Below are 56,746 nucleotides of genomic sequence, written 5' to 3'. Positions count from 1 at the left end.
GCGGTCGAGGATCAGCAGGTCGGCGTATTTGCCCGGCTCAAGGCTGCCGATCGCCTGCAGCCGGCCAATGGTCTCGGCCGAGCCGATGGTGGCCGCGGTAAGCGCCTCGCGGGGCGTCATGCCGCCCATGACATAGGCCTGGATTTCCCATTGGACGCCCAGTCCCTCGGTCTCGCTGTGGCTGCCGACGCCGACCAGGCCGCCGGCCCGCTGGATCTTGGCCACGCCCTCGGCGACCTCGGGGAATGCGTATTCCTCGGGCGCGTACCAGGGACGGCGGGCGAACCGCATCGCGCGGTAGTTGGGCGGGAAGAAGCGCCGGACCTTGGCGTCCGCGTTCGGGTTGGTGCTGGTGATGAACCAGCTCTGACCCGGCGGGCCGGAGGTGTTGAGCTGCAGCGTCGGGGTATAGCTGGCGCGCGTGCGGGCGAAGAGTTGGACCACGTCGTCGTGGATCGGCGGCGGACCGGCGGTGTGCTCGCTGCCGGCGAAACCGTCCAGGACGTTCGTCAGCACCAGCTTGGCGTCGAGCGCGCCCTCCGTGGTCGGCATCAGCCCCACCTCGAGCGCGGCCTGGGCCACCCACTGGCGCACGCGCCGGTTGCCGGTGCGGTACTGCTTGAGGTTCCGGGTGCGGTAGTGGTCGCGGTAGCGGGTCAGGACCTGCACGGCGTCGTCCTTCGAGGCGAACTCGTTGAACGAGAAGATCGCCGTTCCGGTGGAATAGGTCCGAAGGCCGGTCGTCAGCCCCGCCTCGATCAGGTCCGTATAGGGGAAGACGTCGATGCTCAGCGACGAGACGTCCAGCCCAGCCGTGACGCCATAGGCGAGGTTGGTCGCGAAACCCCAGTTGGCGACGTCCAGCACGCCGCGCCGCTGCTGCGCCCAGTGGGCGTGGGTGTCGATCAGGCCCGGGGTGATGAACTTGCCGGAGACGTCATGGACCACTGCGCCGGAGGGGATGGTCACCTTGCCGCGCGGCCCGATGGCCGCGATGCGGTCGTTGACGATCACGATGTCGGCGTCGGGAACGACCTCGTCTCCCCGCATGGTGATCGCGGCGCCTCCACGCAGCACCAGCGTCCCCGCCGGGGTGTCCCGCGGCGCCTCGACGACAACCTCGAAGCGCTCGACGCCGGCTGGGCTGTCCGGGTCGACGGAGGCCAGGGGCCGTCGATAGAAGGTCGAACCGACCGCCCAGGTGATCGACCGTCCGCCGTCCGCCCAGGCGAAGAAGTCGGCCCCGACGCTGGTCAGCTTCCGATGCGCCGCGCCCGGCGAGCCAAGTTCGATCGTCGGCGCGTCCTGGCCCGCCGGCATGGCGAGCAGATGCAATTGCTGGGCGATCTGGGCCAGCGCCCATTTGCCGTCGGGACTGAGCTTCAAGTCGTCGACCGGGACAGACCCCTCGACGAAGTACCAACCCGGTCCCTTCACGGTGAGGACCCGCTTTCGGCCCGACCCGTCCAGCGCGACGGCGTTGAGCCCATCGTCGAACATCACATGGACCCGGGCCGTGTCGGCTGTGAACTGAGGATCTCCCCCCATTGTCCCGGAGGCGATCACCCGTTGAGGCCCGCCCAAGGCGGCGACTTGCACAAGGTCGGCCCGTCTCAGGAGGCCGTACTCCATATAGGCCTGCATGCGCTCGTAGTTGGAGGAGCGCAGGGCGATGATGCTCCTGCCATCGGGCGCATAGGCCGGATTGCTGTAGTAGGCGCCCGGCGCGGTCGTGAGCGCGCGCGCCTCACCCTTGCCGTCGGCTGGAGCGGCCCAGACCTGGCCTCCTGACCGCGGCTCCCAGGTGACATAGGCGATGGTCCGACCGTCCGGGGACCAGGTCGGCTGGAACTCCGCATCCTTGCTCGCCGTCAGCCGGCGCGGCGCCCCGCCGGTGAGGTCCATCACGTGGATCTTCGCGAAGGCCGAGAAGGCTATGGCCTTGCCATCGGGCGACTGGACGGGCGCCTGGATGACCCTGGCCCGCACTGGGCCGGTTTCCTCGGCGATCGAGCGACGCAGGCTCGGACCGATGTCGAGGGCGACATAGGCCTTGAACGGGATGACCTGGGACGCCCCGGTGGCGATCTCCACCCGACGGATCTTGCCGCCATGGCTGAGGATCAGCGCCTTTCCATCGGCGGTGAAATCGTGCCGCGGCATCAGATCGCGGCTGACCGAACCCTCTTGGTCGTCGCGCTGAACCGCGTGCGCCAGCCAGCGGTCCTCGCCAGTCTCCAGGTTGCGCAACCGCAGGCCGGTCTTGCCCTCGAGGCGAGAGCCGTAGACCAGGAGACGTCCGTCCGGGGACACCGCCGGGCGCATGGCGCTGCCCTGGTTGGTCGCCACCAGATCGTCCGTCCCGGTCTTAAGATCGCGCCGCCGCACGCTCCACAGGGGAAAGGTGACGTCCTCGTCGAACACCGAGCCCTTGCGCGCCGCATAATACAGATAGCGGCCGTCCTTCGACGGCGCCGCGCCGATCGCGCTATTGCGGGCGTCCATCGGCGTGCTCGGGGTGGCCTTGGCGGGAATCAGCTCCTCGGGGCTGCCGTCCTCAGCCGAAGGATACGCCCAGAGGCTGAAGGCCTGGACGTCCGGGCGTATGCGCGAGACGAAGACCTGCCGGCCGTCCGCCGACCAGGCCGGCGAGGCGAAGGTCGTATTGTCGTCGAGGAACGAGATCTGCCGGGCCTCCGAGCCGTCAGGCCTGGCGATCCACAGATTCTCGTTGCCGGAACGGTCGCTGAGGAAGGCGATCCACCGACCGTCCGGCGACAGGGTCGGCTGGGAGTCGAAAGCCAACCCCTGCGTGATCGCCCGCGCCGTCCCGCCCTTGGCGTCCAGGGCATAGATGTCGCCCAGCATGTCGAAGAAGACGGTCCGGCCGTCCGGCGACAGGTCGACCGACAGCCAGGTGCCCTCCTGGGTGTCGAACTCGATCCTGCGCGCCGGCGCCATCGGCAGGGTCCGCCCGGGCGGCTGCAGGGTTTCGCTCGGTCGTGGGCCGACGGAAGCTGGCTTCGGCTCGGGGAGGGGCGGCGGATGGGCGGCGTCGGGATGGGCTTGCGCAGCTCCGGCCAGCGCCCAGGCGAGGGCCATGGCTGCGCAGGACGCTCTCATCGGCGACCGGCTCATCGGTAACCGGGCGGCCATGGCTGGGTCCCGTTGAGTGGCGAATAGCGGTCGCGCAGCGCCTTCTGGCGGGTGGCCAGCGAGGCCGCCTTGCCCGCCACGAACACCTGGTGGGGCGCGCTGATCGGCTCCAGCGGATCGCCGTCCCAGATGACCAGATCGGCCTCGCGGCCGGGCTCGAGGGTCCCGTAGCGGTGGGAAATCCCCCACATGCGGGCCGGGGCGATGGTGAGCGCCTTCAGGGCCTCGGCGTAGGGCAGGCCGTTGGCGACGGCCAGGCCTGCGGCCTCGCGCAGGGCCGAGCCTGCATTGTAGCTGAGGTGGATCGTCCAGCCGGGCACCGACAGGGCGATGGGCACGCCGGCCTTGTTCAGCATGGCGGCGTTGTCGAGCCGTGAGCCGATCTCGTCGAAGCTCATCGGCAGGTTGGCCATGGGATCGATGATCACCGGGATCTTGGCCGCCGCCAGGGCGTCGGCCGCGCGCCAGGCCTCGCTGCCGCCGATGATCATCACGCGCAGCTGGTAGTCGCGCGCCAGATTGATCGCCTGCCGGATGTCGGACTCGCGGTGCGCCGCGATGGCGAGCGGCGTCCGCCCCTCGACCACGGGAATGAGCGCCTCGACATCCAGCCGGTTGAGCAACTGGTCGCGCGGTTCGCCGGTGCGCGGCGCGGCCTTGTAGACCTTGGCCTCGTCCAAGGCGTTGCGGATCAGCAGCCACTGGGCGCTGCGCGAACCGCCCGCCTTTTCCGCGGAACTGCCGCCGACGGTGGCGAACAGGGCGGCCTTGGGCTTATCGACAAGGTCTGGGCCATCGGCCAGGCGCAGCAGGACGCCCTGGCCCGCGAACGGGGACCCGGCCGCGGCGTCGGGGAAGGACATGGCTCGGGTCAGGCCGTCGGCCCGGGCGACGGCGATCAGGCTGGAATTGGGGTTGATCGCATACTGCACGTCGAACGCCGCGCCGAGCGGTCCGGTGGCGACCGACTGGTCGGCGGTGTCCGGCGAGGACGCCACCTCCGTGAGCCCGAGTTGCGTGCCGGCGTTCATCAGTCCGGGGGTCACGATCCGCCCCTCGGCGAGGACGATCCTGGCGCCTGCCGGGGCCGGAGCACCCGCGCCGACGGAGACGATCTTGCCGTCCGTGACCACGATGGTTGCGTTCTTCACGGGCTGGTCCGAGGTCATGGTCCAGGCCGTCGCGCCGGTGATGGCGAAGGTCTCGGCGGCCGCCTCCGAGGCCAGGCCCAAGGTGGCGACCAGGGCCGCAAGCAGAGCTCTCATGGCCGGGGGCTCGCATTGGGTCGCCCGACCTCGAAGTCGGAGCGGGGGCGGCGGCCGGGATCGGCGCGGTCGTAGACGAGGGCGCCGTCGATGAACACCTGGTCGGCCTTGGTGTAGATGCTGAAGGGGTCGCCCGACCAGACCACCACGTCGGCGTTGCGGCCCGGCGCGAGGGAGCCGATCCGGTCCTCCATCCCCAACGCCTTGGCGGGATTGGACGTGAACCAGCGAACCGCCTGCTCGGGTCGGATGTCGAGGCCGGCGCGGCGGCCGGCGCCCATCGCCTTGGCGGCCTCGATGTTGAGCCGCTGGCCGACCTGGGGGGAGTCGGAGTGCATCATCACGCAGGCCCCGGCTGCGTCGAGGAAGGCCGCGTTCTCGCGGATCGCGTCCCCGACCTCCATCTTGAAGCCCCACCAGTCTGGCCACACCGCCGCGCAGACACCCTCGTCGCGCAGCAGGCCGGCGATCTTGTAAGCCTCCGAGGCATGGTGGACCGCGGCGATACGGTAACCGAACTCGCGCGCCAGACTCAGCATGGTGGCGATGTCGTCGGAGCGATAGCAGTGCAGGTGCACGCGCACCTCGCCACGCAGGGCGGCCGACAAGGTTTCCAGCTTCAAGTCGCGGTCCGGCGGGTCCTTCTTGTCGCCCCGTTCGTAGGCCTCCCACTCGTTCCTATGCTTGCGGGCTTTCAGCCACTGTTCCCGCATGCCGGCGACCTCACCCATGCGGCTCGCGGGGAAACGGCCAGACTCGGCGAAATGGCCTTTTGGATTTTCGCCGCAGGCCATCTTCATCGCGGCGGGGGCGCCGGGGAAGCGCATCGCCTGGGCGGTGACCGCGGGAATGGGCTTGAGCACGGCGGCGCGGCCGCTGAACAAGACCGTCGATCCCGGCAGCACCTGCAGGGTGGTCACGCCACCCGCCAGGGCGCGTGAAAAGGCCGGATCCTGGACATTGACCGCGTGCAGGACGGAGGTGTGGGAGGTGTTAGGGTCGGTCGACTCCGTGACGTCCGACGCCTCCCAGTCCTGCGAGGTCAGGGGGGCGACGAATGTGCCGTTATGGCTATGGACATCGATCACACCCGGCGTCAGCCAGTGGCCTGAAGCGTCGATCACCGTCGCGCCGTCCGGCGGCGCCAGGTCCCGGCCGACGCTGACGATCTTGCCGCCCGCCATGAGGACGTCGGTGTCGTCCAGCCGCGCGCCCAGGCCGTCCAGCACGGTCGCGTTGCGGATCAGGGTGTCGACCCGAGGCAGCGGGCTGTAGGTGCTGGGATAGGCGTCGAGCGCGAAGGGAAGGGGCTCGCGCGGCTTCGCCTCCTTATGTCGCTTTTCGGCCTGGGCGGCGCCGGTCAGGCTCGACGCCGCGAAGAGGGCGACAAGGCCCGAGAGCCAGGGTCGGTAACTCAAGGTGAAACGCCCCCTTCAGAGGATGTGGCCCGCAATCCGAACTGGATCGCGGGCCCGCCCATTCAGAACTTCCGCGTCAGACTCACCGAAACCAAGCGCCGAGTCCCGTAGAAGCAGTCCACCGCGCTGCTGCAGCGGGCGACATACTTCTCGTCGAACAGGTTGCTGGCGTTGATCGCCGCGCGCCAATCCTCAGTGTCGTAGTGGATCATGGCGTCCCATAGCGTCACGTCCTCGTTCTTCCAGAGATTGGCCGCGTCGCCGAAGGTCGAGCTGAGATAGCGAACGCCCACCCCGCCGCCGAGCCCGGCCAATGAACCGGTCTGGGCGGTGTAGTCGACCAGCAGCGAAACCTTGTGCTCGGGCACCATGGTCAGGCGCTTGCCCAGATCGGGGCCGTTGCTCTTGGTCACTTCGGAGTCGGTGTAGCTGTAGGAGGCGTTGATGCTGACCCGCTCGCGGATCCGCGCCACAGCTTCCAGCTCGATCCCCTGTACCTCGACCTCGCCCGCCTGGACGTTGAAGAAGGGGTGGGTCGGGTCCGGGTCCTGGGTCAGCACGTTCTGCTGGGTGAGCTTGTAGGCGGCCGCCGTGGCGAAGACCTTCACATCGTCGGGCAGTCCGCGCCCGTCGTACTTCACACCCGCCTCGACCTGCTCGCCGGTGGCTGGCTCGAAGGCTACGCCGAAGAAGTCCGCGCCGGCGGTCGGCATGAACGAACGGGCGAAGCTGACATAGGGGGCGATGCCGCTCTCGAACACGTAGTTGGCGCCGAGGCGGTACGAGAACTCATCGGCCTCCTTCTTTGAGCCGAAGTTCTCGGTCTTCACCCAATCCTGGCGGCCGCTGGCCGTGAAGGTCCAGGCGCCGGTGCGGATCTGGTCCTGGATATAGACGCCGGTTTGCTTCTCGACCTGGTTCACGTAGGGGAAGAAGGTCGGTGTGGTGATCGGCGCGCCATAGACCGGGTTGAACAGGTCGATCTGGGGTCCGAAGGCGAAGCCGAACTCCGAAGCCAGGTCATAGCGACGATAGTCGACGCCCGCGAGGATCGCGTGCTCCAGCCCGCCTGTCTTCAGCGACACCGAGATGCGGTTGTCGACGTTGAAGGAGTTCACATCCTCCTCGAACGGGAAGTTGTAGCGGTTGACCGTCCGGAAGTCGTCCGGGACGCCGTTGAAGTCGGCGTCCACGAGACCGGCCCCGTAGACTGAGCGCATCGAGCTGACCGCGGAGAAGTATTTCAGGTTCTGCTGGAAGGTGACGTCTTCGTTGAAGTCGTGCGCCAGGTCCCAGCCCACGCCGTACTGCTCGCGGCGATAATAGTTGTAGTCCGGTTCGCCGAGGTTGCGCCCGACCGGAATCTTGCCGAACGGGTTGGGCAGGGAGGTTCCGTAGGCTGGCAGGAAGCCGCCGCCGTCGCCCTCGATATCGTCCTTCTGGAAGTAACCGAGGAAGGTGATGCGGGTGGACGGCGCGATGTCCCAGGTGAGGGCCGGCGCGACATAGGTCCGCTTAGACTCGACGAAGTCCATCTGGGTGCCTCGGTCGCGGTGGAGCACCGTGAAGCGGCCGCTGAAATTCTCGCCGAGCGGGCCGGTGACGTCGGCCGCGATCTGCTTGTGCTCATAATTGCCGAGTTGGCCTTCGATCTCGCCGCCGAAGCTGCGCTGCGGCCGGCGGCTGGTCATGTTGACCAGGCCTCCGGGCGGCGTCTGCCCGTAGAGGACCGAGGAGGGGCCCTTGAGGATGTCGACCGACTCGAAGCCGTAGAGATCGGTTCCCACATTGGCCACCGAGCCGATCGGCGCCTGCAGGCCGTCGATGTACTGGATCGGGTTGAAGCCGCGCAGGGTCAGCCAGTCGTACCGCTCGTCGGGACCGAAGTTCTCGCCGACGACACCGGCCGTGTAGCGAACGGACTGCTGCAGGCTGGTGACGTTGAGCAGGTCGATCTGATCGCGGGAGATCACGGTGACCGACTGGGGCGTCTCGATGAGGGGCGCGGCGGTCTTAGTGGCCGAGACGCTCCCGGAGGAGACGTAGTTCGGCGCGGTGACGACGAGTTCCTCGATGACGTCCTGCGCCAGGGCGCCGGACGGCAGGGCGATGGCGACGAAAACGGCGCCGCCCAGGAGCCGGCCCCTCAGGCCGGGCGCCGCTTGCCGGCTGCGGGCGTGGGAACGCGTGAACATGCTAGACCCCCTCTAGTACTTCTTTAGCCCCGCCTATGCGGAGGTTGATGCTCGAAGCTTGTTCCCGCCCGATCCATCCCGCTCGCGCAGCAGGGTCGCACTCCATCGCGTTCAGGCCAACGCGCCGGCGCCGCTGAGGTCTCGCGAGCGGACGGCGCCCGCGGCGGCGGCGGCGAAGGCAAGCTCGGCGAGGGCCTGGCTGTCATCGAACACGGCCAAGGCCGCGGCCGTGGTTCCGCCGGGACTGGTGACCCCAGCGCGCAGGACGGCGAGATCTTCCGCCGATTCGCCGGCCAGGGCCCCGGCCCCGACCAGGGTCATATACGCCAGGCGCGCGGCCGTCTCGGGCTCCAGGCCGAGCCTGATCCCGGCTTCGGCGAGAACCTCCCCAAGGTGGAAGAAATAGGCCGGGCCACTGCCTGAAAGGGCGGTCGCCGCGTCGATCTGGTGCTCTCCGGACAACCAGACCAGCTCGCCCACCATGCCGAACAGCACTTCGCAGAGGTCGCGCTGGATCTCGGTCAGCCTCGGGCCAGCGACCGCCGCGGTAATGCCCCGCCGGACCGCGGCCGGAGTGTTGGGCATGGCGCGGACCAGGCTCGCGCCGCCGCAGCGGCCGTCGAGAGCCTCCAGGGTCACCCCGGCGGCGATCGATATGACCAAGTCGCCGGGTCCCAGATAGTCGCAAACCCCGTCCAGCGCCTGCAGGACGAGGTCCGGCTTGACCGCGAGCACGATGGTAAGCGGCCCGGGGAACGCCGCCAGGTCCGCAGCGCCCGTCAGCTTGCGAACGCCGCTCGGATTGGCGGCCGGGTCGAGCACGGAAATCCGCTCGCGCCAAGCCGGGTGGGCCATCCACCCCCCGAGCAGCGCCCCGCCCATGCGGCCGCAGCCCACCAGGACGAGTTCGCCGCCGGCCGCCACGGCCTAGTTCCCGCTCGCCAGCACGCGGCGCAGCCAGTCTGCCCCGTCCTGCAGCGCCCTGGCCGCGAGCGGAGAGATGGACACCGCCTCGAGGAAGCTGTGCGTCGCGCCCGGATAGATCACGTCTTCGACCGGCACGGCCGCCTCGCGCAGGCGCCGCGCCATCGCGTGGCTCTGCTCCGTGAGGATGTCGCACTCGGGAATGGCCAGGAACGCGGGCGGCAGTCCTCGGAGGTCCGCCAGGAGTGGAATCGCCAGGGGGTTCTGCCGATCGGCCGGTCCCGACAGGTAGTTGTCCCAGAAGAAGACCATCTCATCGGTGTTGAGCATGAAGCCGGGGCCGCCATAGCGGCGCTCAGACTCGACTGAGGTTACGGTGGCGAAGCCGCCGTAGTTCAGGAGCATGCCCCTCAACTGCGGCGCAGCGCTGTCGCGCAGGGTCAGGCAGGTCGCGAGCGAGATGTTGCCGCCCGCCGAGTCGCCGCCGATGGCTAGGCGCGAGGCGTCGACACCGGCCTCGGCTGCGTGCTCGCCGAGCCAGCGCACCACGTCGACGACCGACTCCAGCGCCGCCGGGAACTTGGCCTCGGGGGAGAGCGGGTAGTCGACGCCGATGACCACCATGCCGGAGCGGCCGGCATATTCGCGCATGACCCGGTCATGGGTGTCGATGCTGAAGAGGGTGAAGCCGCCGCCGTGCAGGTAGATAAGGGCGGGGCTGGAGGTCGCGCCGTCGGGGTGATGGAAACGAAGCCGCACCCCGCCGTGGCGGGTCGGGATCGTCCGCTCAGTGGTCCTGGCCATGACCGGACCGCCTTGACGCCAGGGCGCGCGCACCTCTTCGGCGATCCGGCGCGCCTCAGAGAGCGGCTGGCCTTCCAGGTTGGGATAGCTGGCATAGCTCGCCGCCACCTCGTTCACGAACCGGCGGATATCGGGGTCAAGAACCGCCTGCGGCGACTGCAGGTCGACGACAACATCATTCTTGTCTGTCAAGAAAACTCCGATAGCCGATAGGCAGAATTGCCCAACAGATCGCTCTCCGCGCACCAATTGCACAGACTGCGAATGGATAGCTGCACGATCTATGCTTGTCGCAGCCTACACGTACGAGTAAGTGGAATCCGCTAGACACAGCTTGTATTATCTGCACTGAAGCTAGCGGGCGGCGGCGTGAGCCGCAGTCGCTGTACGACCAAAGATCGTCTAGTCTGGGCCACATGGATCGCAGCACGCGCGGGATCGACTATCAGAACGTTCCGCGTCCCATCGCGGCGCTCGCGGACGAGTATCCGAACGGCTATCACGACCCGCGCCACACCCATCGGCGCGCCCAGCTGATCTACGCCTCGGCGGGCATCTTGCTGGTGATCACCGAGGAGGCCAGTTTCGTGGTCCCTCCGCAGCGGGCCGTCTGGGTTCCCGCGGGCATGGAGCACGAGGCCTACGCGCGTGGAAACGTGTCGATCCGTACGCTCTATGTGGAGCAAGGCGCCAGCAACCACCTGCCGACCGCGTCCCGCGCCATCGAGGTGTCCAGCCTGTTGCGCGAACTGATCCTCGCCGCCACCCAGATGCCGCTCGAATACGACCTCGACGGCCGCGATGGACGGGTCATGACGCTGATTCTGGACGAGCTCACCGCGACCCGGGCCGCGCCATCCAATGTGCCGATGCCGCACAACGAACGGTTGGCGAAGGTCTGCGCCTCGATCCTGCGCGAGCCGGCGCAATGCGACGCCCTCGACGACTGGGCTGCCGCCGCGGGAATGGGCCGGCGGACCTTCACCCGGACCTTCCGCCGCGAGACCGGGATCAGCTTCGCCACCTGGCGCCAGAACGTGCGGCTGATGGAAGCAGTTTCGAGGTTGTCGATGGGAGAGCCGGTGACCACCGTGGCCTTCGACGTCGGCTACAACAGCTCGAGCGCCTTCACCGCCATGTTCCGCCGCACCTTCGGGGTGGCGCCGACCCGCTATATCGCCAGCCAGTTCGAGTCGGCGGCGAGCGAACCTTAGCGGGTGGGATTGGAGCGCCGCATCCAGGCGATTAGGTCGTCGCGGCCTTCGTGCGCCAGGCCTTCCAGGATGTCGGGATAGACGTCGTCCCGCTCGTCCTGCCCCAACTTGAACCGGGCTTGCATGGCCAGGACCGCGGCCTCGAAACCTACCACGCCCCGAGACAGGGAACGGTAGCGCGGCCCCATCTCCTCGGGCGTCCAAGCGGCCGGCCGTCCCTGCTCCTGAGCCAGGACCAGCTCGCCGATGAGGCCGTCGATCTCCGCTGGCTCCTCGGTGAACGTCACCTCGGCCAGGAACTGCACCGAAGCATAGTTCCAGGTCGGCGCCTGGGTGCGGTCGGCCATCCAGGACGGCGAAACATAGCCCTGCGGCCCCATGAACAGGATCAGGACGCGGGGGTCGCGGCGCAGGACCTCGACTTGGGAATTGGCCCGGGAATAGTGACCGCCGAGTCCGACGACCCGGCCCTCGCCATCGAGCCTGGCTAGGAGGGGCAGGGGCGTTCCTGCCGGCGTGTCCGATCCCAGGGCGACGACCCAGGCCAGGGGATGCTCGGCGACGAGCCGGGCCAGGTCGGCGTTGGAGGCCGGTGGATATCGGTCTTCGAATGCGGTCATGGTTCGATCATTCACCGGCCGGAACTTCGCTCGCGAGGATCGGCTCGCCATGCCCTGCCCGAGAACGGCGAAGGCCGTAGAGCGCATAGACCATGACGCCCAGCATGGCATAGGCGCCCAGGATTACCGCCGGCAGCAGCTCGCCCCTGGCGGCCTTCGCGCCGATGTCGATCGCCACGGGCAGGATCATGGCCCAGCAGAAAACGATCGCAGCCAGGGGGACGATCCCGATCCAGACGCCGCCGATCCGCCGGCCGCCGAACGGCACCGTGAACGGACGCGGCAGGTCGGGCCGGGTGGTGCGCAGCCACATGACGCTGATCGCCACAATGGAGAAGGCCGAGGCGACACCGATGCTGATCAAATCGCCTAGAAGCGAAAGCGGGAGGAAGGCCGCGCCGAGCGCCGCGATGGTCCCCAGCGCGACGATGCCGCCCGAGGGGGTGAGCCAGCGCGCATGCAGCCTCGAGAACAGTGGCGGCAACAGTCCGTCGCGCGACATGGCGAAGGCGATCCGCGATTGGCCGAACGCATTGACCAGCAGCACCGAGGCCAGGCCGGTAAGGGCGCCGATCTTCACCAGGGTGGCGAACTGCGGGTGGCCCATGCGGTCGACCGCGATGGCGATGGGATCGGGGACGCCCAGCTCCTTGTAAGGCACGACGCCGGTCAGCACCGCGGCCACGGCGATATAGACGACCGTACAGACAGCGAGCGAGCCGAGTATCCCGAAGGGCAGGTCCCGCTTGGGCTCGCGCGTCTCCGAGGCGGCGGTGGAGACCGTTTCGAAGCCGATATAGGCGAAGAACAGCATGGACGCGCCGCGGACTACGCCCTGCCAGCCATAGGTGAAGCCGCCCTCGTTCGGGGGAATGAAGGGGGTCCAGTTCTCGGGCTGGATGGCCCCGATCCCGACAATGATGAAGGCCGCCAGGACCGCAGTCTTGATGATCACCAGCAGGGCGTTGATCCGCGCCGACTCGTTCACGCCCACAACCAGGACGGTGGTCACCACGAAGATCGCCGCCGCGGCCACCAGGTTCACGCTTCCGGTCATTTGGAACACGCCGTCGGCGGTGCCCTGGATGGTCGGGGACGAGAGAGCGGCGGGGATGATGATCCCGAAGTCGGCGAACAGGCTGGCGAGGTAGCCTGAGAACCCCACGGCCAGCAGCGACGCCGCGAGATTGTATTCAAGCAGCAGCAGCCAACCGAGACCCCAGGCGAACACCTCGCCCATGGAAGCGTAGCAATAGGTGTAGGCCGAACCCGAGACCGGCATGGCCGAGGCGAGCTCGGCGTAGCAGAGGGCGGTCAGCGCGCAGGCGACGCCGGCCAATACGAAGGACAGCATCACGCCCGGCCCGGCGAAGCTCGCCGCCGTCGTCCCCGGCATGACGTAGATTCCCGCGCCCAGGATGCATCCTACGCCGAGGAACAGCAGACTCCAGCGGCCGAGCGTGCGTTTCAGTCCATGGCTCTCGGCGTCCTTCTGCAGCGCGGCGATCGACTTGCGCGCGAAGAGGCGGCTGTAGCAACGAGGTGTTCCAGTCACGGCCCAGACTCCCAATTTTCGGAGCGAGGCTACCGGGCGCCGGTCGGGCGCGGCTCTCCAGCGCGGGCCGACAATCCGCGCGACCGGGCCGCTTGGATGAGCAATGGCCCGCCCGCAACGCAGATTGACCCGTCAGGACCGGCGCCGCGCACCGCGAATGAGAACCTGTCGAGGCTCGCCCCCTCGATGGGCGCGCGGATCGGAAACTGGAGAGTTCTTGAGGTGAAGGCTGCGATCCGAGGCGCGCACAGATGGGTCGGGCTGGCGCTCGCCCTGCTCTGGATGACCCAGGCCCTGTCGGGGGTGCTGCTGGTCTTCGGCCGGGAGATGGAGGAGTGGACCGTGCCCGGGCCCGTGCGGCCCCTGCAGCCGCAGGCGTTCGGCGAGGGCCTGGCGGCCATCGAGGCGGCGCGGCCAGGCCAAGAGGTCCGCTACGTGATGGCCCAGGGCGGCGCGCGGGACCGGTTCGACGTGCTGCTCTCGGCCGGCGACGGCCTGGACTATGTCCGCGCCGACGGGGAGGGCAGGACGCTCCAGAGCCGCCCCTATGACTACGGCTTTCCGGGTCCTGGCCTTTTCCTGACCATGCTAGCTCTGCATCAGACCCTATTCTCGGGTTCGACGGGCCTGTTCCTCGTGGGCCTGAGCGGCGTGCTGCTGCTTGTCAGCATCGGTCTCGGGCTGAATCTCGCCTGGCCAGCCCGCGGTCGCTGGCGCCGGACCATGAGCTTCCCGCCGGGCAAGACCCGCCTGAGCGGCCTGCACGGCTTCCACCGCGCGCTTGGCCTCTGGTTCGCCGCGCCGGCCCTGATCGTCGCCTTCGCCGGAACCCTCATCGCGCTCGGCGACCCGCTCAAGGAAGCGACGAAGAGCTATGTCGCCGCGCCGGCGCCGCGCGAGCTGTCAGGCCTGCCGTCGACCGTCGGACCGGGCCAGGCCATCGCGACCGCGCTCAGGCGGTTTCCGGACGCGGCGCTCTCGATCGTCGAGATGCCGGACGCGGAGGATCGCTTTTACAAGATCCGCCTGCTGCAGCCCGGCGAGCCCCGCCGGATCTTCGGGACCACGGTCGTCTTCGTCGACGCAGGCGACGGCCGGGTCCTGAAAGTGCACGACGCGCTGAAGTCGCCCGTGGGGATCACGTTCTTCGACGCCCTCTATCCGGTCCACACCGGAGAGTTCATCGGCCTGGCGGGCCGGGTGATCAGCCTGCTGACGGGATTGTGGCTCGCGACGATGATCGGCTTCGGCGTGGCCCTCTGGCTGACCCGGCGCGCGATGAGCCGCCGCGCCGCCGTTCAGAAGGCGGCCTGAAGCACCAGCCGCACCAAGGTGCTTTCCTCGCTGGCGGAGGTCGCCAGGCTACGGCCGGCCAGGCCATGGACTTCGATGCGATCGGTCGGGGCCCAGATGAAGCCCACATTGCCTCGGACCTGCGGGTCCGACAGTTCGCCGACGGGTGCGTCCGCCGCCAACTCGACGCCAAGCGTGAAATGGTCGGCGAGCGCATAGGTCGCGAGGACGCCCGTGAACATCGCGCCGTGCGCGTCGGCGAAGACGTGATCGTAGCCCAGGGCGCCGCGCAGGCCGAGGCGACCGGACCGCCACGCAATCCCCACAGGCAGGCTGAGGCGCAGGCCGTCGTGGCCGGAGGGACTGGATAGGGCCGGCTCGATCGCCGCGGTGGACCGGCTCCCCTCGTGGAAACGCCATTTCACGGCCACGGCCGGTTCGCCCGCGATCCGGCGGCGGCTGCCGTCGCCGTCCGTCCAGCCATGCGAGAAGGTGATCGACGCTTCCAGGTTCTCGCCGAGCCCGGTCGCCGCGCCGTGGCGGAGGATAACCTCGCCGACGCCCGCGCCGCCGCGGGCGTAGTCGACGGCGCTGGAGACCTCCAGCGAGGCGGCGGGGTATGGATCGAGGGTCTCGAATGGCGACGCCGCCGCCACGGCCGGCTGCAGAGCGGCCGCGACAACGCTGCCTAGCCAAACCGATCCGCGCATGCCCACCGCCCGCTCTCCGTCTTCGTCTGCGGCGGGAGTCTAGGCAGGTCGGACCGGCGCGCCTCGGCGCGAGGGTCAGAAACAGGCGCGGTCGGGCCAAGCGCCTGCGGGCGGCTGCGCCCGTCCGCCGATGGCCCGGTCACGCTGTTATTTGACCCTGGGTCCAAGGCCTGGGCGCGCGGGAGTGGCCTAGCCTCGATCCTGTCTGCGGCCTCAGAGCCTCGACGCAACCCAGGGGGATTCATGCAGGCTCTCAACTCGTTCCGCGCCATGCTTCTGGCGGGCGCCGCCGGTCTCGCCGCGGTGACCCCGGCCACGGGCCAGGAGTATTCCGGAAGCCTGGTGGAAGAGGTCATCGTCACCGCCACCAAGCGCGAGGAGAGCGTGCGCGACGTTTCCGGTGGCGTGAGCGCGGTAAGCGGGGCCCAGCTCGAGGCGATCGGCGCCCAGGGTTTCGCCGACTACATCACCAGGACGCCGGGCGTGGTGTTCAACGAGTTCCAGCCCGGCACCTCGCACGTGGTCATCCGCGGCGTGGCCACCAGCGCGGGCAACGTCCAGGGCCAGGGCACGACCGGCTACTACATCAACGAAATCCCGCTGACCGAGCCCGGCTGGACCATCGTCATCCCCGATATCGACGCCTTCGACGTGGACCGGGTGGAGATCCTGCGCGGCCCGCAGGGGTCATTGTTCGGGTCGGCCTCCATGGGCGGAGCGGTCAACTATGTGGCCCGCAAGGCCGACGCCGGCGCCTTCGACGCGGCGCTGGAAGCCACCCTGGCCAAGACCCGCAACGCCGACTTCAGCCATGCCGCCAAGGCCATGGTCAATGTCCCGCTGATCGACGGCAAGCTGGCCGTGCGCGGGGTGGTCGCGTTCCGCCAGGACCAGGGCTATCTGGACAATGTCGGAATCGGCAAGGACGGGTCCAGCGACGTGGCGGTCTCGGGCGGGCGGCTCTCGGTGGTCTGGACGCCCAGCGACGCCACCGAGCTCTCCTGGCTCAGCCTCTATCAAAAGACCGAGGCCGATGACGCGCCCTATCGCAACCCGGCGATCGGCGACCTCAAGCGCAGCACCGCCTTCGCCGAGATCAATGTCACCGACGTGGAGATCCACAGTCTGCGGCTGGACCATGACTTCGGGTTCGCGACCTTCACGGCGCTGGGCGCCTACCAGAAGAAGGCCCAGGACTTCGCGTTCGACTTCACCCCTTACCGCGGCTTCTACAACGCCGATCTCGGCCTCAACCTGACCTCGCCGCTCTACATCGAAAGCGGCGGCGAGAGCACCGGCAAGAGCCTCGAGGTCCGACTCGCCTCGAAGGACGCCGAACGGTTCGAGTGGCTGGTCGGGGCCATGTACTTCGAGAGCGACAAGTTCCTCTACGAGCAGATCGGGGCGGCCGGGGCGGCGGCCGCGTTCAACGCCTCCCCCGTGTTCGGGGCCGGGTCCGGCGCGGTGATCGCGCCCGGCGGGGAGGTGTTCAACACCTTCCAGACCGATCTGAAGGCCAAGGAGTCGGCGCTGTTCGGCGAGGCGACCTTCCATTTCACCCCGACCCTGAAGCTCACCGCCGGCGGCCGCCTCTTCAAGACCGAGATCGACAGCGTCTCGACCCAGTTCGGCTTCTCGACCTTTCCCGGTCCGCCCGGCCTCACCCCGACCAAGGACAAGCAGGACGGCTTCTCGCCCAAGGTGTCGCTCACCTACACCCCGAATGACGACCTGATGATCTACGGGCTCTATTCGGAGGGCTTCCGGTTCGGCACGCCCAATATCCAGGGGCTGAGCGCTTTCCCGGTGCCGGCCGGCTCGAAGAGCGACGCGCTCACCAATTACGAGCTCGGCGTCCGCGCCAACCTGCTGGACGACAGCCTGCTGCTGGACGTGACCGCCTTCTATATCGACTGGCAGGACATCCAGCTTCGCCTGCTGACCCCCGACAACTTCAACTATGCGGCCAATGGCGGCTCGGCCGTGATCAAGGGCCTGGAGGTCTCGGCGACCTATCGGCCGGTCCGTCAGCTCGAGCTGCAGTCGACGGTCACCTATATGGAGGCCCGGCTGGACGAGCCCCTGTTCATCCTTTTCTACGGCACGGCGCCGAAGGGCGCGCATCTGCCCGGCTCGGCGGACTGGTCGGTCTCGAATACGGCGGTCTACCATTTCGAAGGCGCCTACAGCCCGACCCTCACCCTGGCCCACCGTTACCTGTCTTCGGGCATCAGCGACCTGAACTCGGCGGTCCCCGGAATCGCGCCGAATATCCAGGGCGACTACAACCTGATCGACCTGCGGCTGCGGGGCCAGTTCGGCCCGACCGCGATCACCCTGTTCGGGTCCAACCTGGGCGACGAGCGCGGGGTGACACGGACCCTGCCGGAAGCCAACGGCCTGAGCCAGGGCCTGGTGCGGCCCCGCACCTTCGGCGTGACCTTCAATTGGTCGCTATAAGCTCGAACCGGGAGTTGGGCGTATGGATCGGCGGCGACTCCTGGCGACCGCGGCGGCGGCCTTTCTTCCACTCTACGCATGGAGCGCCGAAAGGCTTCCGCCGCCGCCGGTGACGCCTCGGCGGCCCAGGCGGATCGAGCAGTTGGGGCGGGTCCGCGTCGACGACTACGCCTGGCTGCGCGATCCGGACTGGAAGCGGGTCTCCCGCGATCCCGGCCTGATGCAGCCGGAGATCCGCGCCCATCTGGAGGCCGAGAACCGCTACGCCGAAGCCGTGCTCGCCCGCACGAAGGCACGCCAGGACGCCTATCTCGCCCGCATGATGGCCATGACGGGCGCCGAGGAGGCCGAGCCGGCCGCCTCGGACGGGCCTTGGGACTATTACCGCTACGTCCGCGCGGGCGAGGACCATCCGGTCCATGCCCGCCGGCCGCGCGGCGGCGGGCCCGAGGAGGTCCTGCTGGACGAGCAGGCCCGGGCGAGGGGCCATGCCTACTACCGGATCGTCGAGGCCGCCCACAGCCCGGACCATTCCCTGTTCGTCTGGGCAGAGGACCTGGAGGGCGGCGACCGCCACCAGATCTGCATCAGGGATCTCTACACCGGCGAGGTGCGCGTCTCCGGCCAAGCCGACGCCTATGGCTGGCGCGGCCTGGTGGTGTCGCCCTGCTCGCAATGGGTGTTCTGGATCTGGCGCGATCCGCTCAGCCGCCCCGCCAAGGTGTTCCGCCGCCCCGCGCGCGGTGGGCCGGACGTGCTGGTCTACGAGGAACAGGACCCGGCGCTGTTCATGTCGCTGTCGCGGACAGGCTCGAACGGTCATGTGACCATACGCATCTTCGGACCCGATCTGGACGAGGCGCGCCTCATCCCCGCCGCCGACCCGACCGCCGTCCCACGCGTGGTCGAGCCGAGAACCGCTGGACTGCACTACCAGGTCGAGGACTGGGACGGACGCCTGGCGATCCTTACCGACGCCGACGGCGCCTTGGACGGCAAGATCGTGACGGCGCCCGCCGATGCGCCCGGCCGCGCCAACTGGCGCGACTGGGTCGCCCACGTTCCCGGCCGCCACCTGCTGGAGATGCGCGCCTTCCAGGGCCATTTCGTCCGGCTGCAAAGGACCGAAGGGCGGCTCGAAGTCGTCGTCACTGCGGGGCGTGTGGCGACGGAGTCCAAGGTCGCCTTCGAGGAGGCCGCCTATTCCGTCGGCCTGGCGCATGAGCAGGAATTCGCCGCAGCGCGGCTGCGCCTGCTCTACCAGTCGCCGCGGACGCCGCCTCAGTGGCTTGACTACGACCTCTCTACCGGGGCGCGGACGCTCCTGAAGTCCAAGACCGTGGCCGGCGGCTTTTCACCCGACCGCTACGAGGTCCGGCGGCTCTCGGCGCCGGCGAGCGACGGCCAGGCCGTGCCGGTCACGGTGCTGATGCGCAAGGGGACAAGGCTCGACGGGCGCTCGCCGCTGCTGCTCTACGCCTATGGCTCGTACGGCGTCTCCACCGAAGCGGAGTTCTCGATCCCGGCCCTGGCCCTCGTCGACCAGGGCTTCGTCTACGCCATCGCCCACGTCCGTGGCGGGTCGGAGAAGGGGCGCGGTTGGTTCCTGGACGGCCGCCTGCTCAACAAGGCCAACACCTTCACCGACTTCATCGCCAGCGCCGAGCACCTGATCGCCCAGGGCTATACGAGCAGGCGCCGCATCGTCGCCCACGGCCTGTCCGCGGGCGGCCTGCTGATGGGCGCGGTCGCCAACCTGCGTCCTGACCTGTGGGGCGGGATCATCGCCCAGGTGCCGTTCGTCGATATGCTGAACACCATGAGCGACGCCGACCATCCGCTGGTGCCGGCCTTCCGGCCCGACTGGGGCGATCCCCTGGCCGATCCCAAAGCCTATGACTACATCGCCTCGATCTCGCCCTATGAGAACGTGCGGGCCCAGGCCTATCCGCCGATCCTCGCCACCGCCGGGGTGCGCGACGACCGGGTGAGCTATTGGGAGCCGGCCAAGTGGGTGGCCAATATCCGCGCCCGCACCATGGGCAAGGCTCCGGTCCTGTTCCTGGCCAATATGTCGGCCGGCCACCAGGCGGCCTCTGGCCTCTCGGACCAGTACAGCCAGATGGCGCTGCTGTGGGCCTTCGCCGAACAGAGCCTCGTGTGGCGGGCATGACCCGGGACGAGGCCTTCGCCATCGGCCGGCTCGACGCCCACGATCAGGCCGCCCTGGTCCGGCGCGGAGATGTCCCCGCGTCGGCCCTGGTCGAGGCCGCCATCCTGCGTATCGAGGCGCTGGATGGCGATCTCGCCGCAGTGAGCTGGCGGGCCTTCGATCTGGCGCGCGCCATGGCCGCGGGACCGGCGCCGGACACCCCCTTGGCCGGCGTTCCCTACCTGCTGAAGGACTCGCTGGACTATCCCGGCCTGCCCAGCCGGGCGGGCTCGGCCAGCCGCACGGTGGAACCGGTCGCGGATGGCCGCGCCTATGTGGGCCGGCTGGACGCCGCGGGCCTGGTCCCGGTCGGCAAGTCGGCCATGCCGGAGTTCGGCCTGCTGCCCTCCACCGAACCGGCGATCGCGCCGCCGACCCGCAATCCCTGGGCGCCCGAACGCTCCCCCGGCGGTTCCAGCGGCGGGGCAGGGTCCGCCGTCGCCGCAGGCCTGGTCCCCCTGGCCCACGGCAGCGACGGGGCGGGCTCGATCCGCATCCCGGCCTCGGCCTGCGGGGTGGTCGGGCTGAAGCCCGGTCGCGGCGCGACGGTGCGCGTGCGCGGGCGTCACGTGCTGGAAGACCTGATGGTCGGCGACAGCCTGATGTCACGCACGGTCCGCGACACCGCCGCCGGCTTCGCCCTGGCGCGACCAGACCCTGGGCCGCCGGTCGTTGGACCGTCTATGCGCCGGCTTCGCATCGGCTTCGACGGCGCGACCCTGGCCGGCGCGCAACCCGATCCCCGCGTGCGGGCGGCCCTGCAATCGGCCGCCGATCTCTGCGCGCGCCTGGGCCACGAGGTGAGGCCGACCGCGCTTCCCATCGACGGGCGGGCCGCCGAACAGGCCGAACGCACCCTGTGGAGCCACATCGGCGCCGATTGCGTCGACGCCGTTCGCGCCTCGGGCCAGGATCCGCAGGCGGTGCTGGAGCCCTGGACCCTCGGCCTCGGGCGGCTGACCGAGCGCCTGACCCAGGACGACCTCGAAGCGGCCATGGGCCAACTGGCCCTGCTGCCGCGCCAGCTCGCCGGGTTCTTCCAGGACTACGACGTCTTCCTGACACCGACGCTGTCGGCGCCGCCGCCGCCGCTGGGCCACCTGGCGCCCGATGTTCCCGTGGGTCTGCTGATGGACCGGATGTTCGGCTGGTGCGGCTACACGCCCTTGCAGAACCTGGCGGGAACGCCCGCCATTTCCCTGCCGCTCGCCTGGGCCGATGACGGGCTTCCGGTCGGGCTCATGTTCGCGGCGGGCCGGGGCCAGGAGGATCTGCTGCTGGGCCTGGCCTGCGAGCTCGAATCCGCGGCGCCATGGCGCGACCGCTGGCCGCCGCTCTCCGTGCAAAGGGGCCAAGATGGATCAACCGTTGGCTAAGCTGATCTATGGCCATCCGCGGGGGCTGGCGGTCCTCGCCGGAACCGAGCTGTGGGACCGCATCTCGTTCCACGGCATGCAGGCCCTGCTCGTCCTCTACATGGTCGAACAGCTTCTGCTGCCCGGACACATCGAGCAGATCGCCGGCTTCGGCGCGTTCAGCACGGGGATCGAGCAGCTGACGGGGCCGCTCTCGGCCCAGGCGCTCGCCTCCCAGATCTTCGGGCTGTATGTCGGCCTGGTCTATCTGACCCCCGTGCTCGGAGGCTGGATCGGCGACCGGTTCCTGGGGCGCACCCGCTCGGTGACCCTAGGCGCGTTGCTGATGACCGCCGGTCACTTCTGCATGGCCTTCGACCGATCGTTCCTGCTCGCCCTGCTGCTGCTGATCCTGGGAGCCGGATGCCTGCGCGGCAACCTGACCCCGCAGGTCGGCGAGCTCTACGGCAAGCAGGACCGCCGCCGGGTCGTGGCCTTCCAGATCTACGGAGCGACGATCAATCTCGGCGCCTTCATCGCCCCGATCGCCACGGGCGCGCTCGGCCAGGCCTACGGCTGGCACGTGGGCTTCGCCTTCGCCGGGTTCGGCATGCTGCTGGGCCTGGTCATCTATCTCTTCGGAAGGCGCCACCTGCCGCCCGAAGCTCCTCGCGGACCCCGCGCGGCGCGGGCGCCCCTTGAACCCCATGAGCGCCGGGCGATCCTGTTCCTGCTGGCGCTCGTGCCTATCGCGGCCCTCTTCTGGGTCGCCCAGTCCCAGGTCTGGAACACCTACAACCTCTGGGTCCGCGACCATGTCGACCTGCAGATCGGCGGCTGGACAATGCCCGTGCCGTGGCTGCAGGCCCTTGACGGCCTGGCGCCCTTCGTCTGCCTGCCGCCGGTGATCGCCTTCTGGGCCTGGCAGGCCAGGCGCGGCGCCGAGCCCGACGAGTTCACCAAGATCGCGATCGGTTGTTTCCTGTTCGCCGGATCGACCCTGTGGTTGGCGGCGGCGCATCTGGTGACCGACAGCGCCGGGCGGACGCCGCTTTTCTGGCCGGTGATCTTCCACTTCGCATCCAATCTGGGCTGGCTCTATTTCGCGCCCACGATCATCGCGCTGTTCTCGCGCGCCGCCCCCACCGGCGTGAATGCGACGATGATCGGGGTCTACTACCTTTCAATTTTCCTCGGAAGTGTCGTCAGCGGAAGGCTGGGCGGCCTCTATGAACGGCTGTCGGCGAGCCTGTTCTGGGGGCTCCACGCTGCGCTCGTCGCAGGGGGAGGGATACTGATGCTGGTCGTCGGCTCTCGGTTCCGCCGCGAGCTGGGGATCACGGGTCAAACCAGGCCAAGCCTGGTCTAACAGGTGGCGATTGGCGGTTAGGGGCTCACATCTCAGTTTCCCGCCAGCCGCGCTTAGATCAGCTGCAAGAGGTGGGCGGCCGCGAGGGCGTCGCCAAATTGTTGCAGATGACCGGCCTGGCGGACCTTCCACGGCGAGCCTCGACCCAGCGAAGGTTCGGCGCGAAGGGGTTTGAACCTGCCGTAGACCCACGTGCGCAGGGCGCACCGTTGGTCGAAACGCGCAAGGCGCCGCCAGAGAGCGACGTGCATGTCTCGCCATAGGTCGCGACGCAGATCGCTGTCGGGCTTCGCCAGGCCGGGATTGTCACGCGGCCCCATGACGACCTGATCGCCGCGTTTGGGCGCCCGCCTGTGACACGTATGGTCAGTGCTTGCCGCGCCGGCGCGCCGCAGTAGCATCGGCAGATGTCCCGGCTCCTGTTGCTATCTCTGTTCGCGGCGCTCATCTGGTCGGCGCCGGCCTCGGCCGATCCTTGTGAAGCCATTCCTGAGCACGGCCCGCTGCCGAGATATCTGGCCTTCGGCGCAGGCTTTTCCGGGTCGGTTTCTCATGTGATCGACGGCGATTCCCTATGTGTCGCCGTGGGGCCTGGCCCGCCGGACTGGGTCGAGGTCCGTCTCGCGGACTTCTACGCGCCGGAGCTGAGACGGCTGGGCGGCGCTGCGGCGAAGTCGGCCCTGGCGCGGTTGGCCTTGGGCCAGCACGCCGAGTGCGTCGCCAACCTTCGAACCTATGATCGGATCGCCGCGCGGTGTCGGATCCATGCCGCCCGGTCGGCGACCTGATGCGGAGCGCTGGGGTCATGGAGGGGGGGGCCGCGACGGCCCGCGATCCGAGGGGGCCTCGTGGGTCGGTCGCGTCGCCGGTCCGCGCCGCGCCCGGTCCAAAGGCCTTCCAGTCGTGCGCCGCGGCGCGCGCCGCGGGCGCCGCGCCCATGTCGCGAGGCGATCCGGGATACAATCCCAACCTCGATGGCGACGGGGATGGGCTGGCCTGCGAACCCTACCGGGGGCGCTGAGACCAGATCGCCCGCCGGTGGGCGTTCCCGGCGATGGGCCGGGCCGTCGCCGAACTATGGAATAGGCCTGTCAGGGCCTAATGGCGGTGTTTCCCATTTGGTCGCTCGGGGCGAGCGGCGGCCGGTGCAGGGCGACGATATCGGCGTGCTCCAAACGGCGGGTGGCGCTGGTTACATTGAGCCGGAGGAAGACGTGCGTGGTCTGGTGGTCCTCTCGGGCCTGATCCCAAAGCCCGTAGGCGCGGTTGAGCGTGCTAGTCTCGCCGCAGCAGATGAGATCGAAGCCTTGGCGCGTCTGGCGCACATAGAGGAAATTGCCGGCGGTCGCCGGCAATTCGCGGCCCTTGGCGTGGCGCCGAAAGCGGTACAGGGCTCCGCTCGCCCCTGCGATGTCGATGATGTCCTTCAAGCCGTGCTCCAAGCCGCGCGGGTTCTGGCCCAGACATCAGGCGAGATCGTGGCGAAGGGGATCGTGGCAGGCGCTTCGACGTGTCGGCGACCTTGCAATTCGCCCTCACGTCAGCTCGATCCAGGTTTCCGTGCTGCAATCGAAGTAGCGATCCATGCGCGCGCCGTCCCAGCGGTATTTCAGGTGCGCGCCGACAGCACGACCGCCAGCCGAGCCCATGGTTTTGGGCGCCGCCACGCGGTCAAGGTCGCGTCAGGTTGATTGGCGGCCGAGCAAATTTCGTTGTAACCGGTGTTCTGAGACTATGACCGTTTCCGGCGGCGACCAGCCCGGCAACGGACATAGTGAATTCCTGCTGGGGGCTCTTCAGCGACGTTCAGAAGGTCTGCTGTGCGGCAGAGCGCCTAGCGCGGTCCTCAACGTGAAGTACTGACTCGAAGGCGGAGCTCAGAAGGTCCGCTCCTCGCACAACGTCATCGGGAATTGTCGGCCATGGCCCCATGCCGCGAGTGTGGATGGACCTCCCCGCTACGGCAACGCTCGGTCGGCCGCGCCAAAGGCGCAATCGACAGCATAATCGTGTGGGAATATGGCGGACGCCACGTCATCTTTGATTACTGCGCTCTCCGGCATTTCGCGGTACTATCAAAAATGATGTCGTAGGGCCTTGAGTCTCAGCTCGGTGGCCATTACCCATTAGGTGCTTGGACGAGACGTTTGCAGGTCGAGCCTCAACGACGTCTCACGGATTTATGATCGAGCTCCGCAAGCGGGCATTTCTCTAAAACCCCAATGAAAACAGAAGCGTAGCGATCTGACGGTCGAGCTGACGGTCAGTCCCGTTTCTCGCCGCAGAAACGTACGTATTTTCAATCGCTTACAGGTCTTGTTGATCATCGAGTGGGAGTAGAGAGGTCGCCGCGTCATCTTTGATTACTGCGCTCTGCTTAAGAGTTGATCCGCGGCGGTTTCTAGTGTCTGCTCGAGAACATTCGCGTCAGAGCATCGATAAGGCGAAGAGATCGGCGTGACCCAGTTCGAGTTCGCCTCGGTCTTCGCGTCGATCCTATACGGTCTGGGCATCGCCCATCTGTTCACGAACGCGATTCAGCAACTCTATCGAAAGCGCCTCGAATTTCTGCAGATCGCGTATGCCGCGCTGACGTTCCAGGTCATGCTGGTGTCGTGGTGGGGCTTATTCATCTTCAGCGACGTCGAGACGTGGACGTTCGAACAGTTCTTCGTTCTGGTGGCGCAGAGCGTGGCCTTCTTCGGCATGTGCGTAGCGTTGTTTCCGCCGGTCGACGACGCCGTGAACACGTTCGAGTCGCACCGGCGCCCGTTTTTGCTGCTCCTGAGCTTGTCGGCCGTGTTGGACGCGGTTCAAGCCGCTCAGTTTGGTAAGCTGTTCTCGCCCTTCCTTTACCCGCTCTTCATCGTGCAACTGCCCGCGTTGGCGCTGCTCGCCATGTGGATTAGGAGCCACAGGTTTCAGATCGTCGTCGCGGTGTACCTGTCGCTCGCAGTGGCCTTCTGGGCGTTCCTCGGACGGCACGTTGTCGGCTGATTTTGATCGAGGCGACACCGGCTGTCGAACCGCCCGGAAACAGCGCCTCGGGCAGCAGGGGCCGCCGCCGCGCCTTGACCTCCGCCACCGTCAGACCGGGAGCCGCCGCAGGCAGCACCGCTAGGATCGCCTCGCGCATGGCGTTGTACTTGTCGGCGTCGACCCGCACCGGACGATCCGGACTGTTGGGGGTTCTCCATCAAGACCTTGTCGGGCTACGCGGTCCGGCGTCCCTGGCGCACTGTGTTCATCGAAGATCTCCGTCGCTGGTCGCGTCTTCCTGGCCGCCTGCGGACGCCCGGAATGAGCGTTGAAACGCATTAGCATTGACTCATGAATTAGCGTTTGCTAATCGATGGTCATGCCCGAAGCCACCGCCATAACCACCGTCATGCGCGCCCTCGCCGATCCGACCCGGCGCGCCGTGTTCGAGCGCGTCGCCGGCTCCGACGAGATCACTGTGGCCGAACTGACCCGGGGGAGCGGGGTGACGCAGGGCGCCATCTCCCAACATCTGAAGTCCTTGAGGCAGGCTGGCCTGGTCGCCGAGCGCCCCGAGGGGCGCAACGTCTTCTATCGAGCTCAGCCCGAGGGGCTCGAGCCGCTATCCGATTGGATGAACCACTACAGCGTCTTCTGGCGCGACGGGTTCGACAAGCTCCGCACGCTTTTGAAGGAGATAGACCCATGAGCGACGCCGCGATCATGGCCGGCAGCCAGCAGATTGTCGTCGACGAGGTGTTTCCCCACACCCTGGACGTGGTGTGGAAGACGCTCACCATGCCGGGAATGATGGGCCGGTGGTTGAGGATGGAGCCTATCGGCTTCAAGCCCACGGTGGGGACGCGCTTCACCTACCAAACCACGCCGGCCGGCGAATGGGATGGCGTCATCCACTGCGAGGTGTTGGAGGCGACGCCCTACGAACGTCTCTCCTATTCCTGGAAAGGCGGCCACGAGGGAAACGTCGGATACGGCTCGCGGCTGGACACCGTCGTGACCTTCGTCCTTTCCGCCGTCGAGAACGGCGCCCGCCTTCGCCTTGTCCATTCCGGTTTCGTGCTGCCCAAGAACGAGTCGGCGTTCAAGAGCATGAGCGAGGGCTGGAAGAAGGTCGTCCTGACGATCGACGCCATCGCCGCGGATCAGGGCTGACCGAAGCCGTCCGGACGCCGGAAGCGATCACCTAGCGAGCGCCCGGCGGAATTTTCCCCGTCCATGTCGTTTTGGCCATGAGCGGCCGCACCTAAAGCAATCCCTCCAGCTTGCTGGGGGAACCCTGTCGGCCTGCGCCAGGCCGCGCTCAAAGGAGGTTTCGATGAACCAACCGATAGGCGGGCAATCCGCCATGAAGACGCCGCCGATCGTCTCCCAGCAGGCCTGGGAGGCCGCCCGCCAGCAGCTGCTCGTGAAGGAGAAGGCGCAGACCCGCGCCCGTGACGCCCTGGCCGCCGAGCGTCGGCGGATGCCGTGGATGGCCGCGGACAAGGCGTACGAGTTCGAGGGGCCTGAGGGCAGGGTGAGCCTGCTGGATCTGTTCGGCGGTCGCCGCCAGCTGATCGTCTACCGGGCCTTCTTCGAGCCCGGGGTGTTCGGGTGGCCGGACCACGCCTGCCGCGGTTGCTCCATGGTGGCCGACCAGGTCGCCCACCTGGCCCATCTGAACGCCCGCGACACCACGCTCGTCTTCGTTTCGCGGGCCCCGCAGGCCGACATCGCGCGACTGAAGGCGCGGATGGGCTGGCAGATGCCCTGGTACACCGTGACGGACGCCTTCGACGCCGACTTCGGCGTGGATGAGTGGCACGGCACCAACGTATTCATCCGGAACGGCGACAGGATCTTCCGCACCTACTTCATCAACTCCCGTGGCGACGAAGCCATGGGGAGCACCTGGAGCTATCTCGACATCACGCCGCTCGGCCGGCAGGAGGTCTGGGAGGACTCGCCCGAAGGATACCCCCAGACGCCGCCGTACAAGTGGTGGAACTGGCACGACAACTACGCGGCCGAGACCGCGCCCGATCCGAAGTGGGTCGAGGTGTCGGATGCCGGCGAGGCGACGTTGAAGACCTAGGAAAACTAACGCGCCGACGCCGTTAGGCCAGTCGCCCCTACCGCAGGAGAAAAGCATGAGTGAGGGCTCCCCCGCACTCGGCGCAGCCGGCTGGCTGGGCCTCGCCGCCGCGCCGACCTTCGCCGCCATGGCCCTGTTAACCGGCGCGGGCGGCGGCCAGCCGCAGATCCTGTGCTCGGCCGCCCAGCACCCGTCGCCGCTCGGCGGCATGGCCCTGATGTACTTGCTGATGAGCGCTTTTCATTCCGCGCCTTGGCTCAAGCTGATCTCAAATCGATGAAAAGGACCCAGGACATGGACGAGCCCTATTCCGGCGGCTGCGCCTGCGGCGCGATCCGTTATGAAACCACCGACAAGCCGCTCGTGGAAGGCGACTGCCAGTGCCGTGACTGTCAGCGGAAGAGCGGAACCGGCCACGGATCCTACCTGACCTTCCCGAGCCGCCAGCGCGTGACCCTTGCAGGTCAGGCGGCGCATTGGGACATTGCCGCAGACAGCGGCGCCGTGAAAACCCGCGCCTTCTGCCCTACGTGCGGATCTCCGGTCTACCTGACCTTCGCGGCCATGCCAGATCTCTTCACCGTGCACGCCGCGAGCCTCGACGACCCCAGCCGATACAGGCCCCAGGTCGTGACCTACGCCGAGCGCGGCTATGCCTGGGATCATCTCGATCCGGCCCTGCTGAAGTTCAACAAGATGCCGCCGGCGCCAGGCTGACCTGGCGGCCGGGCGCGCAGCCTCGCCCGGCTTGCGGCTCCCGCAATTAATGTTCTATGTTTGTTCTCACGCCACGCGCGAGGAGGGCGTCGAGATGGGACGAAGCCAGGCTAGGCGCGAGGCGCTTTATTTCGCGGTCCTGCCGGACGCTGAGGCCGCCGTCCGGATCGCCGAGTTGGAGACCGGACTGCGACGGCGTCTTGGCCGGACCTGGCGGCCGTGCGCGCGCGCCAGGCTCCATCTCTCTCTGCTGGGCGTGGCGGCCGGATCCCTCGCCCGTGACACGGTGCTGGCCGCCGCCACGCGGATCGGCGCGGCGGTCGCCTTCCCGTCATTCGAGGTCGTGTTCACCGGAGCCGCCAGTTTCGGCGGCGCCTCGGTGGTCCTCGCCTGCAGCGAGGGCTCGGCCGCCGCTCTCACCGGACTGCGTGATCGCCTGAAGGACGCCGGCGACGACATCGGGTTGAGGCTCGGCGCGCGCGCCTTCACGCCCCATCTGACCGTCGCCTATGACGAGACTCCGATCCCGGAGACCATGCTCGACCCCCCGATCCGCTGGCCGGCGCGGGAGATCGTGCTGGTGTCCAGCGAGCAGGGTAGGGGGCGTCACACCCATCTGGGTCGCTGGCCTCTGGCCGGTTGACTTCGACGGGACGTCGTCCGATCCGACGGCGCGTGTCGTCGCCCATGCCTGGAGCCTTGAATGCCGGACCTTTCCGCCTTTCCCATCACCAAGCTTTGGCCGGCGGAGCATCCCGACCGTCTGCAGCTCTATTCGCTGCCGACCCCGAATGGCGTGAAGGTCTCCATCATGCTGGAGGAGATCGGGCTTCCCTACGAGCCGCACCTGATCGACATCGGCAAGAACGAGAGCTGGAAGCCCGAATACCTGGCGCTGAATCCAAACGGAAAGATCCCGGCGATCATCGATCCGGACGGGCCGGGCGGCGCGCCCTTGGCCCTGTTTGAGTCGGGCGCCATCCTGCTCTATCTCGCCGAGAAGACCGGCAAGTTGCTGCCAGGCCCGGCCGCGCGGCGCTACGAGACCATCCAGTGGGTGTTCTTCCAGATGGCGGCGGTGGGGCCGATGTTCGGCCAGGTCGGCTATTTCAACAAGTTCGCCGGCAAGGAGATCGCCGACAAGCGACCGCTGCAGCGCTATGTCGATGAGTCCAAGCGCCTGCTGGGCGTGCTGCAGACCCGCCTGGCCGGCCGCCGTTGGATCATGGACGATGACTATTCGATCGCCGATATCTCCCTGATCGGCTGGGTGCGCAACTTGATCGGCTTCTACGAGGCCGGCGACCTCGTCGGCTACGACGCCTTGGAGCACGTCCCCGTCTGGCTGGAGCGCGCGCTCGCGCGGCCGGCCGTCCAGCGCGGCCTGCAGATCCCCAGCCGGTCCTAGAGGAGGGGCGCGATGACCATCACAATCTACGGTATCAAGGCCTGCGACACGATGAAGAAGGCCCGGGCCTGGCTGGACGGGCGAAGCGTCGCCTACGCCTTCCACGACTACAAGGCGCTGGGGATCGACCGTCCGCGTCTGGAACAGTGGATCGGCCAGGTCGGCTGGGAGGTCCTGCTCAACCGCGCGGGGACCACCTTCCGCGCCCTGCCGGACGCCGCCAAGCTCGGGCTCGACGCGGAGAAGGCCATCGGCCTGATGCTGGCCCAGCCCTCGATGATCAAGCGTCCGGTGCTGGACCTGGGTGAGCGCTTGCTGGTCGGCTTCAAGCCGGAGATCTACGAAGGGGCGTTGGGCTAGGGCGGAGATATTTCGCGGCTCCGCATCCAAACCCGGCCGCGGCGGCGACTAGGGGCTGAAGGAACGGAGGGATGGCTCTCCGCTCCAACGGAGGGGCTAGCGCTCATGGAAGACCTGTTCCGCAGTTTCTGGTGGCTGTTGTTCCCGCTGGCCGCCTTCGCGTTCGGCGCCTGGGATCGCTGGCTGGCCTATCGCCGCTCGCGCGAGCAGCTGGAGCTGATCAAGACCTACGCCACCCAGGGCAAGGAAGTACCGGCCGAACTCCTAAAGCGCATCCAGGAGCAGGAGGATGACGACGAGGAGAGTGACTGGAGCGGCCTGGGCCGGCGTCGCCGCCGCAACAGCTACCGCCGCTATCGCCATTCGCAGCGCGACGACATCCGCACGGTCATCTTCACAGGCGCGCTGTCCGGCGCGTTCTTCATCGCCTCGGAGACCTCGCTGATCAACGGGACCGAAGGGCCGTTCCGGCTGGTGGCGCTGATCCTGGTCTGCATCTCCGGCGCGACCCTGCTTTCAGTCCTGGTGTCGTCGCGTTTCCGTGACAAATGAACCCTGCCGCCTTGGACGCGACCCTGATCCGCGCCGCCCAGGGTGGCTCGGAGGAAGCCTTCGCGCGGCTGGTGGACCGTCACCAGCAGGCCCTGCGCGGCTTCCTGCGACGGGCCTGCGGGAATTGGGCCCTGGCCGACGACCTGGCCCAGGAGGCCCTGCTGACCGCCTGGTCGCGGATCGACCGGCTGGACGAGGATGCCAATGTTCGCGCGTGGTTCTGTGGGATCGGGTACAACAAGTGCCTGACCGAACTGCGGTCCGGGCGCAGGGCCCGACGACGGGAGGCCGACTACCAGTCGTCGGACCAGCGATCGCCAGGGGTCGCGCCGGAGGACCGGCTGGCCCTGGAGCAGGCGATGGCCGCCCTGCCGCTGGAGCAGCGGGCCGTGGTGGCCCTCTGCCTGGCCGCGGAGTTCAGTCACGCCGATGCGGCCGATGCGCTCGGCCTGCCGCTCGGCACGGTGAAGTCGCATGTGACGCGCGGCCGCGCGCGGCTCATGGAAGCCTTGGGAGCGCGTGATGACGGACGATGACGCCAGGCTGGCCGCCTTCTTCGCGGCCTCGGAGCCACCGGCCCGGGACCTGGCCTTCTCGGCCGAGGTGATGGAAGCGATCGCCCGGGCGCGGTTTCAATGGGAGACGGCGCGTCTGGGCCTGTTCAGCCTTGTGGGTGGCTTGGTCCTCTGGGCGGTGTGGCCCAGCCTCGCGCCGGCGTTGGCGCAGATCGGCGGGGGGTTGGCCCCGGCCGGGGCGGCCCTGGTGGCGACCGCCGCGGTGCTGCTGCTGGCCGACGGCCGGGCCATGCCGATCCTGGGCTTGCGATCATGACGAACATTTCATGCCAAGCTTTGCATCTGTACGCAGGGACCGGCGCCTCTTTCCTTTCAGAACGGGGCTGTTACGCCCGGCAATCCTGAAGAGGGGAAGACGAGATGGAAATTCTGATCCCAATCACGATGTTCGCCATGATCGCGGCGATCGTCATCGCGCCACGCTGGTTCAAGAGCCAGGAACGCCAGAAGCTGCAGGAGACCCTGCGTGCCTCCATCGAGAAGGGCGCCACTCTTCCGCCGGAAGTCATCGAAGCCCTGACCAGCGACGTGAAGGCTCCGCCGTCGCCGTACAAGGACCTCCGCTCCGGCATCGTCTGGCTGGGCGTGGCCGTCGGCTTCGCGGCCCTGGGCTTCGCGGTCAGCTTCGAAGAACCCGACGCCTTTTACCCGCTGATCGGCATCGCCGCCTTCCCGGGCTTCATCGGCCTGGCTCTGATCGCGCTATCCTTCGTCACCCGCGGCAAGAACTGAAACGCCCTCTAGAGGGGATGGGGAAAAGCCCAAATGTCGGGCGCTAACACTACAAGGCTGGCCAATCTCCACGACGTGGAGCTGGCCGCCCTGGCGGCGGCGGGAGACCGCGCGGCCTTCGGGGAGCTGGTCCGCAGGCATGGCTCGGCCGTGCGCGGCCTGCTGCGGCGGATGGGCTCCGCGCCGGCCGAGGCCGACGACGTCGCCCAGGACGCGTTCCTGATGGCCTTCGAACGGATCCGCGAGTTCCGCGGGGAAGGGGCCTTCGCCGCCTGGGTCAAGAAGATCGCGGCCCGGCTCTATCTTCGCCGGCTGCAACGCGAGCGGCGGCTGGCGGGTCTGGCGCAGGAAGCCGAGGATGGTTCCGTCGACGCCCATCAGCCGGACGCGGCCGGGCGGATCGACCTGGATGAGGGATTGAAGTCGCTGGGAGCGGCCGAAAGGCTGTGCGTGTCCATGTGCTACGGCGCGGGTCTCTCCCACGCCGAGACGGCGGAGGCCTTGAACCTGCCGCTTGGAACGGTCAAATCGCATGTCAAACGTGGTCTGGAGAAGCTCAGAACGCGACTGGCGCCTGCCGGCGCTGCACTTGAAGGGAGGCAGGGCAATGGCTGAGCTTGAATTCGAGCGGCGTCTGGAACGCCTCTTCGGTGACGCCCCGGCCTTCTCCGACGAGAAGGCTTTCGCCATGGCGGTGGAACGCAAGCTGGCGCGGGGCTGGACCCTGCGCCGGATGCTGATCGGCGCGGCCGGCCTGGTCGGCGGCGTGGTCGGCGCCAGCCAGCTCATCCTGTCCAATTTCATGGGGCAGGTTGAGGCCGCCTCGGAGGGGTCGAGCCGCATCCTGCGCGCCGGCGTCGCCGAATGGGCGCCGCGGGTGGAGCTGCTTTCGGCGCTGCCTGCCGGCACTTCGGTGGTATGGATCGCCAGCGGCCTGGCGGTCCTGGCCATGGGGTTCGTGCTGACCCGCGTCATCGAGGAGTTCTAGTCCATGTCGGCCCAGCGTCAGGAAACGGTCAAACGGCTCGCCGCCCCGGACATCGCCGCGCGCAAGGGCGGCGTCCCGGTGGTCTGTCTGACCGCCTACACCGCGCCGATGGCCGAACTGCTGGACGAGCACTGCGACCTGATGCTGGTGGGCGACTCCGTCGGCATGGTGGTGCACGGCCTGCCCAATACGGTGGGCGTGACCCTTGAGATGATGATCCTGCACGGCCAGGCGGTGATGCGCACGGCCCGCCGCGCCATGGTCGTGGTCGACATGCCGTTCGGCTCGTACGAAGGCGCGCAGGAGATCGCCTACGCCAACGCCGCGCGGATCATGAAGGAGACGGGCTGCCAGGCCGTGAAGGTCGAGAGCGGCCCCACCGTGGTCGACACCATCGACTACCTGGTCAAGCGCGGCATCCCGGTCATGGGCCATGTGGGCCTGAGGCCCCAGGCGGTGCACGTCGACGGCGGCTTCAAGGCCAAGGGCAAGGGCGCCGACGAACGCGCCCGCATCCTGGCCGAAGCCAAGGCCACGGCCGACGCCGGCGCCTTCGCCGTGGTCGTCGAGGGGGTGGCTGAGGGCCTGGCCCGTGAGATCACCGAGGCGATCAGTGTTCCCACCATCGGCATCGGCGCCTCGTCCGGCTGCGACGGCCAGATCCTGGTGACCGACGACATGCTGGGCCTGTTCGATTGGACGCCCAAGTTCGTCCGCCGCTACGCCGATCTGCGCGGCGAGATCAGCAAGGCCGTCGCCGGTTACGCCGAGGACGTGCGCCAGCGCCGTTTCCCGGGCCCGGCCGAGATCTACTTCGCCAAGGCGGGGTAGGGGCACGTCGCCTACAAATAGACTGGCTCAATCCTGGCGATAAATTAAATCGATTAGGTCTATCGCGTAGTCGGTCCATACTCCCGCCGACGACGAATTCGCGCACCGGCCTTCAAGGTGCGCCGCGCTTCAAGGGAGACGATCATGAGCCTCGCGACCAGCAAGACCCTGCAGAACCTGAAAGACGCCTTCGCCGGCGAAAGCCAGGCGAACCGGCGCTACCTCTACTTCGCCCAGAAGGCCGACGTGGAAGGCTACAACGACGTGGCCGCGGTGTTCCGCTCCACGGCCGAAGGCGAGACCGGCCACGCCCACGGGCATCTGGAATTCATGGAAGCGGTCGGCGATCCCGCCACCGGCCTGCCGATCGGGGCCACCGGCAACAACCTGAAGGCCGCCATCGCCGGCGAGACCCACGAATACACCGACATGTATCCGGGCATGGCGCGCACCGCCCGCGACGAGGGCTTCGAGGAAATCGCCGACTGGTTCGAGACCCTGGCCAAGGCCGAGAAGTCCCACGCCGGCCGCTTCCAGCGCGCCCTGGACACCCTGGACGCCTAAGGTCCTGTCGGGCGGCGCGTCGTCGTCGCCCGTTCCTCCTGATCGCGAGGTCTCCGTGGCCGACAGTCCCGCCCGCGAGGGCAGCCTCGACGCGCCTTTCCGCCATCCCATCGCCTGGCAGGACGAGGCCTATTATGACCTGGCCGCTGTCGAGAAGGAGATGGAGCGGCAGTTCGACGTCTGTCACACCTGCCGGCGCTGCTTCAATCTCTGCGACAGCTTCCCGCGGCTGTTCGACCTGATCGACGAGTCCAAGACCGGCGAACTCGATAGCGTGGCCAAGAGCGACTACGCCAAGGTCGATGAGGCCTGCACGCTCTGCGACATGTGCTTCCTCACCAAGTGTCCCTATGTCCCGCCGCACCCCTTCGACATCGACATCCCGCACCTGATCCTGCGCTATCGCGCCGCCAAGCGCCGGGCCGGCGAGGTCCAATTCATTCGCGAGCAGCTGGGCGAGACCGACCGCAACGGCAAGCTCGCCAAGCCGGTGGCCCGCCTGGCCAACTGGGCCACGGCGCGCAAGAACACGCCGTTGCGCAAGCTGCTGGAGGCGATCGCCCAGATCGACGCCGAGGCCGAGCTGCCGAAGTACCATGGCAAGACCGCCACCGATCGGCTGAAGGTCCCCGTGCCGCCGAACCCAGCTGGGCCGGCTGTCGGCCAGCGCAAGGCGGTGCTCTACGCGACCTGCTTCGTCGACTACAACCAGCCCGACACGGCCGTGGCCGCGGCCCGGGTCCTGGCCCTGCAAGGGGTCCAGGCCGAGCTGCTCTATCCGGAATGCTGCGGCATGCCCCAGCTCGAGGCCGGCGATCTGGCCGACGTGGCGGGCAAGGCCGAGCGGATCGCAAAGGCCTTCGCCCCCTATATCGACCAGGGCTACGAGGTGATCGCGCTGACCGCCAGCTGCGGCCTGATGATGAAGTTCGAGTGGCCGCTCATGCTGCCGGACAACCACGCGGTCCTGCGTCTGGCCGCCGCCACCCGTGACATCAGCGAGTATGTGGTCGACATCGCCAAGGTCCACGGCCTGGCGCCCGGCCTGTCGCCGGTCGCAGGCGGGGTGACGGTGCACCACGCATGCCACGCACGGGCGCAGAACATGGGCCAGAAGTCGGCCGAGATGCTGCGCCTGATCCCCGACACCGCTGTTGAGGTGGTCGAGCGCTGCTCGGGCCACGGCGGCACCTTCGGGGTGATGAAGGCCACCCATTCGGTCGCCCGCAAGGTCGGTCGCCCCGCCGCCCGCGCGGTGGCCCAGAAGGCGAGCGCCGAGCTCTGTTCCGATTGTCCGCTCGCTTGCAAACACCTGGGCCAGCTGCTGATCGTCGAGACCGGAACCGACCAGGCCCAGCCCCGCCAGTCCCATCCCATCGAGATATTCGCCCGCGCCTATGGCGCGCTCTGAAGGAGGTCCCATGCCGCTCGCCCTTCGCCAGGTGACCCCCGACGACCTGATCCCGGACGCCGAGTTCGCCAAGGTTCGCGCCGAGCGCCGCGCGGCCCTGCTGCCGGCCAAGCGCCTGCGCCGCGTCGCGCTGGGCCCCAGCTGCACGGTCTATTTCGAGTCCTTCGAGACCATGCTGTTCCAGATCCAGGAGATGCTGCTCACCGAGAAGGGCGGCGCGGCTCAGGTGCCAGATGAGCTCGCGGCCTATAACCCCTTGATCCCGCAAGGTTCGGAGCTGGTGGCGACCATCATGTTCGAGGTCGATGACCCCGTGCGCCGCGCCGCCCTGCTGGCCCGGCTGGGCGGGGTGGAGGACCTGTTCTTCCTGCAGATCGGCGCCGACAAGGTCATGAGCGTCCCCGAGGGGGACGTGGAGCGCACCCGCGAGGACGGCAAGGCCTCCTCGGTCCATTTCGTCCGCTTCCCCCTGAAGCGCGAGCAGATCGCGGTCTTCCGTGATCCCGCAGTGGCGATCCTGGTGGGCTGCGACCACGAGGCCTATGCGCACCTGGCGGTGCTCAGCCCCGCCACCCGGGCCGAACTGGACAAGGATTTCGCCTAGGGTTTCGCGCGAAACCGGTTTCCAAGCCCCGCGAACGCTCTAGGTTCGGGCGATGGCCTCGTTCGTTTCCTCGCTCCGCGCCGCCGCCGGCCAATCGACCCTGCGCATCCTGGCCAGCCTGGTGGTCGGCCTGATCCTGGGGGCCGCGCTCGCCGACGCCTGGTTCCTCGACAACATCCTGGCCGTGGCGGAGCCGGTGGGCGGGCTGTGGCTGGACGCCCTGCGCATGACCATCGTGCCGCTGGTCTTCTCGCTGCTGGTGGTGGGGATCGCTTCGGCGGCCGGCACGGCGGCGGCGGGCGGGACGGCGGCCAAGTCGCTGGCCTTCTTCGCGCTCTTCCTGGTGCTGTCAGCCAGCTTCTGCGCCGTGGCCTTGAGCGCGGTCCTGGCGGCCTGGCCCGCGCCGGTCGAGGCCGTGGCCGGTCTGCGTGAGGCGGCGGGTTCCTCCACGGACAAGGTGCCGGACTTCCCGACCATGGGCGCCTGGCTGCGCGCCTTCATCCCGACCAATCCCGTCGAGGCGGCGGCCACCGCCCAGATGGCGCCGCTGGTCGTGTTCGCCCTGCTGTTCGGCCTGGCCGCCACGCGCATCCGCGCTGACCTGCAGACCGGCCTGATCGCGATCTTCCAGGCGGTGATGGACACCATGCTGGTGCTGGTCCAGTGGGTGCTGTGGGTCGCGCCCGTGGGCGTCCTGGCCCTGGCCTTCATCGTCGGGGCCAAGGCGGGCTTCGGGGCGGCCGGCGCGCTCGGCCACTACATCCTGCTGCTCTCGGGCGTCTGCATCTCGGTCACCCTGCTGGCCTATCTGATCGCGCTGGCCGCCCGGGTCCCGCTGTTGGCCTTCGCCCGCGCCGTGGCGCCGGCCCAGGTGGTGGCCTTCTCCACCCAGTCCTCGATCGCCTCCCTGCCGGCCATGATCGCCGGCGCCGCGCAGCTCGGCGCGCCCGAGCGGGTCAGCGGGGTGGTCCTGCCGCTGGCGGTCTCGCTGTTCCGCATCACCAGCCCGGCGGCCAATCTGGGCGTGGCGATCTATTGCGCCCACGTCTATGGGGTCGACCTCACCGTCGCCCTGATGATCGCCGGGGTCGGCGTGGCCGCAGTGATCAGCCTGGCCTCGGTGGGCCTGCCCGGCCAGATCACCTTCTTCACCACTACCGGCCCCATCTGCCTGATCATGGGCGTGCCGCTGGAACTGCTGCCGATCCTGCTGGCGGTGGAGACCATCCCGGATATCTTCCGGACAGTGGGCAATGTGACCGCCGACGTGGCGGTCACCTGTCTCGTCGACAAGCGGGCGGCGCCATGACCACCCCGGTTTCGCGTCCCATCGCCGCCTCACGCGGCCGCCGGCGGAAAGGGGAGGGCCCCGATCTGCGCGGCGCCATCCTCGACGCCGCCGAGCTGCTGTTCGCCGGCCACGGCTTCTACGGGGTCACGACTCGCCAGGTGGCGGCGGAGGCCGGCGTCGACACCGCCCTGATCCACTACTATTTCGGCTCCAAGCGCGACCTGTTCGACGCGGTCTTCGCCCGCCGCGCCGAGATTCTGAACGCCGAGCGCCTGCAGGCCATGGCCGCCTACGAGGCCGCCCATCCGGGGACCATGACAGCCAGCGGCGTGATCGAGGCCTTCATCGGCCCGCTGATCGAGCGCTCCCTGACCGCCGAGGCGGGCTGGAAGAACTATTTCCGGCTGGTGGCCCTGGTGAACAACACCCCGGCCTGGGGAGGCGAGACCATGCACAGGTTTTTCGATCCCGTGGTCCACCGGTTCATCGACACCTTGAAGAAAGCGATGCCGGGGGCCGAACTCGCCGACCTCTACTGGGGCTACCAGTTCCTCACCGGCTCCATGATGCTGGCCCTGTCGGAGACCGGCCGCATCGACCAGCTTTCCGAGGGGCTCTGCCGCTCGACCGACCTGGCCGCGGTGCGGGCCCGGCTGTTCGACTACTGCGCCGCCGGCTTCGAGGCGATTGTCGGAACGTCAGCGCCCCGCTAGCGGGGCTGTGGCGCCAATTCATCACATGATTAAAAAACGTGCGAAAGCGGCGTCGCAACCCTGGCGGCGCGCGTCCGAATAGTCGCAATGTCCGCGAAATTCGTCCGACGATGAATTTCAACGACGCCCGCCGTCCGAACGGCCGGGCCTGGGAGAGAGACACGATGCACAACATGTTGAAGGCGGCGCTCCTGGCGGGCGCGGCGTGGTCGGCCATGACGACGATGGCCGTGGCCCAGACTCCGGATAGCGAAGTGGCGACCGTCGAGGAGATGGTGGTCACCGCGCGGCGTCGCGAGGAGAGCCTGAAGGACGTGCCGGTCGCCGTGACCGCCGTGACCGCCGAGCGCCTGGAGCGTACGGGCGCCGTCGATCTGACCGTCATGCAGCAGACCACGCCCAACCTGACTGTCCAGGTGGCGCGGGGCTCCAACTCGACCCTGATCTCCTTCATCCGCGGCGTCGGCCAGCAGGACCCGCTGTGGGGCTTCGAGCCTGGCGTCGGCCTCTATATCGACGACGTCTATGTCGCCCGTCCGCAGGCCGCGGTGCTGGACGTGTTCGACATCGAACGGATCGAAGTGCTGCGCGGGCCCCAGGGCACGCTCTACGGCCGCAACACCATCGGCGGGGCGATCAAGTACGTCACCGCCAAGATCCAGGGCGAGCCTGAGATGAAGTTCAAGGGAGCCTTCGGCTCCTACGGCCAGCGCGACTTCGTGGCCTCGGCCAAGGGCAAGGTCTCCGACACCGTGGGCCTCGGCCTCACCTGGGCCAAGTTCGACCGCGACGGCTACGGCGACAACCTCAACACCGGCGCCGAGCACTACAACAAGGACGTCGGCGCCGCGCGGGCGACCCTCGAGTGGGAACCCTCCGAGCAGCTGTTCTTCCGCCTGTCGGGCGACCTAGTGCAGGACAAGTCCAATCCGCGCCACGGCCACCGCGAGACCCCGGCGTTGAACTTCCTGGGTCAACCCATTGCCGGCGGCGCTCCGCCGTCCGACGTCTACGACACCTATGCCGGATCCGGCGACGTCAACCGGGTCGAGACCCGCGGCGTCTCGCTGCTGGGCCAGTGGAACGCCAGCGACGTGCTGACCTTCAAGTCGATCACGGCCTACCGCGCCGGCGAGACCGAGGGCACGATCGACTTCGACGAACTGCCGGCCAAGATCCTCGACATCCCGGCCCGCTACAACGACCACCAGTTCAGCCAGGAACTGCAGCTGCTCTACACGGGCGATCGGCTGCAGGCGGTGGCCGGGGTCTTCTACCTGAACGCCACGGCGGCCGGCGCCTTCGACACCGTGCTGAGCCAGGCCAACCTGACCATCGCCACGGCCGGCGCGGTCGACACCAAGAGCTGGTCGGCCTTCGCCGATGTCAGCTACGACCTGACCGACGCCCTGACCCTGTCGGTCGGCGGCCGCTGGACCAGGGACGAAAAGACCGGCCAGGTCTATCGCCAGAACTTCAGCGGCATCGTCAGTCCGCTGTTCGGCAACCCGACGGCGATCCCGGGCCTGGTGCGGTCGAACTTCACCAACGAGAAGTCGTTCGAGAAGTTCACCCCGCGGGTCTCCCTGCGCTACGATATCAATCCGGACCTGACCGGCTACGTCTCCTACAGCCAGGGTTTCAAGTCGGGCGGCTTCGACATGCGCGCCGACGCCATCCTGACCCCGACCTCGGTCAACGGCTATGAGCCGGAAACCGTCGATTCCTACGAGGCGGGCCTGAAGGGCTACTTCTTCGACCGCCGCCTGTCGCTGAACTCGGCGGTGTTCTACGGCAAGTACGAGGATCAGCAGATCACCCAGCAGACCCCGGTCGGCGCCTCCATCGCCAGCCAGGTTCTGAATGTGGGCAAGAGCCACATGTCGGGCTTCGAACTGGAAGGCGTCGCCTTCTTCACCTCGAACCTCAGCGCAAATTTCTCGCTGGGCTACATCAAGGCCGAGTTCGACGAGTATCGCGCCCTCGACCTGACGGTCGCGCCTCCGGTGGTGCGCGACTTCGCCGCCAGCCGCGTGTTCCAGAACACCCCGGAATGGAACGGCAGCTTCGGCCTGACCTACATCCACGACATGGGTGACCATGGGAAGGTCAGCTTCTCGCCGAGCGCCGCCTATCGCAGCGACTTCAACATGTTCGAGATCCCCTCGAGGCTGGATCAAGAGGCCTACTGGCTGATGGACGCCAGTCTGGTCTGGTCGTCGGCCGACGACCACTTCCGCGTGGGCCTGCACGGCAAGAACCTCGGTGACGAGACCTATCGGGTCGGCGGCTACAACTTCCCGCAGACGGCCGGCGTCCTGTTCGGCAACTCGGTGACCGCCTTCTATGGCCCGCCGCGCACGGTGACCTTGTCGCTCGAAGCCAAGTTCTAGGCTTCTTCCCAAGGGGCGCGGGGCTTTCGGCTCCGCGCCCTTTCGATTCCTGATAGGGCTCGACCATGGCCACGGCGGACGCGCGAGCGGCGGTGCGGGGCGGCGGCTACCGCTATGCGGTGCTGGCGCTGCTGATCATCGCCTACACCTTCAACTTCCTGGATCGCCAGATCCTTGGGATCCTGGCCGGCTCCATCAAGAAGGACCTCAATCTTACCGACAGCCAGCTCGGCCTGATGGGCGGGCTGGCCTTCGCGCTGTTCTATACCGGGCTCGGCATCCCCATCGCCTGGCTGGCCGACCGCTGGAGCCGCACCTGGATCATGACCGGTGCGCTGACCATCTGGAGCGGCTTCACCGCGCTCTGCGGTTTCGCCACCGGCTTCTGGCCCCTGTTCCTGTGCCGCATGGGCGTGGGCGTGGGGGAGGCGGGCGGCGTGGCCCCGGCCTATTCGCTGATCTCCGACTACTTCCCCAAGGAACAGCGGGCGCGCGCCTTGGCGGCCTATTCCTTCGGCATCCCGGTGGGCAGTGCGCTGGGCATCCTGTTCGGCGGCCTGATCGCCGCCAGCATCGACTGGCGCGCGGCCTTCATCATCGTGGGCCTGATGGGCGTGGCGCTGGCGCCGGTGTTCCGTCTTGTGGTGCGTGAGCCCCGCCGGGGTTTGACCGACCTGGAGGCCGGCGCGCCGATTCCCGAGGCCGAGCCCGTCGTCCCGCCGAGGGGCGCGCTCGGCCTGCTTCTGAGGAAGCCCAGTTTCTGGCTGATCTCGCTCGCAGCGGCGGCCTCGTCGGTCTGCGGCTACGGGGTCTCGTTCTGGCTGCCGTCCTTCTTCGAGCGGAGCCTGGGCATGGGCCTGGTCGATCGGTCGCTGTTCCTGGGCGCCATCACCCTGGTGGGCGGCACGGCGGGGGTCTGGGCCGGCGGATGGTTGGGCGATCGGCTGGGCGGTCGCGACAAGCGCTTCTATCTTCTGGTCCCGGCGGCGGCCTTCGCGCTCGCCCTGCCGTGCTTCATCTTCGCCATCGGCGCCAAGTCGCTGGCCGTGGCCTTCGTACTGTTCCTGATCCCCCAGGGCCTGAACCTCGCCTGGTTGGGGCCGGTGATCAACGCCATCCAGCATCTGGTTCCGGCCGCGTCGCGTTCCACGGCCAGCGCCTGCTTCCTGTTCGTCAACAACCTGATCGGCCTGGGCCTGGGCACCTATTACTTCGGCGCGGTCTCGGACCTGCTGACCCCGCGCTTCGGCGCCGAGGCTCTGCGCTACGCCATCTATTCCGGGCTAGGATTCTACCTCTTGAGCGCGCTGCTTTTCGTGGCCGCCGCCGGCGTCATCAGGCGCGATTGGGTCGACTGATTGCGAGCGTTGCAGCGCACGTCCCGCCGCTATAGGTTCCCCCGCTCAAAACCCTAACGCCCTTTCGCGCGGAGTCCCCTTTCGTGGTTGATGTCTTTGAAGAGGTCGAGGAGCAGCTCCGCTCCGACCGCTACAAGGCGCTTGCGCTGAAAACCCTGCCGTGGATCGGCGGGGCCTTGGTGCTGGCCCTTGTCGTCGCCCTCGGAATTTGGGGCTATCAGAACTATCGCGCCAAGGCCCACACCGAGGCCTCGGATCAGTATGCCGCGGCCATCCAGGCCTTCAATTCGGGCGACCGCAATGAGGCCGTGCGGCTGTGGGGCGAGGTCGGCAAGTCCTCGTCAAAGGCCTACAGGTCCCTGGCCCTTCAGCAATTGGGCGGGCTCCAGCTCTCGGACGGCAAGGTCCCGGAAGCCGTGAAGCTGTTCGATGAGGCCGCCGAGGCCGCGCCGACCCCGGTGCTGGGTGATGTCGCCCGCCTCAAATCCGCCTTCGCCTTGCTCGACTCAAGCCCGTACAAGGACATGGAGGCGCGCCTGAAGCCGCTCACCGAGGAAGGCCGCCCCTATCGGGTCCAAGCGCGCGAAGCGCTGGCCTTCGCCAAGATCATGGCCGGCGACCTGCCGGGCGCGCGGACCGAGTTCTCCGTGCTGTCGTTGATGGTCGACGGCGGCGAGGGCGTCAGCCAGCGCGCCAAGGCCGCCATCGCCCTGATCGATTCCGGTTCGGCCAAGGCCGTGCCCGGCGCGGTGAAGGCCGCCCTGGCCCTGCCGCCCGCCGTCGCCCTTCCGCCGGGCGCCCTGCCGCCCGGCCTCCAAGCCCAGCCCGCGCCGCAACAGCCAGCCCCTGGACCCCAATGACGTCGATCCGCCGTAACAGCCTGCTCGTCCTGCTTCTCGCGGCCTCCGTGGCCGTGAGCGGCTGTTCGACGATCAACAGGCTGAACCCGTTCAATCGCGGCGGGGACGATGGTCCCAGCGAGACCGCCGCCGAGGGCGAGCGCATCTCCATCGTCGCGGCCGACCAGAAGCTGGAAGTCGCCGAGGCTCTCAAGGGCGCGGACTTCTTCCTTCCGACCCCCGCGCCGGTCACCGAGTGGCCGCTGCCCGGCGGCACGGCCGAGCAGTCGGTGGGCCATCCGGAGGCGGGCGGAAGCCTGTCCATCGCTTGGAAGCGCGGCTTCGGCGAGGGCTCGGGCAAGGGCGCTTACGTCACCGCCCCGCCGGTCGCCGCCAACGGCAAGATCTTCGTCATGGACGGCGAGGCCACGGTCTCGGCCTTCGACGCCCAGTCCGGCTCGCAGGTCTGGAAGGCCAACCTCCGCCCCAGCAGCAAGCGCGACAAGGAAGCCTTCGGCGGCGGCCTCGCCGTGGCTGACGGCAAGCTCTATGTCGCCTCGGGCTATCGGTTCGTCGCCCAGCTCAACGCCGACACCGGCGCCGTCGTCTGGAAGACGATGACCGAACAACCGATCCACGCCGCGCCCACCGTCTCGGGCGGACGCCTGTTCGTGGTCGCCGTGGACAACACCCTGCTGACCTTCGACACCGCAAACGGCGCCGACGGCTGGACCTATCAGGGCCTGTCGGAATCGGCGCGCATCCTGGCGGCCTCTTCGCCGGCGGTGTCGGGCGACACCGTGGTCGCGGCCTTTGGGTCCGGCGAACTGGTGGCCTTGCGCGCGGCCAACGGCAACGACCTCTGGAACGAGGCGCTCAGCCGCGCCAATCGCAACAACGCTCTGTCCGAGATCCGCGACATCCCGGGCCGCCCGGTGATCTACCAGGGCGACGTCTTCGCGGTGAGCCACTCCGGCGTCTTCGCCGCCACCGACCTACGCACCGGCCAGGCGCGCTGGAGCCTGCCCGTGACCGGCATCACCACCCCGTGGCCGGCCGGCGACGTGGTCTATGTGGTGTCGAAGTCCGGCGAAGTGATCTGCGTCGCCCGCGAGAGCGGCCAGATCTACTGGATCCGCGACCTGGGCGTCGGCCGGGAGCAGGGCAAGGGCGGACTGCTCGGGATGAAGTTCCTGGGCCGGAAACACTTTACGGTGCGCCCGATCTGGTCGAGCCCGATCCTGGCCTCGAACCGCATCGTCCTGGCCGGCACCAGCGGCGAGCTGGTGGCGATCAACGCCAAGACCGGCGAAGTCGAAAAGACCCTGAACCTTGGCTCCTCCACCCTGATCGGTCCGATCGCGGTGAACGGAACCATCTATGTCGTGACGGATGAGGCTCAACTCATCGCGCTGCGTTAGACCGGACGAAACGTGACGCCATGCCGATGCGGCTAGCCATTGTCGGGCGTCCCAATGTCGGGAAGTCGACGCTGTTCAACCGGCTGGCCGGGCGCAAGCTCGCCATCGTCGACGACCAGCCGGGGGTCACCCGCGACCGGCGTTACGGCACGGGCCGCATCGGCGATCTCGATCTGGAGCTGATCGACACCGCCGGCTTCGAGGACGTCACTGACGACAGCCTCGAATCGCGGATGCGCCAGCAGACCGAGCTCGCCATCGCCGAGGCCGACGTCGCCCTGTTCGTCATCGACGCCCGCGACGGCGTGACCCCGATGGACGAGGTGTTCGCCGAGATCCTGCGCAAGCACGACAAGCCGGTGATCGTCGCGGCCAACAAAGCCGAGAGCAAGGCCAGCGACGTCGGCGTCATGGAGGCCTTTGGCCTGGGGCTGGGCGAACCCGTCGCGATCTCCGCTGAGCACGGCGAGGGCATGGCCGACCTCTTCCAGGCCCTGCTGGCCGTCCAGCCGGACGACGACGAGGAAGCCGCCGAGGAGGCCGACAAGCCGATCCGCATCGCCATCGTCGGCCGCCCGAACGCCGGCAAGTCGACCCTGGTCAATAAGCTGATCGGGGAGGATCGCCTGCTGACCGGCCCCGAGGCCGGCATCACCCGCGACGCCATCTCGGTGGACTGGACCTGGGACGGCCAGGCCATCCGCCTGGTCGACACGGCGGGCCTGCGCCGCAAGGCCAAGGTCCAGGAGAACCTGGAAAAGCTCTCCACCCACGACTCGATCCGGGCGATCACCTTCGCCGAGATCGTCATCCTGGTGATGGACGCCACCCACCCCTTCGAGATTCAGGACCTGCAGATCGCCGATCTGGTCGAGCGGGAGGGCCGCGGCCTGGTCTTCTGCCTGGCCAAGTGGGACCTGGTGGCCGACCAGGGCGCGACGCTGAAATACCTCATCGAGGAGGCTGGGCGCCTGCTGCCGCAGCTGCGCGGCTCGCCGGTGATCGCGCTCTCGGCCGAGACCGGCCGCCATCTCGACCGGCTGATGCCCGCGGTGATCAAGGTCCACAAGGACTGGTCGACCAAGGTCAAGACCCGCGACCTCAACGATTGGCTGCACATGGCCATCGAGCGCCATCCGCCGCCGGCCGTGGGTGGTCGCCGCGTTCGGCCGAAGTACATGGCCCAGACCAAGGCCCGGCCGCCGACCTTCGTGCTGTTCGCGAGCCGCGCCGACCAGCTGCCCGACCACTACCGGCGCTATCTGATCAACTCGCTGCGGGAGAGCTTCGACATGCCCGGAGTGCCCATGCGGCTCACCGTCAAGTCGAACAAGAACCCCTATGCCGAGGGCGAGGACAAGGGCGGGCCCAAGCCGCGCTCCCAGGCCCCGGTGTTCGCCCCCAAGATCGGCAAGAAGGCCGCCGCCCCCAAGGGCGTCGCGGCCACCCGCGCCGGCATCACCGCGGCCGCCATGGCGGCGGAACTCGATGCGCCAGCCGCGAAGGCCAAGCCGAAACCCAAGGTGAAGCCCAAGACCAAGCTGGCCTCGGTGGGCAAGCCGAAGATCGGCGCCGGCCCCACGCCCAAGGGGCGCAAGGCCAAGCTGATGCGCCCCGGCGTCAAGCCGAAGCGAGCTTCCCGGCCGCCGCCCAGTCGGAAAAGCGGACGTTGACCTTGGGCAGGCCCAGGTCGGCCTGCGCCAGCTCCACGATCATCGGGCCGATCTCGGCCGGCTCGGGCAGGGTCATCGGATCCTCGCCCGGCATGGCCTCGGCGCGCATCTTGGTGCGCATCACGCCCGGATCGACCAGCACCGCGCGAATGGTGGTGTTCTCCAGTTCGTCGGCCCAGGTGCGCACCAGGTGTTCCAGGGCGGCCTTCGAGGCGCCATAGGCCCCCCAGAACGCCTTGGGACGCTCCACGCGGCCGGTGGTGAAGAAGATGCCCCGTCCGGCCGGCGACACCCGCAGCAGCCGCTCGGTGGAGCGGATCAGCCGATAGGTGGCGGTGACGTTGCTCGAGAACACCTTCTCCCAGTTCGACGGGTCGATGTGCGAGATCGGCGACAGCCCGCCCAGGATGGCGGCGGCGTGGACCAGCACGTCCAGCCGGCCGAACCGTTCATGGATCGCCAGGCCCAGGCCGTCGATGGTGTCGCCCTGGGTCAGGTCCAGCGGCACGAGGGTCGCGGCCTTGCCAGTGGCGGCCTTGATCTCATCGTCCAGGGACTCCAGCGCGCCCTGGGTGCGGCCGACAGCGACCACGTGGGCTCCGGCCTGGGCGAGCGCCAGGGCGCAGGCGCGGCCGATTCCGCGGGTGGCGCCGGTGACCAGGGCGATCTTGCCGTCGAGGGGGAGGGAGGCGGTCATGCAGGAACTCGTTTGGCATAGCGCTGCGCCATGGCCGCGCAGGTCATAAGTTGGAACTGGTGATAGAGCATCACCGGCAGGAGAATGAAGCCCACAGTGGCGGCGGGGAACAGCACCCCCGCCATGGGGACCCCGGCGGCGAGGCTCTTGTTGGAGCCCCCGAACACGATGGCGATCTCGTCCTCGGCGGAGAAACCGCGCATGCGGGCCACCCAGACCATGAATCCGAGCGATGTGGCCAGCAGGACCACGCAGATCAGCATGATCCTGGCGAGGTCCAGGGCCGAGACCTGACTCCAGATCCCGGCCACCACCGCGCCCGAAAAGGCGTTGTAGACCACCAGCAGGATCGAGCCGCGGTCCACCAGGCCGAAGGGCTTGGCGTGACGCTGGATGAAGCCGGCGACCCACGGCCGCAAAAGCTGACCCGCCAGGAAGGGCGCCAGGAGCTGCAGCAGGATGGCCTGCAGCGAGGCGAGCGAGACGCCCTCGCCCTGGGCGCCCAGCAGGACGCCCGCCATCACCGGGGTGGCGACCATGCCGATCAGGTTGGAGGCCGAGGCGCCGCAGACCGCGGCGGCCACGTTGCCCCGGGCGATGGCGGTGAAGCCGATGGCCGACTGGATGGTCGAGGGCAGGCAGGCCAGGAACACCACCCCCGGCGCCAGGGCGGCGGGCAGGGCCCAGCTCGGCAGCGCCGCCGCGCCCAGGCCGGTCAGCGGCCAGAGGATGAATGTGGTGACCAGCACCAGGCCGTGCAGCCGCCAGTGCAGCAGGCCCTTGATCACGGCGTCGGGGCTGAGCTTGGCGCCGTGCAGGAAGAAGACCAGGGCGATGCCGAACTTGGTGGCGGTGGCGACCACCGGCGCGGCCTCGCCCCGAGCCGGTAGGATCGAGGCCAGCACGACCATGCCGACGATGGCGGCGATGTACCAATCCAGGCCCAGCGCTTTGCGCCAGGCCGCGATCCTTGAAATCACGCGTCGACCAGGAACGAGAGCTGGCGATCGGTCCCGTCGTTGCGGCCCTCGGCGATCTCTCGGTCCAGCAGCCGCGTCGGGTAATCGCCGGTGAAATAGTGGTCCGTGAATTGCGGGTTCACCGGGTCGCGCGGGTCGGCGTTCATCGCCGCATAGAGCCCGTCGACCGAGAGATAGCCCATGGAGTCGACCTCGAGGATCTTGGCGATCTCCTCGACGGACTTGTTGGCCGCCAGCAGGTGCTCGCGGTCAGGCATGTCGATGCCATAGTAGTCCGGCCACTTGATGGGCGGGGAGGCCGAGCGCAGGTGCACCTCCGCAGCCCCAGCCTCGCGCACCATCCGCACCACGCGCACCGAATTGGTGCCGCGCACGATGGAGTCGTCGATCAGCATCACCCGTTTGCCGGCCAGGACATTGCGGTTGGGCGAGAGCTTCATGCGCACGCCAAGTTCCCGGGCGCCTTGCGTCGGCTGGATGAAGGTGCGGCCCACATAGTGGTTGCGGATGATGCCCATTTCGAAGGGCACGCCGGTCTCCTGGGCATAGCCGAGGGCCGCTGGCACCCCGGAGTCGGGCACGGGAACGACCACATCGACCGGGACGTGACTTTCCTGGGCCAGGCGGCGGCCCATGCGCTTGCGCACGTCATAGACGGACCGGCCGTTCACGACGGAGTCAGGGCGGGCGAAGTAGACATATTCGAAGATGCAGGGCCGGGCGCGGGCGGCGGGGAAGGGTTTCAGGCTCTCGATGCCGTCGTGGTCGATGACCACCATCTCGCCGTGTTCGATGTCGCGGACGAAGCGGGCGCCGATCATGTCCAGGGCGCAGGTCTCCGAGGCCAGGACGTACTTGCCGTCGACTTCGCCCAGCACCAGGGGGCGGATGCCCAGCGGATCGCGCACGCCCACCAGCTTCTTGTTGGTCAGCGCCACCAGGGCGTAGCCGCCCTCGATGCGGGAGAGCGCATCGATGAACCGGTCGACGAAGCGCGATTTCCGCGAGCGGGCCAGCAGGTGGAGGATCACCTCGGAATCGGAGGTCGACTGGAAGATCGCGCCCTCCGAGACCAGCTGCTCGCGCAGGGTCAGGAAGTTGGTCAGGTTGCCGTTGTGGGCCAGCGCCACGCCGCCGGCCTCGAGGTCGGCGAACATCGGCTGGACGTTGCGGATGAAGCTGCCGCCGGCGGTGGAGTAGCGGGTGTGGCCGATGGCCATGTGGCCGGGCAGGCGGTCGACCAGGTCGGCCCCGGCGAAGGCGTCGCCCACATGGCCCATATGGCGTTCGGTGTGGAAGCGCTGGCCGTCGAAGACCGCGATGCCGCAAGCTTCCTGGCCGCGATGCTGCAGGGCGTGGAGGCCGAGCGCCGTGATGGCCGCCGCGGCGTTGACGTCGAAGACGCCAAACACGCCGCATTCCAGTCGGGGAGTGTCGTCGTCAGGATCCCGGGGATTCAGCGCCGATTGGCGCCATCGATCCAGATCCTGAGTCATCGGGATTTCTCCACCAGATCGTCGAGCCCGCCGCGTTCGCCGGGGTCATAGCCTTGAGCGTCCCGAGAGTCACCCCCGGCCGACTTGGAACCGTCACGAACCGCCTCGTCGAACGAGGGGCGTAGCTTGTCGGCCATGTCGAAACCCTTGGGCGCAATGGCCTTTAGCGTATCGGCCGCCGCGCGGGTCAGGGGATAAAAGGCCGCACCCGTCATCCAACTGGGCAGACGGTCGGGCGGCGTGGCGACGTGGAACACCAGATGGAAGGCCCCCAGGACCACCAGGGCGCGGATCAGCCCGAATCCCAGGCCGATGACCCGGTCCAGCATGCCCAGCACCTGCATATCGCGGACTTTCCGCACCATGCCGGCTCCGGTGATGCGCAGCAGGCCGTAGATCGCCACGAACACCACCAGGCCGGCGCTCACCGTGCCCAGCCAGTCCGGATCGATCAGGTTGCGGCCGATGGGGCCCGACCAGCGCAGACCGAAGACCGCCGCCAGGGCTGCGATGATCAGGGCCAGCGCGGTGACCACTTCGCGCGTGCCGCCGCGATAGAAGCCCACCCCCGCCGAGACCAGCAGGACCAGGCCCACGATGATGTCGAACCAGGGCAAGGGTTCTAGTCCCATTGGCTCTCGCCGATGCGGGCTATGGCCTCGGCCAGGCGGCTCACGCCGTCGATCTTCATGCCGCCTCCGTCGATGTCCTTGGGTCCCAGCGCGCGGCGGAAGCCCAGCTTGGCGGCTTCCTTCAGGCGCGAGTCCATGCGGCTGACCGGGCGGATGTCGCCCGACAGGCTGATCTCGCCGAACACCACGCAGTCCTGAGGCAGGGCCGCGTCCAGGGCCGAGGAGGCGAGCGCGGCGGCGGCGGCCAGGTCGGCGGCGGGCTCATTGACCCGCAGGCCGCCGGCTACGTTGAGATAGACATCGCGATTGCCCAGGGAGAGTCCGCAGCGGGTCTCCAGCACCGCCAGCACCATGGCGAGGCGTCCCGAGTCCCAGCCCACCACCGCGCGGCGGGGTGTGCCGTAGGCCGAAGGGGCCACCAGGGCCTGGAACTCCACCAGCACCGGGCGCGAGCCCTCGATGCCGGCGAACACCGCCGCGCCGGCCGCCCGCTCGCCGGAGGTGTCGAGGAACAGGGCCGAGGGGTTCTTCACCTCGCCCAGCCCCGCGTCGCCCATCTCGAACACCCCGATCTCGTCGGTGGCGCCGAAACGGTTCTTCACCGCTCGCAGGATGCGGAACGGGTAGCCACGCTCGCCTTCGAAGGCCAAGACGGCGTCGACCATGTGCTCGATCACCCGGGGCCCGGCGATGGTGCCTTCCTTGGTGACGTGGCCGACCAGGATGATCGCCACGCCCTGCTTCTTGGCCAGTCGCACCAGCTCGCCGGTGGCGGCGCGCACCTGGGTCACCGAGCCCGGCGCGGCCTCATGGACGTCGCTCCACATGGTCTGGATGGAGTCGATGACCACCAGGTCGAACTTCTCGCGCTTCAGGCTGTCGAGGATGTCGCGCAGGCTGGTCTCGGTGGCGAGTTTCACCGGCGCGTCGGCCAGGCCCATGCGTTGGGCGCGGCTGCGGACCTGGGCGATGGCCTCCTCGCCGGAGATATAGGCGCAGGACGCCCCGCGCCGGGCGGCGCTGGCCATGACCTGCATCAACAGGGTCGACTTGCCGACACCGGGGTCGCCGCCCAGCAGGATCGCCGAGCCCGGCACCACCCCACCGCCACAGACCCGGTCGAACTCGTCCACCCCGGTGGCGATCCGGGGCGGGGAGGGCGTGTGCTCATCCAGGCCCTGGAAGGCCAGGCCGCGGGTGCGCGAGGCCTTGCTGGGCGCGAGCGCCCCGGGCGGCCGCGACTGCAGCTCCTCGACCAGGGTGTTCCAGGCGCCGCAGGCGGGACACTGGCCGGCCCACTTGGTCTGCGTGGCCCCGCAGGACTGACAGACATAGACGGCGCCGTCGCGGGCCATGCGGGCTCCCTGATTCGCTTGAAGACGACAGTTTAGACGGGCGGAACGTCCGCGTCCGTCGCAGATCGAAGCCGGTTGCCGAAAGGACGGCATAGGCTAGGCTCGCCATGTGGGGATTGGACTGAGGCTTTTACAGGCTGGGAGGCGTCTATGAGCACAGTTGAACCAGGGTCCGCCGCGTCGGGTCTTGTCGAGCGTGCGAAATCCATACTGCTGCAGCCCTCGGCCACCTGGGCGGTGATCGACGACGAGCCGGCGACCATCGGAGGGCTCTACAAGGGCTATGTCATCCCCCTGGCCCTGATCCCGGCGGTGGCCGGACTGATCGGCGCCATTGTGTTCGGCTACGGGATGTTCGGCTTCGGCTACAAGCCTCCAGTCCTAGCGTCCGTCGTCAATGCAATCGTGAGCTTCGGGGCGACGCTCGCTTGGGTCTATCTGATGGCGCTCGTGATCGACGGTCTGGCGCCTACCTTCGGCGGCACCAAGAACCAGATCCAGGCCTTCAAGGTCGCGGCCTATTCCGGCACCGCCGCCTGGGTGGCCGGAGCCGCGCTGATCCTGCCCGGACCGCTCAAGATCCTCGCAATCCTAGGCTTTTACAGCCTTTTCCTGCTGTACAGGGGCCTGCCCAGGCTGATGAAGGCCCCGGACGACAAGGCCACCAGCTACACCGTCGTCATCGTTGTCGTGATGTTTGTCTTGGGGCTCATCATCATGACGATCCTCAGTCCGTTGCAGAGGATCGGCCGAGGCTCGGGCCTGATGGCGGACCACAGCGCCGGAACCGTGACCTTCGGCGGCAACAAGGTCGACCTCGGCAAGCTGGAGGAAGCCTCGAAGAAGATGGAGGCCGCCGCCAAGCAGATGGAGAGCGGCGAGGGGCCGGCGCCCACCGATCCTAGCCTGCTGAAGGCCTATCTGCCCGCCGATGTGGCGGGCTTCGCCCGGACCGAGGTCACCACCGGCTCGGGCGGAGCCGGCGGCGTCACCGGCTCGCAGGCCGAGGGCGTCTACACCAAGGGCGACGCGCGCATCCGGCTCAGCGTCACCGACCTGGGCGCGGCGGGCGCCCTTGCCGGCATGGCCGGGGCCTTCAACGTCCAGTCGTCCAGCGAGAGCGACGGCAAGTACGAGAAGGTCGGCAAGGTCGACGGCCGCATGACCACCGAGTCCTACAACGCCAGCTCGAAGCACGGCGAGTACAGCGTCCTGGTCGGCGACCGCTTCATGGTCGCCGCCGAGGGCGACGGCGTTCGCATCGAGGACCTGAAGGCCGCCGTCGCCTCGGTTGGTCCGGCCCGCCTGGAGGCGCTGGCCAAGAAGGGCTAGCGCTCGCCCAGATAGACCCGCTCGGCCCGGCCGCCCAGGCGCACCAGGCATTCGTGCGCGACGGTGCCGGCCGCCGCGGCCAGGTCATCAACCAGCACATGGCTCCCCAGCAGCTCGACCATGTCGCCGGGGCTGGCCTCGGCCTCGCCGATCTCGATGGCGATCAGATCCATGGTGACGATCAGCACCTTGCGCGGCGCGCCAGCGAACCAGGCATGGCTGCGACCCATGGCCCCGCGGATCAGGCCGTCCGCATAGCCCGCTGCGACCACCGCGACGCGACTGTCGTTTTCGACGATGGTCTTGGAGCCGTAGCCGATCATCTCGCCGGCCCCGACCTGGCGCACATAGAGGATCGGCGCCTCGAAGGTGGCCACGGCTTTCAGGCGCGGGTCCGGCCGCTCCTCGGGGCCGCCGCCATAGAGGCTGATCCCCGGCCGGACGATATCGAAGTGATAGACATGCTCCAGCGCGATCCCCGCCGAGGCCGCGAAGCTGGCGCGGGCCCCCGGAAATAGCCGCCGCACCGCGGCGAAGGCGTCGAGCTGGGCGGCGTTGCGTGGATCGGCCGGATCGGTGGCCGAGCCCAGATGGCTCATGATCGTCTCGACGCGCAGACCCGGCGGCAGGTTCGCGGCCAGGTCCCGGACCTCGGCGGCGGTCAGGCCCTGGCGGTTCATGCCGGTGTCGACCTGGATGGCCACCGGCTCGGCGAAGGCGCTGGCCGCCTCGACCTGGGCAGGGCTGGAGAGGACGGGCGTCAGGTCCGCGGCCGCCAGCCGCGGTCCGGTGTCGGGCGTGAAGCCGTCCAGCACGTAGATGGTGGCCGGGTGGCCGAGCCCGGCCCGCAACGCCTCGCCCTCGCTCAGCCGGGCCACGAAGAAGGCGCGCGCGCCTTCCGCCCACAGCCGGCGCGCCACCGGGACGGCGCCCAGGCCGTAGCCGTCGGCCTTGACCACGGGAGCAGGCTCGGCGCCCGGCGCAAGGTCGCGCAGCACCGCGTAATTGTGGGCGAGCGCGTCGAGATCGATGGTCAGGCGCGCGGAGGAGGGAGCAGGCATCGTCGCTCCCATAACCGGTTTAGTGCGCGTTGTAGAATCCCTCGCGGGCGAGGTTTCCGAACTTGGTGATGTCGGAGTTGAAGGACAGTTTCACCGTGCCGATCGGGCCGTGACGCTGCTTGCCGATGATCACCTCGGCCATGCCCGCGACCTGGTCCATCTGCTCCTGCCAGGTCAGGTGCTCGGGCGTGCCTTCCCGCGGCTCGGTCCGGCCCAGATAATATTCCTCGCGATAGACGAACATCACCATGTCGGCGTCCTGCTCGATGGAGCCCGATTCCCGCAGGTCGGAGAGCTGGGGCTTCTTGTCCTCGCGGTTCTCCACCTGACGCGAGAGCTGGCTGAGCGCGATGATCGGCACCGACAGCTCCTTGGCCAGGGACTTCATCGACTGGGTGATCATCGAGACTTCCTGCACCCGGTTGTCGTTCTTGCCGGCGCCGTCGCCGCCGGTGACCAGCTGCAGGTAGTCGATGACGATCAGGTCCAGGCCGCTGGTCCGCTTCAGGCGGCGCGCCCGGGCGGCCAGCTTGGCGATGGTGATGCCGCCGGTGGCGTCGATGAACAGCGGCGCGTCCTGGATCTCCAGAGCCGCGTCGCGAATCCGACCGAATTCCAGGGCGGTGATCTCGCCCTTGCGCAGCCGGTCGCCGGAGACCCCGGAGACCTCGGCCAACAGGCGCATGGCCAGCTGTTCGGCCGACATTTCCAGCGAGAAGAAGGCCACGACCCCGCCGGAAACGGTCTTCTTCGACCCGTCCGGCTGCGGCTCCCACGCGTAGTGGCGCGCCACGTCGAAGGCGATATTACAGGCCAGCGCCGTCTTCCCCATCGAGGGACGGCCGGCCAGGATCACCAGGTCGGACGGGTGCAGGCCGCCCATTTTCTTGTCGAGATCGATCAGGCCGGTGGAGATGCCGGCCAGGCCGCCGTCGCGAGCGTGGGCCTCGGCGGCCATGGTGACGGCGCCGTGCAGAGCGTCGGCGAAGGGGATGAAACCCTGGTTGACCGAGCCGGTCTCGGCCAGGCTGAACAGCTGCTGCTCGGCCGCCTCGATCTGGTCGCGGGCCGAGCGCTCGGCGTCCGGCTGGGCGGCGGTGGTGGAGATGTCGCCACCGATCCGGATCAGGTCTCGGCGCAGGGCCAGGTCGTAGATGACCCGCGAATAGTCGTTGGCGTTCGCCGACGGCGGGGCGCGGTCCACTAGGTCGGCGAGGTAGCGCACCCCGCCCAGCTCCTCGAAGGCCGCGTCGCGGCTGAATTGCTCGGCCAACAGGATCGGTTCGGCCAGCTGGCCCTTGCGTACGGCGGTCTCGACGGCCGAGAAAAGCCGCTGGTGGAAGGGCTCGTAGAAGTGGCGCGCCTGCAGGTAGTCGCCGATCCGCTCGAAGGCGGCGTTGTCGTAGAGCACCGCGCCCAGCAGAGCCTGCTCGGCCTCGATATTGGCCGGGGCGTGCGGGATCGCCGCGTCATTGTGGGCGGGGCGGAGGTCGAGGGCGGGAACGAGAGCCATGGGTTACCGATAGCTTGACGCCGCGGTGGCTTGCACTGTGGCGCATTGGCTGTCCGCCGTCCGCTAACAGGAATTCCGCCGACCTGTGGACAAGCCTGAAACGAAACGACGCGGGACCGTAGCCCCGCGTCGCGTCAGTCCCGGTCGTAGGGTCCCGAAGATCCTACCAGTTATAGGCGACCCGGCCGTAGAGGTAGCGGCCCGAGCGGCCGAACGGCGCGTAGTTCGAGAACGGGGTGTTGGACGTGGTGTTGAGGATCGGCGGCGAACCCGTCGGATACTCGTCGAACACGTTGTCCGCGCCCACCGAGACGCGCACCTTTTCGGTGACGTTCCAGCGACCTTCCAGGTCGACCACGACCTTGGCCTTCAGCGTCAGGTCCAGGGCCGCCGTGGTGCCGGGGCTGAGGACCTCGCCGTAGCGGGTGGCCCGCACGGTCGCGCCGAACTTGTCGAGGGTCCAGTCCACCGAGCCGGTGAACTTGGATTCCGGCGAGCCCTTCTCGAAGGTCAGGACGTTCACCCGGTCGAACAGCACCGGGGCGGGGTTGAGCGCCGAGAGCTGGGCGGTGGCCGGGACCTTGGTCACGTCGGTGGAGTTGAAGTTCGCGCCAAGGGTGAAGGCGAAGGTCCCCATGGCCTCGGTGTTGTGCTTGAAGTTGGCGATGATGTCGACGCCCTGGGTCTCGGTGTCGACGCCGTTGATGAAGAAGCGTCCGCCGCCGATGGCCACGAAGCCCTGGGAGACCAGATAGGCGCGCACGTTCGCCTGGGTCAGGTTTTCCGACAGGACGATACGGTCCTCGATATCGATGCGATAGGCGTCGATCGTCAGGTTGACCCGGCCGAAGCGGAAAACCGCGCCGATCGCGTAGTTGACCGACTTCTCGGCGTCGAGCGGCTTCGCGCCCAGGGCCGCCGCCACCGGATCCGTCGCCGGGAAGGTGGTGATGTCGAAGGGCACGCCGTTGATGAAGTTCGTCGAGGTGGTCGAGAAGAACTGCTGCTGCAGGGACGGGGCCCGGAAGCCGTTCTGGATCGAGCCGCGCAGGGCGAAGTTCTCGCTGAAGTCATAGCGCGCGGCGAACTTGCCGGTCACCGTCTCGCCGAAGTCGGAATAGGACTCCGCCCGAACCGCGGCCGACATCAGGAGTTCGTCGGTGAGGTTGGCTTCGAGGTCCAGATAGAGGCCGACCGAGGTGCGGTCCTCGTCGAGCTCGTTGGACGGCCGGAAGCCCGGGAAGACCTGGGCGCCCGAGGGGGTCGGGGCGCCGTTCAGCAAGGCGCCGCCGTTGCGGTAGGAGTCCGGCTCGCCCGCGTGAATCTCGTAGCCTTCTTTCCGCCACTCGAGGCCGGCGGCGACGTTCAGCGGCGAGGCCAGGCCCACATCGTAGGTCCGCACGCCGGAGACGTTGAGGACCAGCTGGTTGTACTCGAACCCGCCGGCGTCGAAGACCGTCTTGCTGCTGGGCCCGATGGACCGGTTCAGCGTGTCGCGGATCACGAAATCCATCTCGTTGGAGCCGTAGACCAGCGAGATGTCCGTATCCCAGCTACCCAGCTTGGACTTGGCGCCGCCGGCGACCGAGAAGTCCTCCACGGTCGGATTGATCAGCGGCAGGAATC

The 56,746-nt window shown here is 68.3% G+C and carries 53 protein-coding genes and 1 pseudogene (2 of these 54 only partly in view); 35 read left to right on the top strand and 19 right to left on the bottom strand.

All coding sequences use genetic code 11. The features are described from left to right. From V6M51_RS18395 to V6M51_RS18370, 6 genes are all read right to left on the bottom strand, one after another. Positions 1 to 3,123, bottom strand: the 5' portion of a protein-coding gene (locus tag V6M51_RS18395; RefSeq protein WP_332769490.1) for an amidohydrolase family protein. It extends 147 nt beyond the left edge of the window; 3,123 of the gene's 3,270 nt are visible here — the first part of the coding sequence; it begins with the start codon at positions 3,121 to 3,123; its stop codon lies beyond the left edge, outside the window. 11 nt (positions 3,124 to 3,134) lie between these two features. Further along, positions 3,135 to 4,421 (bottom strand): amidohydrolase family protein, encoded by a 1,287-nt coding sequence (locus V6M51_RS18390; RefSeq protein ID WP_332769489.1) that lies wholly within the window; start codon positions 4,419 to 4,421, stop codon positions 3,135 to 3,137. Next, positions 4,418 to 5,839 carry an amidohydrolase gene (locus V6M51_RS18385; RefSeq protein WP_332769487.1) on the bottom strand — a complete coding sequence of 474 codons (1,422 nt, stop codon included), beginning with the start codon at positions 5,837 to 5,839 and terminating at the stop codon, positions 4,418 to 4,420. Before V6M51_RS18385 ends, V6M51_RS18390 begins: the two co-directional genes overlap by 4 nt. Before the next feature lie 62 nt (positions 5,840 to 5,901). After that, positions 5,902 to 8,034 carry a TonB-dependent siderophore receptor gene (locus tag V6M51_RS18380; RefSeq protein WP_332769485.1) on the bottom strand — a complete coding sequence of 711 codons (2,133 nt, stop codon included), beginning with the start codon at positions 8,032 to 8,034 and terminating at the stop codon, positions 5,902 to 5,904. A gap of 111 nt (positions 8,035 to 8,145) precedes the next feature. Next, positions 8,146 to 8,958 (bottom strand): pyrroline-5-carboxylate reductase family protein, encoded by an 813-nt coding sequence (locus V6M51_RS18375; RefSeq protein WP_332769483.1) that lies wholly within the window; start codon positions 8,956 to 8,958, stop codon positions 8,146 to 8,148. Between the two features lie 3 nt (positions 8,959 to 8,961). Next, positions 8,962 to 9,954, bottom strand: coding sequence for an alpha/beta hydrolase fold domain-containing protein (locus tag V6M51_RS18370; RefSeq protein WP_332769481.1), 993 nt, complete (start codon positions 9,952 to 9,954; stop codon positions 8,962 to 8,964). Between the two features lie 224 nt (positions 9,955 to 10,178). Here V6M51_RS18370 and V6M51_RS18365 point away from each other — a divergent pair, with 224 nt between their 5' ends. Further along, positions 10,179 to 10,976: an AraC family transcriptional regulator gene (locus tag V6M51_RS18365; RefSeq protein ID WP_332769479.1), complete on the top strand. Its 798-nt coding sequence runs from the start codon at positions 10,179 to 10,181 to the stop codon at positions 10,974 to 10,976. On the opposite strand, the gene V6M51_RS18360 is transcribed toward V6M51_RS18365, so the two are convergent. Further along, positions 10,973 to 11,596, bottom strand: a complete 624-nt coding sequence (locus tag V6M51_RS18360) for an FMN-binding negative transcriptional regulator (protein WP_332769477.1) — start codon at positions 11,594 to 11,596, stop codon at positions 10,973 to 10,975. The two genes, V6M51_RS18365 and V6M51_RS18360, sit on opposite strands and share 4 nt — an antisense overlap. Positions 11,597 to 11,603: 7 nt before the next feature. After that, complete coding sequence (locus V6M51_RS18355; protein WP_332769475.1) at positions 11,604 to 13,151, bottom strand: amino acid permease; 1,548 nt, start codon at positions 13,149 to 13,151, stop codon at positions 11,604 to 11,606. A gap of 222 nt (positions 13,152 to 13,373) precedes the next feature. On the opposite strand from V6M51_RS18355, the gene V6M51_RS18350 reads away from it, so the two are divergent. After that, positions 13,374 to 14,465 carry a PepSY-associated TM helix domain-containing protein gene (locus V6M51_RS18350; protein WP_332769473.1) on the top strand — a complete coding sequence of 364 codons (1,092 nt, stop codon included), beginning with the start codon at positions 13,374 to 13,376 and terminating at the stop codon, positions 14,463 to 14,465. Here V6M51_RS18350 and V6M51_RS18345 read toward each other — a convergent pair. After that, complete coding sequence (locus tag V6M51_RS18345; RefSeq protein WP_332769472.1) at positions 14,450 to 15,154, bottom strand: hypothetical protein; 705 nt, start codon at positions 15,152 to 15,154, stop codon at positions 14,450 to 14,452. The two genes, V6M51_RS18350 and V6M51_RS18345, sit on opposite strands and share 16 nt — an antisense overlap. A gap of 243 nt (positions 15,155 to 15,397) precedes the next feature. On the opposite strand from V6M51_RS18345, the gene V6M51_RS18340 reads away from it, so the two are divergent. The 6 genes from V6M51_RS18340 to V6M51_RS23935 all read left to right on the top strand — a co-directional run bounded on the left by V6M51_RS18340 (position 15,398) and on the right by V6M51_RS23935 (position 23,571). Beyond that, entirely contained in the window at positions 15,398 to 17,614 is a 2,217-nt protein-coding gene (locus V6M51_RS18340; RefSeq protein ID WP_332769470.1) for a TonB-dependent receptor, read from the top strand. A 22-nt stretch (positions 17,615 to 17,636) separates the two neighbouring features. After that, positions 17,637 to 19,787 carry a S9 family peptidase gene (locus tag V6M51_RS18335; protein ID WP_332769468.1) on the top strand — a complete coding sequence of 717 codons (2,151 nt, stop codon included), beginning with the start codon at positions 17,637 to 17,639 and terminating at the stop codon, positions 19,785 to 19,787. Next, entirely contained in the window at positions 19,784 to 21,202 is a 1,419-nt protein-coding gene (locus tag V6M51_RS18330) for an amidase family protein (protein ID WP_332769466.1), read from the top strand. The genes V6M51_RS18335 and V6M51_RS18330 overlap by 4 nt, the downstream gene beginning before the upstream one ends. Next, positions 21,195 to 22,550: a peptide MFS transporter gene (locus V6M51_RS18325; protein WP_332769464.1), complete on the top strand. Its 1,356-nt coding sequence runs from the start codon at positions 21,195 to 21,197 to the stop codon at positions 22,548 to 22,550. Before V6M51_RS18330 ends, V6M51_RS18325 begins: the two co-directional genes overlap by 8 nt. A 407-nt stretch (positions 22,551 to 22,957) precedes the next feature. Beyond that, positions 22,958 to 23,338: a thermonuclease family protein gene (locus V6M51_RS18320; RefSeq protein WP_332769462.1), complete on the top strand. Its 381-nt coding sequence runs from the start codon at positions 22,958 to 22,960 to the stop codon at positions 23,336 to 23,338. Then, positions 23,338 to 23,571 (top strand): excalibur calcium-binding domain-containing protein, encoded by a 234-nt coding sequence (locus V6M51_RS23935; protein ID WP_442957866.1) that lies wholly within the window; start codon positions 23,338 to 23,340, stop codon positions 23,569 to 23,571. The genes V6M51_RS18320 and V6M51_RS23935 overlap by 1 nt, the downstream gene beginning before the upstream one ends. A 70-nt stretch (positions 23,572 to 23,641) precedes the next feature. Here V6M51_RS23935 and V6M51_RS18315 read toward each other — a convergent pair whose 3' ends face one another. Next, complete coding sequence (locus V6M51_RS18315; RefSeq protein WP_332769461.1) at positions 23,642 to 23,980, bottom strand: hypothetical protein; 339 nt, start codon at positions 23,978 to 23,980, stop codon at positions 23,642 to 23,644. 1,027 nt (positions 23,981 to 25,007) lie between these two features. On the opposite strand from V6M51_RS18315, the gene V6M51_RS18310 reads away from it, so the two are divergent. Further along, a complete protein-coding gene (locus V6M51_RS18310) occupies positions 25,008 to 25,547 on the top strand; it encodes a hypothetical protein (protein WP_332769460.1) in 540 nt (179 codons plus the stop codon). Here the strand turns inward: V6M51_RS18310 and V6M51_RS23930 are convergent. Further along, a pseudogene (locus V6M51_RS23930) lies at positions 25,456 to 25,731 on the bottom strand (DUF6958 family protein); the annotation flags it as partial. The gene V6M51_RS18310 and the pseudogene V6M51_RS23930 overlap by 92 nt on opposite strands. Before the next feature lie 177 nt (positions 25,732 to 25,908). On the opposite strand from V6M51_RS23930, the gene V6M51_RS18305 reads away from it, so the two are divergent. The 25 genes from V6M51_RS18305 to der all read left to right on the top strand — a co-directional run bounded on the left by V6M51_RS18305 (position 25,909) and on the right by der (position 46,054). Next, positions 25,909 to 26,238: an ArsR/SmtB family transcription factor gene (locus tag V6M51_RS18305; protein ID WP_332769459.1), complete on the top strand. Its 330-nt coding sequence runs from the start codon at positions 25,909 to 25,911 to the stop codon at positions 26,236 to 26,238. Further along, positions 26,235 to 26,702: an SRPBCC family protein gene (locus V6M51_RS18300; RefSeq protein WP_332769457.1), complete on the top strand. Its 468-nt coding sequence runs from the start codon at positions 26,235 to 26,237 to the stop codon at positions 26,700 to 26,702. The genes V6M51_RS18305 and V6M51_RS18300 overlap by 4 nt, the downstream gene beginning before the upstream one ends. A gap of 163 nt (positions 26,703 to 26,865) precedes the next feature. After that, positions 26,866 to 27,624, top strand: coding sequence for a DUF899 domain-containing protein (locus V6M51_RS18295; protein ID WP_332769455.1), 759 nt, complete (start codon positions 26,866 to 26,868; stop codon positions 27,622 to 27,624). 55 nt (positions 27,625 to 27,679) lie between these two features. Next, positions 27,680 to 27,904, top strand: a complete 225-nt coding sequence (locus V6M51_RS18290) for a hypothetical protein (RefSeq protein WP_332769453.1) — start codon at positions 27,680 to 27,682, stop codon at positions 27,902 to 27,904. Positions 27,905 to 27,918: 14 nt separating this feature from the next. Next, positions 27,919 to 28,341 carry a GFA family protein gene (locus V6M51_RS18285; protein WP_332769452.1) on the top strand — a complete coding sequence of 141 codons (423 nt, stop codon included), beginning with the start codon at positions 27,919 to 27,921 and terminating at the stop codon, positions 28,339 to 28,341. 94 nt (positions 28,342 to 28,435) lie between these two features. Continuing rightward, positions 28,436 to 28,984, top strand: a complete 549-nt coding sequence (locus V6M51_RS18280; protein ID WP_332769451.1) for a 2'-5' RNA ligase family protein — start codon at positions 28,436 to 28,438, stop codon at positions 28,982 to 28,984. A 60-nt stretch (positions 28,985 to 29,044) separates the two neighbouring features. Beyond that, positions 29,045 to 29,749 carry a glutathione S-transferase N-terminal domain-containing protein gene (locus V6M51_RS18275; protein ID WP_332769450.1) on the top strand — a complete coding sequence of 235 codons (705 nt, stop codon included), beginning with the start codon at positions 29,045 to 29,047 and terminating at the stop codon, positions 29,747 to 29,749. A gap of 12 nt (positions 29,750 to 29,761) precedes the next feature. Then, complete coding sequence (locus tag V6M51_RS18270) at positions 29,762 to 30,109, top strand: ArsC family reductase (protein WP_332769449.1); 348 nt, start codon at positions 29,762 to 29,764, stop codon at positions 30,107 to 30,109. A 105-nt stretch (positions 30,110 to 30,214) separates the two neighbouring features. Then, positions 30,215 to 30,661, top strand: a complete 447-nt coding sequence (locus tag V6M51_RS18265; RefSeq protein WP_332769448.1) for a hypothetical protein — start codon at positions 30,215 to 30,217, stop codon at positions 30,659 to 30,661. 11 nt (positions 30,662 to 30,672) lie between these two features. Then, the gene (locus V6M51_RS18260) at positions 30,673 to 31,197 is read left to right on the top strand and encodes an RNA polymerase sigma factor (protein WP_332769446.1); all 525 of its coding nucleotides are present in this window, start codon (positions 30,673 to 30,675) and stop codon (positions 31,195 to 31,197) included. Beyond that, positions 31,184 to 31,492, top strand: a complete 309-nt coding sequence (locus tag V6M51_RS18255) for a hypothetical protein (RefSeq protein WP_332769444.1) — start codon at positions 31,184 to 31,186, stop codon at positions 31,490 to 31,492. Before V6M51_RS18260 ends, V6M51_RS18255 begins: the two co-directional genes overlap by 14 nt. Positions 31,493 to 31,596: 104 nt before the next feature. Continuing rightward, positions 31,597 to 31,968 (top strand): DUF6249 domain-containing protein, encoded by a 372-nt coding sequence (locus V6M51_RS18250; RefSeq protein ID WP_332769442.1) that lies wholly within the window; start codon positions 31,597 to 31,599, stop codon positions 31,966 to 31,968. A 33-nt stretch (positions 31,969 to 32,001) separates the two neighbouring features. Beyond that, entirely contained in the window at positions 32,002 to 32,583 is a 582-nt protein-coding gene (locus tag V6M51_RS18245) for an RNA polymerase sigma factor (RefSeq protein WP_332769440.1), read from the top strand. Beyond that, on the top strand, positions 32,576 to 32,956 hold the full coding sequence (locus V6M51_RS18240) for a hypothetical protein (protein ID WP_332769438.1): 381 nt from the start codon (positions 32,576 to 32,578) through the stop codon (positions 32,954 to 32,956). The genes V6M51_RS18245 and V6M51_RS18240 overlap by 8 nt, the downstream gene beginning before the upstream one ends. Positions 32,957 to 32,959: 3 nt before the next feature. Continuing rightward, positions 32,960 to 33,787 (top strand): 3-methyl-2-oxobutanoate hydroxymethyltransferase, encoded by an 828-nt coding sequence (panB, locus tag V6M51_RS18235; protein ID WP_332769436.1) that lies wholly within the window; start codon positions 32,960 to 32,962, stop codon positions 33,785 to 33,787. 144 nt (positions 33,788 to 33,931) lie between these two features. Continuing rightward, positions 33,932 to 34,351: a rubrerythrin family protein gene (locus V6M51_RS18230; protein ID WP_254833444.1), complete on the top strand. Its 420-nt coding sequence runs from the start codon at positions 33,932 to 33,934 to the stop codon at positions 34,349 to 34,351. A 55-nt stretch (positions 34,352 to 34,406) separates the two neighbouring features. Continuing rightward, a complete protein-coding gene (locus tag V6M51_RS18225; protein ID WP_332769435.1) occupies positions 34,407 to 35,762 on the top strand; it encodes a (Fe-S)-binding protein in 1,356 nt (451 codons plus the stop codon). 10 nt (positions 35,763 to 35,772) lie between these two features. Continuing rightward, positions 35,773 to 36,366, top strand: coding sequence for a DUF3501 family protein (locus V6M51_RS18220; RefSeq protein ID WP_332769433.1), 594 nt, complete (start codon positions 35,773 to 35,775; stop codon positions 36,364 to 36,366). Between the two features lie 52 nt (positions 36,367 to 36,418). Next, positions 36,419 to 37,675, top strand: a complete 1,257-nt coding sequence (locus V6M51_RS18215; protein WP_332769431.1) for a dicarboxylate/amino acid:cation symporter — start codon at positions 36,419 to 36,421, stop codon at positions 37,673 to 37,675. Beyond that, complete coding sequence (locus V6M51_RS18210) at positions 37,672 to 38,370, top strand: TetR/AcrR family transcriptional regulator (RefSeq protein WP_332769429.1); 699 nt, start codon at positions 37,672 to 37,674, stop codon at positions 38,368 to 38,370. Before V6M51_RS18215 ends, V6M51_RS18210 begins: the two co-directional genes overlap by 4 nt. 164 nt (positions 38,371 to 38,534) lie before the next feature. Beyond that, positions 38,535 to 40,763: a TonB-dependent receptor gene (locus V6M51_RS18205; protein WP_332769427.1), complete on the top strand. Its 2,229-nt coding sequence runs from the start codon at positions 38,535 to 38,537 to the stop codon at positions 40,761 to 40,763. A gap of 65 nt (positions 40,764 to 40,828) precedes the next feature. Beyond that, on the top strand, positions 40,829 to 42,121 hold the full coding sequence (locus V6M51_RS18200; RefSeq protein WP_332769426.1) for a spinster family MFS transporter: 1,293 nt from the start codon (positions 40,829 to 40,831) through the stop codon (positions 42,119 to 42,121). A gap of 83 nt (positions 42,122 to 42,204) precedes the next feature. Continuing rightward, complete coding sequence (locus V6M51_RS18195; RefSeq protein ID WP_332769424.1) at positions 42,205 to 42,981, top strand: tetratricopeptide repeat protein; 777 nt, start codon at positions 42,205 to 42,207, stop codon at positions 42,979 to 42,981. After that, positions 42,978 to 44,381, top strand: a complete 1,404-nt coding sequence (locus V6M51_RS18190) for a PQQ-like beta-propeller repeat protein (protein WP_332769422.1) — start codon at positions 42,978 to 42,980, stop codon at positions 44,379 to 44,381. The genes V6M51_RS18195 and V6M51_RS18190 overlap by 4 nt, the downstream gene beginning before the upstream one ends. 20 nt (positions 44,382 to 44,401) lie before the next feature. Next, positions 44,402 to 46,054: a ribosome biogenesis GTPase Der gene (gene der, locus V6M51_RS18185; RefSeq protein WP_332769420.1), complete on the top strand. Its 1,653-nt coding sequence runs from the start codon at positions 44,402 to 44,404 to the stop codon at positions 46,052 to 46,054. On the opposite strand, the gene V6M51_RS18180 is transcribed toward der, so the two are convergent. Genes V6M51_RS18180 through radA form a run of 5 tightly spaced genes read right to left on the bottom strand, consistent with a single transcriptional unit; the run spans position 46,002 to position 51,214 of the window. Then, a complete protein-coding gene (locus tag V6M51_RS18180) occupies positions 46,002 to 46,751 on the bottom strand; it encodes an SDR family NAD(P)-dependent oxidoreductase (RefSeq protein ID WP_332769419.1) in 750 nt (249 codons plus the stop codon). The genes der and V6M51_RS18180 overlap by 53 nt on opposite strands. Beyond that, on the bottom strand, positions 46,748 to 47,731 hold the full coding sequence (locus tag V6M51_RS18175; RefSeq protein ID WP_332769418.1) for a bile acid:sodium symporter family protein: 984 nt from the start codon (positions 47,729 to 47,731) through the stop codon (positions 46,748 to 46,750). The genes V6M51_RS18180 and V6M51_RS18175 overlap by 4 nt, the downstream gene beginning before the upstream one ends. Continuing rightward, on the bottom strand, positions 47,728 to 49,227 hold the full coding sequence (gene purF, locus V6M51_RS18170) for an amidophosphoribosyltransferase (RefSeq protein ID WP_332769416.1): 1,500 nt from the start codon (positions 49,225 to 49,227) through the stop codon (positions 47,728 to 47,730). The genes V6M51_RS18175 and purF overlap by 4 nt, the downstream gene beginning before the upstream one ends. Beyond that, positions 49,224 to 49,859 carry a CvpA family protein gene (locus V6M51_RS18165; protein WP_332769414.1) on the bottom strand — a complete coding sequence of 212 codons (636 nt, stop codon included), beginning with the start codon at positions 49,857 to 49,859 and terminating at the stop codon, positions 49,224 to 49,226. The genes purF and V6M51_RS18165 overlap by 4 nt, the downstream gene beginning before the upstream one ends. Continuing rightward, a complete protein-coding gene (radA, locus tag V6M51_RS18160) occupies positions 49,850 to 51,214 on the bottom strand; it encodes a DNA repair protein RadA (RefSeq protein ID WP_254833431.1) in 1,365 nt (454 codons plus the stop codon). The genes V6M51_RS18165 and radA overlap by 10 nt, the downstream gene beginning before the upstream one ends. A 150-nt stretch (positions 51,215 to 51,364) precedes the next feature. Between radA and V6M51_RS18155 the strand changes: the two genes are divergently transcribed. After that, positions 51,365 to 52,546, top strand: a complete 1,182-nt coding sequence (locus V6M51_RS18155) for a Yip1 family protein (RefSeq protein WP_332769411.1) — start codon at positions 51,365 to 51,367, stop codon at positions 52,544 to 52,546. Here V6M51_RS18155 and alr read toward each other — a convergent pair. The 3 genes from alr to V6M51_RS18140 all read right to left on the bottom strand — a co-directional run. Beyond that, positions 52,543 to 53,607, bottom strand: coding sequence for an alanine racemase (gene alr, locus V6M51_RS18150; RefSeq protein ID WP_332769410.1), 1,065 nt, complete (start codon positions 53,605 to 53,607; stop codon positions 52,543 to 52,545). The genes V6M51_RS18155 and alr overlap by 4 nt on opposite strands. A gap of 19 nt (positions 53,608 to 53,626) precedes the next feature. Then, positions 53,627 to 55,120 (bottom strand): replicative DNA helicase, encoded by a 1,494-nt coding sequence (locus tag V6M51_RS18145; RefSeq protein WP_332769408.1) that lies wholly within the window; start codon positions 55,118 to 55,120, stop codon positions 53,627 to 53,629. 163 nt (positions 55,121 to 55,283) lie between these two features. After that, positions 55,284 to 56,746 carry the 3' portion of a TonB-dependent receptor plug domain-containing protein gene (locus tag V6M51_RS18140; protein WP_332769407.1) on the bottom strand. Its footprint extends 1,018 nt past the window's final position, so only the last 1,463 of its 2,481 coding nucleotides appear in the window; the start codon falls outside the window, past its right edge; it ends in the stop codon at positions 55,284 to 55,286.

Origin of the sequence: Phenylobacterium sp. (assembly GCF_036677185.1) — a bacterium.
Lineage (GTDB): Bacteria > Pseudomonadota > Alphaproteobacteria > Caulobacterales > Caulobacteraceae > Phenylobacterium.
This window is presented reverse-complemented; position numbering and strand designations above follow the sequence as displayed.

Coding starts and splice junctions, on each gene's coding strand:
- V6M51_RS18390 (WP_332769489.1), bottom strand. CDS start 4,421: ATGAGAGCTCTGCTTGCGGCCCTGGTCGCCACCTTGGGCCTGGCCTCG.
- V6M51_RS18380 (WP_332769485.1), bottom strand. CDS start 8,034: ATGTTCACGCGTTCCCACGCCCGCAGCCGGCAAGCGGCGCCCGGCCTG.
- V6M51_RS18365 (WP_332769479.1), top strand. CDS start 10,179: ATGGATCGCAGCACGCGCGGGATCGACTATCAGAACGTTCCGCGTCCC.
- V6M51_RS18360 (WP_332769477.1), bottom strand. CDS start 11,596: ATGACCGCATTCGAAGACCGATATCCACCGGCCTCCAACGCCGACCTG.
- V6M51_RS18345 (WP_332769472.1), bottom strand. CDS start 15,154: ATGCGCGGATCGGTTTGGCTAGGCAGCGTTGTCGCGGCCGCTCTGCAG.
- V6M51_RS18340 (WP_332769470.1), top strand. CDS start 15,398: ATGCAGGCTCTCAACTCGTTCCGCGCCATGCTTCTGGCGGGCGCCGCC.
- V6M51_RS18335 (WP_332769468.1), top strand. CDS start 17,637: ATGGATCGGCGGCGACTCCTGGCGACCGCGGCGGCGGCCTTTCTTCCA.
- V6M51_RS18330 (WP_332769466.1), top strand. CDS start 19,784: ATGACCCGGGACGAGGCCTTCGCCATCGGCCGGCTCGACGCCCACGAT.
- V6M51_RS18320 (WP_332769462.1), top strand. CDS start 22,958: ATGTCCCGGCTCCTGTTGCTATCTCTGTTCGCGGCGCTCATCTGGTCG.
- V6M51_RS23935 (WP_442957866.1), top strand. CDS start 23,338: ATGCGGAGCGCTGGGGTCATGGAGGGGGGGGCCGCGACGGCCCGCGAT.
- V6M51_RS18305 (WP_332769459.1), top strand. CDS start 25,909: ATGCCCGAAGCCACCGCCATAACCACCGTCATGCGCGCCCTCGCCGAT.
- V6M51_RS18300 (WP_332769457.1), top strand. CDS start 26,235: ATGAGCGACGCCGCGATCATGGCCGGCAGCCAGCAGATTGTCGTCGAC.
- V6M51_RS18295 (WP_332769455.1), top strand. CDS start 26,866: ATGAACCAACCGATAGGCGGGCAATCCGCCATGAAGACGCCGCCGATC.
- V6M51_RS18290 (WP_332769453.1), top strand. CDS start 27,680: ATGAGTGAGGGCTCCCCCGCACTCGGCGCAGCCGGCTGGCTGGGCCTC.
- V6M51_RS18285 (WP_332769452.1), top strand. CDS start 27,919: ATGGACGAGCCCTATTCCGGCGGCTGCGCCTGCGGCGCGATCCGTTAT.
- V6M51_RS18280 (WP_332769451.1), top strand. CDS start 28,436: ATGGGACGAAGCCAGGCTAGGCGCGAGGCGCTTTATTTCGCGGTCCTG.
- V6M51_RS18275 (WP_332769450.1), top strand. CDS start 29,045: ATGCCGGACCTTTCCGCCTTTCCCATCACCAAGCTTTGGCCGGCGGAG.
- V6M51_RS18270 (WP_332769449.1), top strand. CDS start 29,762: ATGACCATCACAATCTACGGTATCAAGGCCTGCGACACGATGAAGAAG.
- V6M51_RS18265 (WP_332769448.1), top strand. CDS start 30,215: ATGGAAGACCTGTTCCGCAGTTTCTGGTGGCTGTTGTTCCCGCTGGCC.
- V6M51_RS18255 (WP_332769444.1), top strand. CDS start 31,184: ATGACGGACGATGACGCCAGGCTGGCCGCCTTCTTCGCGGCCTCGGAG.
- V6M51_RS18250 (WP_332769442.1), top strand. CDS start 31,597: ATGGAAATTCTGATCCCAATCACGATGTTCGCCATGATCGCGGCGATC.
- V6M51_RS18245 (WP_332769440.1), top strand. CDS start 32,002: ATGTCGGGCGCTAACACTACAAGGCTGGCCAATCTCCACGACGTGGAG.
- V6M51_RS18240 (WP_332769438.1), top strand. CDS start 32,576: ATGGCTGAGCTTGAATTCGAGCGGCGTCTGGAACGCCTCTTCGGTGAC.
- panB (WP_332769436.1), top strand. CDS start 32,960: ATGTCGGCCCAGCGTCAGGAAACGGTCAAACGGCTCGCCGCCCCGGAC.
- V6M51_RS18230 (WP_254833444.1), top strand. CDS start 33,932: ATGAGCCTCGCGACCAGCAAGACCCTGCAGAACCTGAAAGACGCCTTC.
- V6M51_RS18220 (WP_332769433.1), top strand. CDS start 35,773: ATGCCGCTCGCCCTTCGCCAGGTGACCCCCGACGACCTGATCCCGGAC.
- V6M51_RS18215 (WP_332769431.1), top strand. CDS start 36,419: ATGGCCTCGTTCGTTTCCTCGCTCCGCGCCGCCGCCGGCCAATCGACC.
- V6M51_RS18210 (WP_332769429.1), top strand. CDS start 37,672: ATGACCACCCCGGTTTCGCGTCCCATCGCCGCCTCACGCGGCCGCCGG.
- V6M51_RS18205 (WP_332769427.1), top strand. CDS start 38,535: ATGCACAACATGTTGAAGGCGGCGCTCCTGGCGGGCGCGGCGTGGTCG.
- V6M51_RS18200 (WP_332769426.1), top strand. CDS start 40,829: ATGGCCACGGCGGACGCGCGAGCGGCGGTGCGGGGCGGCGGCTACCGC.
- V6M51_RS18190 (WP_332769422.1), top strand. CDS start 42,978: ATGACGTCGATCCGCCGTAACAGCCTGCTCGTCCTGCTTCTCGCGGCC.
- der (WP_332769420.1), top strand. CDS start 44,402: ATGCCGATGCGGCTAGCCATTGTCGGGCGTCCCAATGTCGGGAAGTCG.
- V6M51_RS18180 (WP_332769419.1), bottom strand. CDS start 46,751: ATGACCGCCTCCCTCCCCCTCGACGGCAAGATCGCCCTGGTCACCGGC.
- purF (WP_332769416.1), bottom strand. CDS start 49,227: ATGACTCAGGATCTGGATCGATGGCGCCAATCGGCGCTGAATCCCCGG.
- V6M51_RS18165 (WP_332769414.1), bottom strand. CDS start 49,859: ATGGGACTAGAACCCTTGCCCTGGTTCGACATCATCGTGGGCCTGGTC.
- radA (WP_254833431.1), bottom strand. CDS start 51,214: ATGGCCCGCGACGGCGCCGTCTATGTCTGTCAGTCCTGCGGGGCCACG.
- V6M51_RS18155 (WP_332769411.1), top strand. CDS start 51,365: ATGAGCACAGTTGAACCAGGGTCCGCCGCGTCGGGTCTTGTCGAGCGT.
- alr (WP_332769410.1), bottom strand. CDS start 53,607: ATGCCTGCTCCCTCCTCCGCGCGCCTGACCATCGATCTCGACGCGCTC.
- V6M51_RS18145 (WP_332769408.1), bottom strand. CDS start 55,120: ATGGCTCTCGTTCCCGCCCTCGACCTCCGCCCCGCCCACAATGACGCG.